The organism is Paenibacillus sp. S28 (genome assembly GCF_016624415.1).
GTDB lineage: Bacteria > Bacillota > Bacilli > Paenibacillales > Paenibacillaceae > Paenibacillus_AQ > Paenibacillus_AQ favisporus.
Genome location: NZ_JACVTM010000009.1, coordinates 114,911 through 172,581 on the forward strand (window position 1 = coordinate 114,911; position 57,671 = coordinate 172,581).

Here is a 57,671-nt window from a genome sequence, read left to right on the forward strand (position 1 = left end):
CATGAAGTACAATATAAAAAGCGGCAGCAAGGTGGCAAGAATGCCGAAAACCGCCCAATACGCCGACAACTTCTTGTAAGCTGCGGAGATCGTCCCGTTTTCGAGCGCCTGCCGGCTGAGCCGGATCATTCCCCGCTGCAGCGGGATCAGTACGGCCAGCCACAGCACGCCGGTGATCCCGAACAGGATTAGCGAAGCCGTGAGCCAGTTCAGACCTGCCAGCGAATAGCCGCCTTTGGCGGCCATCAGGCTCCCGGTGACGATCAAGAGCAGCAGCCCGGGCAGCGTAAACGCATAATCGGCGAGCATCACGTTGTTCACGGTGCGGTGAATCTCCGCGGCATCGCCCCGGACGTCGGCGCGGACTTTCCAAAAAGCAGCCGTAATGATGTTGCCCAAGAAAAGCACGCTTCCGGCAATATGCAGAAACAGGAGCAGCGTCATGACGTCGGAGCACCTCCTTGACGGTCCGGCCGCAGCGTCCGCATAATCAGCTCCGAAAACTCCTGAATGCCGAACCCCGTGCTGCGAACTCCGATCAGGCTGCGCATCCGCAGCCCGAAGGAGAGCAGCTCAAACAGCTCCGCCGCTTGGTCGGCATTAACCGATGAAGGAATGACTCCGGACTCCTGGCCTGTGACGATCCACCTCTTGGACGTGGCGACCGCCTGCCGGTAAAAGTCCGCGACGATGCCGGCCGCTTCCGGCTGATCGCTTTTCCCGATCAAATACATCATGATGAGGTTGCTCACGTCTTTCCGGCTCTCCAGCTTGGGCAGGCTCTGCGCGATCGCATTCATCGGTCCGTCGAATTCCTTCACGGCAGGGGCATCTACGGCATCCATGAAGCTCGTATTCGTCTCCTCCAGCTTAGCCTCGAGCACCTTCACGAACAGTTCATCCTTGCCGGATACGTAGTGGAATATGGCACCCTTGGACAAGCCGGTTCTTGCCATAATATCGCTGAGCGTCGTCTTGGTGCAGCCCTTCTCCAAAATGAGCTCCTCGGTTGTATCCAGCAGCAGTTTCATCGTCTGCTCGCGTCTTTCTTCCTGTTTCATTTCCATCCTCCTCCTGATTCAGTTCCAATCCGTCATGCCCATGCTCCCGGCGGGAGCCAGCCTGCAGCGAGCACGGCAGCCAAAAAAACGACCTGCAGCACGGTTCGCGGGACAAGCGGCATCACCGCTCTGCCGTCCAGAGTCAGACGGTTATTCGCCGCGTATACGTTGGCCGGAAACATGGCCAGCAGCATCAGAGCGAGCCCGGTGGATGCCGCCTCGGCCATGATCGGAATCATCATGCCGACGGCGCCGGCGATTTCCAGCCAACCCGTCAGCGTAACCAACGCGCCCGGCTGCGCAAACCGCGGCGGTACCATGGCGACCAGCTCCGCGCGGCGTTTGCCCCAATGGGCCGACGCGGTCAGCAAAAACATGACGGCTACCGCAAAGCGCAGACTGATGATCCAGTCATTCATATACTCCCAGCCCAGCCATCCTATCAAGCGAAACCCTAACAGCGAAACGATCAATCCAATCAAAGGAGCCATTTCATCACCTTTTCCCTGGTTTTGTTAGCTCCATTATAAATACCGACCATCGGTTTGTAAATAGAATAACTGTAAATATTTCCAACGAAAAAAAGGCTGGTGCATTAAGCATCCAGCCGCTGCAGCACAGCCAGCACGGTCAGATGCAGCGGATAAAACGACCGCCACACCCATGCCCTAACTCTGGCCTGCTCGATTTTTTTCCATAAATAAGGCCCATATACAATCACCAGGGTAGGTACGATGCTCAGCATCTGCAGAACAGCCCCTGCTCCGAATGCTATCAAATACAGGATGTTCAGCAGCAGATGGGCACCCAGCAGTTTCTCGGAGGAAGCATACCGGAAGGCAAGCACCAGCAGCAGGCCGTATGCTCCGTAATCAAACGGGAACCCTTCCATCAGAACGCAAAAGGCCAGAACGATCCCGGCTTTGGCCGCCATGGACAGATTGCACTCCAGAATTTGCAGGACGGCGGCTGCCACGAACAGCGTGACGACCACGTTCAGCCCGTCCGGGTCCAGAGCCAGCTGGTATGGAATTTGGGAGAGTAGAGCCAGTATAAACAGCCTGAATAAATATTTGGTCCGGCTTCGGGTAAAATAATGTCCCTGTACGAGTGCATAGGCGTAAATCGGAAATGCGATCCTTCCGATCACCCTCAGCCAAATTTGATCCGGAAAAAACACGATCCCTGCATGATCGATCAGCATGGTCAGCATGGCGATCAGCTGCATGTCCTTCCTCCTTTCGGATAACCCGTAGGCGTCATTCCTCATGCGTTAATTGTACTTGAGATGCAGGATGGTTTTCAAAGCTGACGTGTACCCAAAAACTTGCCGTATCTGTTATGATTATATTCGTGGATAGACGAACTTTTGAATGACCTTCCAAGGAGGAGAACAGCTTGAACTTTCATCAACCAATCGAACGTATAAATACAGATAGTTTTAAATGGGACGACCTGAAGCGGATCTTCGGCGTGTCCGACGTCCTTCCGATGTGGGTAGCTGACATGGATTTTGCCGCACCCGACTCGGTCATTTCCGCGCTGAACAGCCGCGCTGAACACGGGGTATTCGGCTACACGATGCAGTCTGATGCGTATAATCAAGCCGTCGCGGACTGGATGAAGAGCCGCCACCGGTGGTCCATCGACAAGGAATGGATCGTCTTCTGCCCAGGCGTCGTGCCCGCCCTCAGCTTCATCGTGCAGGCTTTTACCGAGCCGGGAGACAAGGTAGCCATCCAGACGCCGGTGTATCCTCCTTTTTACAGCGTCGTCACCGATCACGGCCGGGAGCTGGTGCAGAACCCGCTGAAGGAGCAGGACGGGTATTACACGATGGACCTCGAAGCGCTCGAGCAGAGCCTTGACGATCAGGTCAAGCTGTTCATCCTGTGCAGCCCGCACAATCCGGTCGGCAGAGTATGGCGGCGCGAAGAGCTGGAGGCGGTTGCGAAGCTCTGCATGGAGCGCGGTATTCTGATGGTGTCCGACGAAATCCATGCGGACCTGGTTTATGAAGAAGGAACCCATATTCCGTTCGCCAGCTTGTCCGAGGAGATTCAGGAGAACTGCATCATTTGTACTGCGCCGAGCAAAACGTTTAATATTGCCGGGCTGAATACTTCGAATATCATCATTCCGAACGATTCCATCCGGCGCCGGTTCAAAAAGACGCTTGAGCTCTATCATGTCAATTCGATCAGCTCGCTCGGCAGCGCAGCCACCCAAGCCGCCTACAATGACGGCAAGGCTTGGCTGGACGAAGCGCTGGTGTACATGAAAGCGAACATGGAGTATGTGAGTCAATATTTGGGTGAACATATTCCGGAAATCAAAACCCGGGTACCTGAAGCAACGTACTTGATGTGGCTCGATTTCCGCGCGCTGCAGATGTCACCCGACGATCTGGAACAATTTCTGCTGAACAAAGCCAAGCTTGCCCTGAACAAGGGTTCTGCTTTTGGCAAGGAAGGCGAAGGCTTCATGCGCCTGAACATTGCCTGCTCCCGCTCTCTGGTCGAGGAAGCGATGAAGCGTCTTTACCAGGCGGTCCAGGAATGGCGCAAGGAGCAGCAACAACAGCAGCAGCCGGTATAAGTAACCGGTGTAATAGAAGCGTGACGCCTCCCCAAATTAGGCAATAGACTAAACTAAAAGCATGGTCCGAACAAGCGGCATCCGGCTTGCGTAGGCTTCCCGTACAGGGCAGCATTCGCTCCGGAAGCTGCTTTTTTCATGCTTCCGGTTTAGAACTGCCGCTCAGTCTGCTTCGCAATCCTCTCTTCCCTCCCCTTTTGAAAGAAATCAAACAAAATCGTAAGATTCACATCTCGAAGCCGGCAGCGCCAACCTTTTATGATGAAGTTGAACGTACCGACAGCCATAAGTACCGCTCTATCCGGAGGTGATTTATGAATCATTCTGCACAAGTCGTCCTGATCACGGACGCAGACACTCCTGTTGGCAGAGCCATGATCCGGATTTTTTCGGCCGGCGGCGCCCATCTCGTGCTGAACAGCGCATCCCGCGGCGCCGAGGCGGCAGCTGATATCGCTGCAGCCCGGGCCGCAGGCTCGAACGTCATCGTGGCGAGCCTCGACCTGAGCGTCGGAGCCAACGCGAACCAGCTGGTCGAGACCGCGGAGCGGGAGCTCGGCGGACTGGACGTCCTGGTCCACAATAACGATCTGCTCGCCCCCGCTTCCGTCGAGACCTGTTCGGAGGCGCTGTTTCAAGAAGTGATGCATGCGAATGCGAAGTCCGCCTTTCTGTGCGCACAAGCCGCAGGAAAGGCGATGGCATCCCGGCAGTCGGGCTGCATCGTCTTTGTTTCGTCGATCCATGCCGAGAAGCCGACCGGATCTTCCTTTGTCTACAGCGCGTCCAAGGGAGCCGTCAAAATGCTGGCGAAGGAAGCGGCACTGGAGCTCGGCCGGCACGGCATCCGCGTCAATACGATTGAGGCGGGGCCGGTAGAAGGCGATGATGAACGCTTCCGCAGCAGGCTTACGACGCTCTATCACAGCTACGAAACCAAGGTGCCTAGCGGGCAGCTGGGAAGCGCTGAGGATATCGCCCATGCCGCAGGCTTTCTCGCCTCTGCGGAAGCCCGCTACTTGAACGGCGCGGATCTCCGGCTGGACGGCGGTTTCCTGCTGCACTATATGGACCATAAAATGAAACGGCCAAAGGGAGGCGATTCGCCATGAGCATGGCAGGCAAGGTCGCCCTGGTAACGGGAGCGGGAACCGGCATCGGCCAGGGGATTGCGCTGGAATTCGCACGCAGAGGCGCAAGCGTAGCGGTCCACTATAACCGCAGCGAAGCCGGCGCTCTTGAAACGAAGCGGCAGATCGACGAGGCCGGCGGTGACTGTTTCATCGTGCAGGCGGACGTCGCCAGGCAGGACGAGATTATTGCGATGGTAAGGGAGGTCGAGCAGCGCGGCGGGGGCATCGACATCCTGGTGAACAATGCCGCCGTGCAGTTGAACTACGACCTGTTCAAGCACGATGAAAAGACGTTCAGCCGCATGATGAATACGAACGTGAAGGGTTACTGGCAGTGCATCCAGGCCGTCGTTCCGGCCATGAAGCAGAAAGGCGCCGGCCGCATCATTCTCATCTCTTCGGTGCATGCGAAGCGGCCGACTGATTTCGATCCCGTCTACGCGATGACCAAAGGCGCGATCCGGATGCTGGGAAGGGAGAGCGCCATCGAGCTGGCCCCGTACGGCATCACGGTGAACATGATCGAGCCGGGAGCCGTCGACGTCGGCAAATATGAGCGCATTCTAGCGGACGATCCCGATGCCCAGAAGAAGATGGAGGAGCGGCGCAAGCGCCAGCTGGTCAAATTCCCGATGGGACGTGTCGGCGTCCCGCTCGATGTCGCCAGGCTGGCGGCCTTCATCGCCTCAGAGGAAAGCGAATACTTGACGGGCTCCGCCATCCGTCTGGACGGCGGGAGCATGCTGCTGTAACGGAACCATCCAATAGGGGGAGTGATTTCATGATTAACAAAGAATCTTACGAGCAAACGCTGGCCCATGTAAGCACCGCTTCGAGACCCTCGGAGCTGAAAATTACGGACATCCGCTTCACCGATATCGTCGGGGGGCCTTTTCACAGCAGCCTGATCAAGGTGTATACCAACCAGGGGCTCGTCGGCTTCGGGGAGGTCCGCGACGGTGCGGACAAAGTGTACGCCCTCATGCTGAAGAGCCGCCTGCTCGGCGAAAATCCCTGCAACATCGACAAGCTGTTCCGGCGGATCAAGCAGTTCGGCGGCCATGCCCGCCAGGGCGGCGGCGTCAGCGGAATCGAGCTCGCGCTGTGGGACCTGGCCGGCAAAGCCTACGGGGTGCCGGTCTATCAAATGCTTGGCGGCAAATTCCGCGATAAAATCCGCATGTACTGCGATACGGAGGTCGTCGGCAAGGATACTGGCAAGGCGATGGGCGAAGCGCTGAAGAAACGGATGGACGCCGGCTTTACCTTTCTGAAGATGGACCTCGGCATCGGACAGATCATCAATGAGCCAGGTACGCTGAGCGCTCCGCTCGGCTTCCTGGAGGAGATGAGGGAAAAATCGAAGCGCCGCTACAATCAGAACTTCGACGGTTTGTCGGAAGACGAGCTGCGGGAAATTACGAACCGCCACTACGATATCTACAACATCCCCCACCCCTTAACCGGCATTCATGTCACGGAAAAAGGACTCGACATGCTCGAGCAGTACGTCGCGGACGTCCGCTCCGTCATCGGCTATCAGGTGCCGCTCGCCATCGACCATTTCGGCCATATTGGGCTTCAGGACTGCATCAAGCTGGGCCGGCGCATCGACAAGTTCAACCTGGCCTGGATGGAAGACATGATTCCTTGGCAGTACACGCAGCAGTACGCCCAGCTGTCCCGGGCCGTCACCACTCCGATCTGCACGGGCGAGGATATCTATCTGAAGGAGAATTTCAAGCCGCTGCTCGAAGCGGGCGGCGTCTCCGTCATCCATCCCGACGTCCTGACTACCGGCGGCATTCTGGAAACGAAGAAAATCGGCGACATGGCCCAGGACTACGGCGTCGCAATGGCGATCCATATGGCGGAGAGTCCGATCGCCTGCCTTGCGGCCGCCCATGTCGCTGCCGCGACCGAAAACTTCCTTGCGCTCGAATACCATTCCTGCGAGGTAGATTGGTGGGACGACATCGTCATCGGCAGCAAGCTGCCGGATAAACTCGTCCAGAACGGCTACATTACGCTGACGGACGCACCCGGTCTCGGCATCGACGATTTGAACGACGAAGTGCTAGCCGAACATGTCCACCCGGAGATCGGCGGAATCTGGGAATCGACCGACCAGTGGAACAAGTTTTATTCCAACGACCGGCTGTGGAGCTGACGGCTGGCGGCAATACGAACCACCCGCACGGAGGAACGCTGTGCGGGTGGTTTTTTCTCGTATGGATGACGACAGGTTGACGCGTGAAAGGACGCTGATCCCCGACCTCCCTTTCTTTTGATCCCCCTTTGGCGACGAAAGGCATGCCTCGTCAAAACGAAAAGGCACGGATCGGAGGGATCCGTACCTTGATAATGATTGATCTTTCTGTTTGGAAATGAACGAAGCTTAAGACGTCACCGAAGCCCGGCTCATCTTGGCCGCCGCTTCCATCAGTCCGGTGATATAGCCGACGCCGTACAGGCGGCCGAGCAGCTCATATCCCGGGTTCGTATTGTCCTCGCCTTCCATCGTCGGGACATGGTCCGGTCTCGCCGGCCCGTCGAAGCCGACCTCGTAATAGGTCTTCATCGCTTCGAGCATATCCGTCTTGCCGTCGTCGTGGAAGGTCTCCTCGAACTTCTCCGGCGTGCCCTTCACGTCACGGAAGTGGACGAAGAACAGCTTCTTCTGGCCGGCGAACTGGCGGATGACCGCCGGAATGTCCTCGCCCGCCGTCGCCAGCGTTCCTTGGCACATCGTCATGCCGCTGTATGCGCTCGGCACCAGATCGATCGCCCGCTGCAGCGCGGCCGCGCTCGTCAGAATCCGCGACACGCCGCGGATCGGCGAGATCGGCGGATCGTCCGGATGGAGCGCCAGCTTCACCTGCGCGGATTCGGCGACGGGCACGATTTTTTCCAGGAAATAGTGCAGGTTCTCCCACAGCTGCGCCTCAGTGACGATGCCGGCCTCCGTCAGCGGGGCATCCGCCATCAGGCTGTGGTCGTAGCTTGATACGAGCGCCCCGCCGCGCGTGCGGGTTGTCGTCGAGGTGCGGAACCAGTTAAACTGCGCCATGAAGTTGTAGCAGAGCACAGGAATGCCGGCGGCACCCATGTTGACGATGAACTGCTGAAAAATCTCGATCTCCTCGTCGCGGCCGGGCGTCCCGAGCTTGATGTTGTTGCTCGGCGGCATCGATTCGATGACGGACAGCGTCAGTCCGAAGTCGGCGTACCGCTGCTTCATTCGGATCAGCGGCATCAGATCCCACGGCTTCTCCGACTTCTCTTCCCAAGGCAGGCCGCCAACCGCATAGTTCACGTTCATCTGCTTCGCCAAATGCCACAGCCGGTTCGGCTGCGAAGAGAAAAATTCCGCCAATTGCATGGAATGAACACCTCTTTCTCATTAGCTTACTCATAAAAATTAGGTTATCAATTCAGGATAACAGCAGCACCGTCTCACGAACAGAGAAGCTTTTTCATACGCTGTCCCCGCCGATTGATATTGCCACCGCCCCGTGCTGCTTCCGGTTCAACGGAACATTAGGAAGATTCGTCACAGGGGTCGCCTTTCGGGAGCTCCATTTCCCGAAAGGCACTAATTCCCCGGCTCAGCTTCCTGCTTTGGCTGCCAGCTCCTTGCCGAGCTTGTCGATTTTGTCGAAGGCCTGCTCCAGGCTCTGCTGGCCGAACGTGACCGCGTCCATCTCTTTCTTGTAGGCGTCCACCCATTCCGTGAATCCGGGAGCCGGCGAGTAAAACGGCAGCGCTTTGTCGACGGACTGATCGTAAATTTCCTTGCCGAGCTTATCCTTCGCTTCCAAATTCGGCTCGAGCTCCTTGTAAATTTCCGGATTGATCGGAATGCCGCGGGTCAGTCCGAGTGTTTTTCCCGCATCCTTATCCGTCACGAACCATTTGACGAAATTTTTTGCCTCTTCCTTGTTCTTCGAATTGGCGCTGACGCTGAGGAAAATAGTCGACTGTGCCCAGCCCCCGCCGGCCGGACCGGTCGGCATATTGACGACACCCACTTTACCCGGCATCAGCTGCTCCAGCGCGCTGACCGAGCCGGTCGTTGCACCCCGGGTCATGACGACGCCGGAAGCCATCGGGTCCGCCTGCGGGTCGTTCTCCAGGAACGAGGCCGCCTGGTCCGCCGGAGGCACGATTTTGTCCTTGCGGAACTGTTCATAGGTTTGGTAGAACTTCATGAACAGGTCTTTATCCAGCGTGAACGTCTTGCCTCCGTCAGCCATGATCGGCGGCTTGCCCATCGACGTCTGGTAGTAGTTGAAGCCGTCCCATGACGTCGTGTCGCCGATCGGATACTTCCCTTCCGGCAGCTTGGCGCGGGCGTCCTTTGCCCATTGGAAATACTCGTCGTACGTCCAGTCTTTATGCGGCAGCGGGATGCCGTATTTCGCCAGATCCTCCTTGTTGAAGGCGATCCCCTGCGCGTTCTGGCTGAGCGGTATGCCGTACAGCTTGCCGCCGATTTTCAAATTCTCGATGACGCCGGGATCCACGATGCCGGTCAGGTCGATATCGGACAAATCCTCCAGCTGCCCCCGGCTAACGTACTCCTGCAAATAGGCGGCGTCCATCTGAAGGACATCGGTAATCGATTTCGATGCCGCCAGTGTCGGCAGCTTTTGCCAGTAGGCGTCCCAAGCCATGTATTCCGGCTTGAATTTTACGTCCGGATGCTGCTGCGTGTACAGGTCCAGCGCTTTTTTGGTCGCTTCGTGCCGTTCGTCCGTTCCCCACCACATGATGCTCAGCGTCTTTCCGCTGCCGCTTCCTTTTCCGCCGCCGCTGCAGGCCGTGATCGCGAAGAGCAGCGCCAGCAGGAGAGAGACAAGGCTCATTCGTCTCATGTTCATCATCTTCCGTTTCCCCTTTCGTTTTATATCAGCCATTTTTTCGTGGAATCTTATTACGCAGCCAAGCTACCCTTTGAGGCCGGTCGTCGCAATCCCCTCGACAAAATGCTTTTGCGCAAACAAAAAGATAAGCATGGACGGGAGGACGGACAACAGCGACATGGCGAGCAGCTGTCCCCATTGGATATCGAACTGGTCGATGAACATCCGCAGTGCCAGGCCTACCGTAAACTTTTCGACCGAGCTGATGTACAGCACCTGCGCGAAGAAATCGTCCCAGCTCCAGATAAAGGTAAATATCGCGACCGTCATGAGCGCCGGCTTGATCAGCGGGAAAATGATCCGGAGGAAGATGCCGTACACCGACGCGCCGTCGATTTTCGCCGCCTCGTCGAGGTCCCGGGGAATGCCCCGGATAAACTGGACCAGCAGGAAGATGAAGAACGCCCCGCCGCCGAAAAAATGCGGCAGCACCAGCGGCACGTAGCTGTCCACAAGGCCCAGCTTGTTAAAGAGGATGTACTGCGGAACGATCGTTACCTGTCCTGGCAGCATCATCGTCAGCAGCAGGATGGAAAACCAGAAGCCCCGCAGCTTGAAGCTCAGCCGGCCGAAGCCGTAAGCAACGATGGCGGCGGTCAGCACCCCTCCGATGACGTTTCCGAGCTCCATCAGAAGCGAATTGCCGAAGAAGTGGGCGAACGTGTACTCGCTGGAGAAATGCCAGCCTTTGCTGTAATTTTCCCACATCGGCGTCTTGGGCCAGATCGTCGGCAGGCTGAGTTCTTCGGTTTTTTTCAGGGAGGCGCCGACCCACCAGATGACCGGGTACAGCATAAGAAGCGAGAACAAGGAGAGAAACAGATGATTCGTTACCTTGGACTTCAGCTTCACTTCGTTCCCCCTCCTTCCGATTCGTAGAATACCCAGTAGCGGGATGCGGCGAAGTTCACAATGGTCAGGAGTGCGACAATGGCGAGCAGGATCCAAGCCAGCGCCGATGCATATCCCATCTGGTAATGTTTGAACGCCTTCTCGTATAAATACAAGGCATACACGTAAGTGGAGTTGACCGGACCGCCCTTCGTAATGATAAACGCGGAGGTAAAGGTCTGGAAGGAGCCGATAACACCGAGGATCAGGTTAAAAAACATGACGGGAGACAGCATCGGCAGCGTAATGCTGATGAACCGGCGGATCTTCGCGGCGCCGTCCACGGCTGCGGATTCGTACAGCTCCTGCGGGATCTGCTTCAGGCCAGCCAGGAAGATAACCATCGTCGAGCCAAACTGCCAGGTGTTCAGGAGAATGAGCGTGCCAAGCGAAGTGTCGGGATTGGAAATCCACCCTACGCCCTGGATGCCGAACCAGGCGAGCACCTGGTTGATATAGCCGTCGAGGCCGAACATGTTGCGCCACAGGGCTGCCACCGCAATGCTTCCGCCGATCAGCGAAGGAAAATAGATGGCCGTCCGGTACAGGTTCATGCCTTTTAACTTCTGGTTCAGCGCCATAGCCACGAGGAGCGAGAAGAACAGCTTCAGCGGCACGGAGAACAGGACGAACAAAAAGGTGACGCTAAGCGATTTGGTAAAGGTCGAATCATTCGTAAAAATGTTGACGTAGTTTTCGGTTCCAACCCAAACCGGGTCTTCCAGCAGCGAGTAGTCGGTAAAGGACAAATAAAACGATTGGGCGATAGGCCACAGCGTAAGCAGCAAAAAGCCGATGAGCCACGGGGAAATAAAGATGTAACCCGCCAAATGGGTGTCCCCGGTCTTTGCGCGCTTTCGGACGGCGCGTCGGGTCTTTTCCGCTTCGGCTGTCGTTTTCGTTTCTGCAACCATCCTTTTCATTTCCTCCCCTCTTGCATTCCATCATCATAAAAATGATTGTAGTACTACTTTATTCGAAAGCGGTTTCATGATTAAAGGCGACGATTTTACGATAATGTTTGTTTTTTTAAAATCCGTCTGCGCCTCACTCCGCTCCTTCAACTTCAGATGGTAAAAATGAGATATGCTCCGAAACGCCAACTAAATTTCAATGGCGTTGGTTCACTTATAACGAACAAAACTTAGATGTGTATCGTTCCAGGAGTTTGTTCACTGGCAACGAACAGATTGCGATTTTGTCTTTCAAAAGGTGGACAAACGCACCTTATCTTTGATCTCAGTTTTCGTCCCATATATCGGTTAGAATCTACATGTTAATACAAGATGTAGAGATATCTGCTTTTTAGCCGCCCGTAGAAGTATATAGTGTCGTGTCCATCTTTTATAAAACAAAACAAGAATATGTCCATCGGACAAGGACAGAGAATGTACGAGAACTATTTCAAAATGGACAGTGCTGAGAAAAGACCGATTGATTTGAGATTTGCGGAGTACCGGGGAGCAGTTGATTGGTTTAAGATCTGGAGAGTGTCATAGATAAGCCGTTTGGCTTGAGATCTGGAAAGTGTCATAGATAAGCTTTGCGATGATCGAATGGTTCAGCTCTGCTGAAAATTTATAAATTCGATCATCTTAAGAAAGTCGCATCGACAAAACGGAATCCGTCCTTAACAATGGAATCAAGCACTAGGTTCGAAAGCATCCATTGATCGAGGAGGGATTTTGGAATGAAATTTGACAATCCGGAAGATATCATTCAGTTGACGCCGCAGTGGAAGGGCGAGCGGTTCGAGAACGGACGGCCGAAGGTGCCCGAAGACGTGCTGAGAAGAATCCGCAAAATTACGCTGGAAGAAGCGTGGGGGCCGCTCTGGCACCGGGGTTACAAATTCCAGTTTGAAGGCGCCTTCAAAATTGTGCATCCCGACCAGGTCATGGTGGGACGCGCGGTCACCGCGGTCATGGTACCGCAGCGGCCGGATCTGCACGAGACGCTGCTGAACTACGGTCATGAACAGGAAGGCCGCAGCGGCTTTTTCAACCAGTGGGTCATCGATTCTCTCGTTGAAGATGACGTCGTCGTGGTCGATATGTTCGACAAGGTCCACCTCGGCACCTATGTCGGCGGCAACCTCTCGACGGCCATCTCCACCCGCACAAAGCGCGGCGGAGCCGTGATCTGGGGCGGCATCCGCGACAATCAGCAGGTGTCCGAAATCAAGAACATTAACGTCTATTACCGCGGAAGCGATCCGACGGCCATCGGTGAAGTCACCATGGTAGGCATGAACGTGCCGACCCGGATCGGCAAGGCGATCTGCCTGCCGGGCGACGTGGTGCTGGGCACGCCGGCCGGCGTCATCTTCATCCCTCCCCATCTGGCCGAGCTGACGGCCGTGCAGGCGGAGAAATCGCAGGTACGGGACATCTTTGGCTTCGTCCGTCTCAAGGAAGGCGTCTACTCCACTGCGCAGATCGACGCCTCCTGGACCACAACGCTGTGGGAGGACTTCACCCAGTGGTTTGAGAGCGACGAGGCTGCCGCCGAGTATCGGCATCTGACCTGGGAGGCCGAGCTTGAGGAAGCCCGAAAAAATGAGCTCGACGGTCCGAGGAACGACGTGCGGCTGTAGCGGGCTCACAACAAGGAAAAAGGAAGCAGGCTGAATGGCCTGCTTCCTTTTTTTCGCTGCCTATTTGCAGATCGACTCCCGGTACTCACTGGGGGAGACACCGACCTTCTTTTTGAAAATTTGGCTGAAATAGCGGGAATCCTGGTATCCGACCTTTTCGGCAACCTCATAGTTTTTGTAATGGGTGGTCCGCAGCATATCCTTGGCCTTGTCGATCCGGATTTCGGTCAGGTGCTCAATGAACGTCTTGCCGGTGTTCGTCTTGAAGAGCAGGCTCAAATAAGTCGGCGTAATGAACACCTTCTGCGCGACGCTCTGCAGCGAAGCATACTGGCATTCCTGCTCCATGTAATGGATGGTCTTTTTAATAAGGCTGCGGTGGCTCTCTTTGAGCGTGGGCGAAAAGACTTCCCACAGGCCGGTCAGAAACCGGGTGACGTAGCGCTTCAGTTCATCCAGCGTGCCGATCTTCACCAGCGACGTCGCTTCAAACGGCTTGTAAGCGCCTCCATTCCCTTCGTCGGCAATCACCCTTTTTTCGATACCGACCAGCATCCGAATCGTCAGCTCATACATGCTCGTCACGTCGATCGGGCCCTTCTCCAGCAGCGCGGCATAAAACTGGTCCACCGCTTCTGCGATCTCCGCCTCCGTAGCGGCCGAGCGGAAGCTGGCGTACAGCTTTCTCTCCTTCTCGGCCGGGTAGCGCCCGACCTGCTCCATCCGGCGGATTTCGCTGTAATGGATGATCTGGCCCGTCCCGCGGTAAAACTTGTTATTCAGTGCAGTCGAAGCCTGCCGGTAAGAGAGATGGATGTCGCTCAAGTGGCTGCATGGCTTACCTACTCCAATGTTCACCGGATGAGGGAACCGCTGTTGAAGCATGGATTGCACCCGGACCAAAACCTCTTTGGATACCCAGGAAAACAGCAGTCCGATCCTCCCTTCCTCGTCCAGAAAGACGACGCTCCCTTCCGGCACACGCTCCTGAAGATCGGCGCGCATGTTCTCAAGATATGCCAAGCGGTCATGCTCATGGTCATAAGGAGCGGTCGGCTCCAATAACGCAATGGCGGGAAACGTATAGTACGGGTTCAGGCGAAGCCGGGACAGGCTTTCCTTCAGTTCCCCCTTCATATTCGCTTTGCCGGAAATGAGGTGCCTTAGCAGGCGGTCCCTCATCCAAGTCATAACATCCTGGTCATCGAACAAGAAACGTTCATTTAACATGCTTCATTTCCCCTTTATGAAAGGATAACGAACGAGAGGCATGGTTCTAGTCCATATGGATAAATTTATAGGCATGCATATGCTCGATAAAAGCCTCCTCAACCGCGTCCCCGTCCCCTGTCTGGAGGACGGTGATCAGCCGCCGGTGCCACTCGGCCAGCAAATCCGTCGTGTGATGACGATTGGAGATGGCCATAAAGCGCATCACCTTCGTCCTCATTTGGTTCCAGAGCTCCAGAATAGCCTGATTGTCGCAGCGCTTGTAGAAAAATCCGTGAAAATCCATATCCAGCTCGAGGATGCCCAGCGTGTCATCGCGCTCGACGGCTTCCTCCATCGACCGGATAATCATTTCCAATTGCTCGTAATCATCCTCCGATAAAGTTGGCATAGACGTTCGCACGGCGTAACCCTCAATAATTTCGCGGAGCACGAAAATATCTCTGATCTCCTTCGACGTAATATTGGAAACGACCGACCCTTTATTCGGAATGCCGTTGATTAATCCTTCCTGCTTCATCCTCTCCAACGCTTCGCGCACAGGCGCCTGACTGACCTGAAATTTACCCGCGATGTCCAGGACGATGAGCCGCGTTCCCGGCTGCAGCTCGCCTGCGATAATTTCCCGCTTAAGCGTCAAATAAATCTGTTCGCTGATGGAATTCCCCAAAGGGATGTAACTGCTGTTTGACATGACTCTCAGTCTCCATTCGCCGATCATCCATGACCGCAGATTTGACCAACACATACGCAACGGCAGCCAAGTAACCGTTTTCAAAACGGTCGGTCGATAGTTTCGCTGACTTACGTTCCATCATCCCTCCCGCTATTATCGATTATCGATAATTTGTTTCCATCATTATATGGGGACCAGATGCCTTCTGACAACGGAGAATTTTGACGAAAAGGGTTTGATTTTTTATGATCTTTTCGCGTAAATCGACAAGCCGTTTCCGTGGGGCTTCCATCCCTGCCCCTTCCTGCCGCAAGCCCTATCCGCCATCGGACAATCGAATGTTATCCAATAAAAGCCAATCCCATGCATCCTATTTTCGGTATAACCCGCATAGTTCGTCCTACCTATCTAGGAAAAAAAACAGGAAATGAATGGTTCTTCCTTTCATTTTTTCAGAAAAAAATGCCGGTTTATGAAATAAAGATATGAAAATATCGGGGGTACTTGTCGAAATATAGAATAGGAACTAAAACCGGTCGGGATCCTTTCCGCTCAGGCATGCCGTCCGCCGAAACGGATGAATCCATTCAAATATATTACATACCTATTGACGGATTCTCACGGATCGGCAAAGACGGCCCGCCCCGAGCTGCTCTTTTAAGCGCTGCGCCTGTTCACACAGGTGCTGCCGGAACTTTAGACCTATATCGACTGCAGGGGGAATCTCGTTTGAACAAGCTACTCAAGCAAATATCCGGGCTTTTCAACATTAAAAAGCTCAGAAGCAGACTGATGCTCTTCATCTGTCTCATGCTCATTATCCCGACCGTTGTGCTTGCCGTCTTCGCCGTGAACAGCGCCAAAGCACAGCTTCAGGACAAAATGGAGGACACCACGAAGTCAAGCGTCATGCTGCTCGACAAACTGATCAACACGATGGTCGAAATGCAGCTGTCCAACGTGAAACAACTCAGCAATCAGATTACGTATGCCGACATCGAAAACCACTCGGTGGAGACCCGAATCCTGATTGACGATTTTAAAGCGCAGCATCCGGAAATTGAAATCGTCTCGATCGGCACCGACAACGGGTCCTGGATGAAATCTCCTGACCCCGGTCAGCAGCAGTTCGATCCGCGGACCCGCAACTGGTACAAGCTGGCCATGAACAACAAGGGACAGGCCGTTGTCGACGATCCGGCGATTTCGGCCACGACGAAAAACTATGCGGTCGCCATTTCCAAAACGCTACCCGACGGCAAAGGGGTTATCAACATCAGCCTGAGCATCGGGAACATCAACAACATCGTGAAGCAGGTTCACCTTGGCAACGAGGGCTACATCTACTTAGTGGACCGCAACGGCCTCTTGATGTCGCACCCGACCGAGAAGGTGGGTTCCAAGTTTGTCGGCGACCAGCTCAAAACGATGCAGGGTAAAAATGAAGGGTTGCTCGACTACACCAACCCGCTCAATGGCGTTGGCCAGCGCGGCTATTTCGTGACCAACGAGCTGACCGGCTTCAAAATCGTCGGCATCCTTCCGGAGAGTGAATATACAAAGGCGACGACGCCGATCTTCTGGACATCGGCCATCGTTCTTGTGATCGCCGTTATTGCCGCGCTGATCGTGATGTTCTTCATCATCCGCAGCATGACGCGTCCGATCGAGCAGCTGAACCGTTCGGCGAAGCGCGTAAGCGAAGGGTATCTGAACGACCGCGTCGTGACGAAGCGGCGAGACGAAATCGGAGACCTGGCGCATAACTACAACGCCATGGTCGACTCGCTGCGCCGGATGGTACTGGACATGTCGGAAACCTCCAGCCAGCTGGCGGCCTCGAGCGAAGAGCTGACCGCCAGTACGGAGCAGAATGCGCAGAGCGTCGAATTCGTCTCCAATCTGATGACGGATTCAGCCCAAGAGGCCAACAACCAGGCCATCGCCGCGCAGGAAAGCGCGCGTACGATGGAGGAAATGGCCAGTGGTATCCAGCGTATTGCCGAATCGGCCAGCACCATCGTCGATTCGTCGAGCCGTACGGAAGAAGACGTGCACGCCGGCAGCCGGAAGGTTCAGCTGGTCAGCACGCAAATGGACACGATCAAGAAGTCCACGCACGAGTCTGCTGCGCTGATCGAGAAGCTGAACGACCACAGCGCAAGCATCGCCGCGATGAGCACGGCGATCTCCGAAGTGGCTAAGCAGACCAACCTGCTCTCCCTGAACGCCGCGATCGAAGCGGCGCGGGCCGGCGAGCATGGACGCGGCTTCGCCGTCGTCGCCGAGGAAGTCCGCAAACTGGCGGATCAGTCGAACCTCACAGCGGAGGAAATCCAGCACACGATCCAGGAGATGACGATGCTGATCACTGACGCGTATAACGTGATGCGTCATAAAGTGCAGTCCGATGTGGATCAGGGGATGGAAGTTACGGCAGAGGCGCTCGAAGCTTTTGCCAATATCGAAAAATCCGCCAAGCAGATTACCGACCAGATCCAGGACATTTCCGCCGTCACCGAGCAGATGTCCGCGAGCAGCGAAGAAGTGTCCGCCTCCGTGCAGGAAGTGGCCAGCATTTCGCGCAACACGGTCGCGTCGTTCGAGCGCGTGAGCGCCGCGAACCAGGAGCAGCTGGCGTCCATGGAAGAAATCTCATCTTCGGCGAACAGCCTGTCGAAGATGGCGGTGGACATGCAGGAGAAAATCGACCGCTTCAAGCTGGAGGGCTGATTGGGGCGGGCAGCAGCCCGCTTGATTTCCCGGCCACCGGAGGTTTAAGAAATGTTAAAAAGCGTACCGTACGGTTTAAGTCCGTGCGGTACGCTTTTTGGTGTTTATTACGGGTGTGTCCCCGTCGGTATGCCTCTTAGTGCCTGCAGGTTTGATGTGTTTCCCCACTAACCTGAGCGGTTCCCTGCTTAGTTTCCAGCGGGCCCTCTCGCTTAATGCCCAAAGCGGCGGCTCAGCACATGATGCGGATTTTGCAGGAACGGGCTACGCGTATTTTTAAGCGTTTCGATGCGCTCGATCGCAAGCCGGTCCGCGGCGGCATACGTCGGGATCCCCGCTTCCCGGGAGATGTCGAAGATGCGGGAGATGCTGCTATAAATCCCGCTGATTTGCTTCCCGGCGCGGTCCTTGTTATAGCCGTTCAGCTCGTCGGCAATATTGATGACGCCGCCGGCGTTAATGACGTAATCCGGCGCGTAGACGATGCCCAGTTCGTGAATCAGGTCTCCGTGCCGGGCTTCCTTCAGCTGGTTGTTGGCCGAGCCGGCAATAACCTTTGCCTTCAGCTTCGGAATGCTCTCATCATTGATGATGGCGCCCAGCGCACAGGGGGAGAAAATATCGCAATCAACGCCGATAATATCCCCCGGCGCCACCGCGGTGGCGTTATACTTCTCCACCGCGCGGCTGACCGCCTCCTCGTTGATATCCGTCACGATCAGCCTGGCGCCTTCCTGATGTAAATACTCGCACAGGTGGAACGCCACGCTGCCGACGCCCTGCACCGCAATCGTCCGGCCTTCCAGCGAATCGGAACCGAAAGCTTCTTTGGCGGCGGCTTTCATACCTTGATATACGCCGTACGCCGTCGCTGGCGACGGATTGCCGGACGAGCCGTAGGTCGGGGAGATCCCGGTCACAAAATCCGTCTCCTGATGAATGATATCCATGTCGGCCACCGTTGTGCCGACATCCTCTGCCGTAATATAGCGGCCGTTCAATCCTTGTATGTATCTTCCGAAAGCCCGGAACATCGCTTCGTTCTTGTCCTTTTTCGGATCGCCGATGATGACGGTCTTGCCTCCGCCCAGGTTCAGTCCTGAAATGGCGTTCTTATAGGTCATGCCCTTAGCCAGACGCAATGCGTCTTCGATTGCGGCTTCCTCGGAAGCGTAAGTCCACATCCGGGTCCCGCCCAGTGCCGGCCCGAGCGTCGTATCGTGAATCGCAATGATCGCTTTGAGTCCGGACGACTTGTCCTGACAAAAAAGCAGCTGCTCATAATCGTACTGTTCCATTGCGCTAAACAGTTCCATATCGGTGTTCCCTCCATTGTGATTCATGCCTCATGCTACTTACGCTTATAAGCGTAACAGGATCATTATAGTAATGATTTGACTTGAAAGTAAAGTTTTCACCCGTGTTATCCGACTTTCCTGGCTATACCCGACTAGGCGTGCTTGAACACAAAAAAGACGGCTGACGCCGTCTTAAAATGCCTTTGTCCCTGCTTCTCACGTTTCCGTCTGCAATCCCCAACCGGCGGGGTACGATGCGCCGAGCGATACCGGCAGACGCCCTTTGAAAGGGATAGCACCGGCGATCGCCTTGGCGGTGCTCACAAGCGCCAGCGGACGGCTCTCGTAGGCCGCAACCAGTGCAGACGCTTCCGGAAAACACATCAGGTCGTACGGATTGCGAAGCGCGGCCACCACGACCGGTTTGCCAAGCGCGAGCAAATCCTGGACCAGCTTGATCTGCGCCGGGTCAAACTGCGCATTGTACGTGCCCACGACGATCTGCCGCACCTCCCCGCCTCCGGCTTCCTCCATAAGGCGGCCTGCCTGCTCCGCCACTTCGGCCAGCGGCACCTGACGGTCGCTCACGTCGATCCCCTGTGCGGCCAGGGCGCTGCCCAGGCTTTCCGTCCTCGCGATCGCTTCGTCGGCGATCGTCAGCGCGGCAGCCGCGACCGAGATGACCAGCGTGCGCTGCCGTTCCAGCGGCAGGATGCCATCCCTTGCTTGCACCAGCGTAATGCTTGCCTCGCTGATCCGGCGGGCCAGATCCATGTGGGCTTCGTTCCCGGGGAGCTTGTCCCGCAGTCCGGGCGCTGCCTGATTGCCATTTTCGGCCAGCTCGTCCTGCAGCCCATGCGAGTCTTCGACTACTTTCCCGTCCAGCTCCAGCCGCAGCGTCCCCAGCTCCGCCGGGCTGCCGAGCAGTCCGCGCTTCGCCTTCAGCGCAAGCAGCCTCCGCACGGAGGCGTCGATCCGGCTCTCCGCGATCCGGCCGGAGCGGACCGCCTGCTCCAGTGCCTCCATCGCCTCCACCTGCAGCTGCGGGGTCTGGCTGATCAGGACGGTGTCCGCTCCCGCTTCGACCGCCATCACCGCAGCCTTGACGGTGCCGTAATGCTCGGCGATCGCTTTCATTTCCATGCAGTCGGTCATGACCACACCATCGTAGCCGAGCTCCTCGCGCAGCAGGCCGGTCAGCACGGCATGCGACAGCGTTACCGGCAGCTTGGACGGCTCTAGCGCCGGAAAATAAATATGCGCCGACATGACCGCGTCGATGCCTTCGGCGAACGCCTTTCTGAACGGAACGAGCTCCACCTCATCCATCCGCTCCCGGTCGTGTGTAATCGTCGGCAGGTCCAGATGGGAGTCCACGGCTGTATCCCCGTGACCCGGAAAATGCTTTGCCGTGGCCGCGACGCCCGCGTCCTGCAGGCCGCGGAAAGCAAGCGTCCCGTACTCCGCCACCGCTTCCGGGGACTCCCCGTAGGAACGGACGCCGATGACCGGATTCAGCGGATTGTTGTTCACATCGAGCACCGGCGCAAAGTTCAGGTTGATGCCGAGGGAACGCAGTTCCTCCCCGCTGACGCGCGCGGACTCGTACACCCAGTCCGCCGAGCCCGCGGCGGCCAGTGCCATATTTCCCGGCATCAGAGCGACGCCTTCCGTGATCCGGGCGACCATTCCGCCTTCCTGATCAATGGAAATCCACAACGGCAGCGTCCCCGACGCAGCGGCCGCCTGCTGCAGATCCCGGCTCAGCCTGCCCACCTGCTCTGTCGTCTTCACATTGCGGGCGAAATAAATGACGCCGCCGATCTGATGCGTGCTGATGAACTGCCGCAGCTCCTCGCTGATTTCCGTCCCCCAAAAGCCGCAAACGAACATCTGCCCGATTTTTTGCCGCAGACTCATGCTCTTGATCAGCTGATCGATCTTCCGTTCCTGATTCATCGTGATATCCCCCTAGCCCATATGCTGTATCAATTGCGCTGCTGATTCCGATTTGATTGCGAAATATCATCGTCGCTCTCAAATCCATTGCAGCATGATTTAAAATATCGATTCTGATATGATTCGAATCTTCAATGATCCATTTCTCTGATTTCAATTTCGATCTACCGGATCCGGTTCCCCTTGCGATTCCTTCTGCCTATTCGGTCCGCTCCTGCAGCCGCTCATGCAGAAAATCGACGATATGGACGGCCTTCATGCTGCCGCTGAGGCCTTCCTTCTCGATGCCGTGCTTCATCTGGAGCAGGCAGCCGGGATTGCTGGTCAGCAGATACTGGGCATGCGTCACTTCCACATGCTCCATCTTGTGATCCAGAATGCTACCGGCCATTTCCGGTTGCGTCACGTTGTAGACGCCGGCTGAGCCGCAGCAGCGATCGGCGTTTTTCATTTCGATAAACTCGGCGCCCTCCACTTGGCGCATTAAAACGCGGGGGGCGTCCGCCGATTTCATCACGTTGCGCAGATGGCAGGAATCCTGATAGGTGATTCTCACCTTCGGGTCCCCTTCTGGAGCAGGTCCTGCCGAAGGAACGCCGAAGTTTAAGCTTCGGCCCGCACGGACAAGCAGCTCGCTGACGTCGACGACACGCCCGGCGAACCAGGCTGCATCCTCCCGCCACTGCGGATCTTCATGCAGCAGATGGTCGTATTCGGTCAGGATCGCCCCACAGCCGCCCGCATTGGAGACGATATAGTCCACATTCGCCTCCTTGAAGGCGCGGATGTTGCTGCGGGCGAGCTCCCGCGCTCCTTCCGCCTCGCCGCTGTGCGCATGCAGGGCGCCGCAGCAGTTCTGCGCCGCCGGAATCACTACATCGAAGCCGGCTGCGGTAAGCAGATCCACGGTATGAATGTTCGTGTCCGTGAACAGCACATCCATAATGCAGCCTCTGAAGAGCGCTGCAGTTGCGATTTTCTCGCCTTTTGCCGGGTGATACGCGCCGATCTTCTCCAGCACGCCCTTGCGCGAAGCTTCGGGCAATATTTTCTCCATATCGCTGATATGCTTCGGAAACAGCTTCATGATGCCGGTGGACCGCGCTACCTTCCGCAGCCCCGACTTCTGGTACAGCTCGAGGCCTCGGCCCACGAGCTTCATCCGCTTCTGATGCGGAAAAACCGTTTTGAACGCCGCATGACGGGCAGCCTTCACCAGCGGTTTATGCTGCTTGTGATCCTCGATCGCGTCCCTTGCCTGTTCAATAAGCTGCCCGTATTTGACGCCCGCCGGACAGGCCGGCTCGCAGGCGCGGCAGCCGAGGCAGTGGTTCATCTGCTCCTCGAACGCCCCATCCGGCTCCATAATGCCGTCCGCGACGGCCTTCATCAGGGCAATCCGGCCACGCGGCGACTCGGCCTCGATGCCCGTCTCGGCAAAGGTCGGACACGCCGGAAGGCAGAAGCCGCACCGCATGCAGTTGGTCAGCTGATCCTCATCGAGGCGCAGCCGGAGCGTCTCGGCGAGCGGATTCGCCCGCTCCTTCACGTTCACCGCGTTACCCACGATCGATCACCACCCGTTTTCTCGTTTCTTTTGCGAACATTTTCCCCGGATTCAGCAGGTTATGCGGATCAAAGGACTGCTTGATCGCCTTCATGACTTCCATCCCCGCTGCCCCGACTTTCCATTCGAGGAACGGCGATTTAACCAATCCGACCCCGTGCTCGCCGGTAATCGTTCCCCCGAGCCGGATCGCTGCTTCGAAGATTTCCTCGAACGCTTCGTCCACCCGGTGAATTTCCTCCTGATTGCGCGCATCGGTTGTTGCCGTCGGATGAAGGTTGCCGTCTCCCGCATGGCCGAAGGTGCAGATCTGGACGTCATATTTCTTCGCGATGCGGTTGATCTCAAGCACCATATCCGCAATCTTGGAACGCGGCACCGTCGCGTCCTCAAGAATCGTCGTCGGCTTCAGTCTTGCCAGCGCGGTAAACGCGCTGCGCCGGGCGGTCAGCAGCCTCTCGGCCTCCTCCGCGCTCGCCGCGATACTCACCTGATCGGCTTGCTCGCTTCGGCAGATCTCCGTGATAAGCGCAATATCCCGCTCCACGGTTTCCATGTCGCCGTCCTGTTCGATCAGCAGGATCGCTTCCATGTCGAGCGGCAGCCCCAGCTTCGCATAATCGTCCACAACCCGGATCGTGGAGCGGTCGAGAATTTCCAGGGTAGCCGGAATGATCCGGTTCTCGATGATTTTGGATACCGTACGGGCCGCGCCATACAAATCCTTGTACATCGCCAGCATCGTCTTCTTGTACTTCGGCGGCGGAATCAGCTTCAGCGTCGCCTCCGTGATGATGGCCAGCGTTCCCTCCGAACCGACCAGCAGCTTCGTCAGATCGTAACCGGCCACATCCTTCATCAGCTTGCCGCCGGTTCGAATGATGTCGCCGCTCGCCAGGACGGCCTCCAGCCCGATCACATAATCCTTGGTCGTTCCGTATTTCAGCCCGCGCAGGCCGCCCGAGCATTCGGCGATATTGCCGCCGAGGGTCGAGATCGACATGCTGCTCGGATCCGGCGGGTAGAACAGGCCGAGCTCCTCCACATGCGTAATAAACTGTTTCGTATTTAGCCCGGGCTGAACGATCGCCGTTAAATTTTCCATATCGATCTCGAGGATCCGGTTCATCCGGTGCATGACCATGACGACGCCGCCTTGAACGGGCACCGTGCCGCCGCACAGGTTCGTTCCCGAACCCCGGCCGACGACAGGGATTTTATGCCGGCTCAGCACCTTCATGACTTCGGAGACCTGGCTGGTATTTTCCGGGTATACGACTGCATCCGGCAGCGACTGCAGCATCGGCGTGCCGTCATACGAATGCGTGACCAGCGACTGGGGATCATCCTTTACATAAGAGCTGCCCAAAATGGCGACAAGCTCGCGTTTTACGTCTTCCTGCAGCAAGGAAAACACTCCTTTACATTCCATAATCGATATCAGTGCGTATAAATTAGTCAGGTCATCTGATGACTTTTATTGTGATCAAGTATACACTAAAATAAATGAATCTATATAGATTGAATTCAAGAAAGTCACATTTTAGACACAATTATTCCCCGTAGATCAAGGAATGACTAGTAAAAACTTTAAACGGAGGGACGCTTGAACGATGAATTCGCAGCGGCCGTTGAAACAATATGAGTGGGTAATGAATGATTTGAAGCGGCAGATGGACGAGGGCTCACTTCAGCCGGGGGACCGCCTCTCCTCGGTCGTGGACCTGGCGCTCCAGTACAATGTGGGCAGATCGACCATCCGCGAGGCGCTCAGCGCTCTGAAAGCGATGGGGCTGCTGGATATCCGCCAGGGCGGAGGCACGTTTGTGCGTACACCGCCCGCCGATCCGCTGCCGGTACATCCCGGACAGCTCTACGCGGACCTGTGGGAGGGACGCGCGGCTTCGCTGCGCCATCTGCTTGAGGTCCGGCGCGTGCTGGAGACCGGCTGCGCCTCCGTTGCCGCATCGAATCGCAGTGAGGCGGATCTGGCGGCTTTTGAGGAAATACTGCGCGAAATGGAGAACGCCGCCGATGAGCAGGTCAGCGAGCAGGCGGACGTGAAATTCCATCAGCAAATCGCCGCGGCAACGCACAATCCGCTGCTGCTGGATTTGATGGAATCGTTATCGAACAAGCTGCATGAAAACATGAAGGATATGCGCGCCTTGTGGTTCTATGCCGAGCGCTCCTCCGCCGAGCGGCTGCTGCAGGAGCATGCGTCCATCTACGAGGCGATCCGGACTCAGGATGCCAAGGAGGCCCTGGCCCGGATGGAGGCCCATATCACCAAAGTGGAGCAGGTGCTAAGCGAAAAAGGCGCGGGCGACCAGCCGCTTTGACCTCCAGGCTTAAGCCTGAGCCGCGGATGCGAAAGCTCGATGCCGCTGCCTAAAAGGCAAGCCCGCATTTAGCGTCCGCCCTTGCCTCCTGCCCACCCGCGTTTCAATTTACCCTGCATAGGCAGCACACAATGTTAACCTCCTCGCCGCCCGCTGTACCTTTTTAAAAATACTTCCAGCTTCCTTTTATTCGTATAGACGAGAATCAGCAGATTTACGAGCCATATGCACAAATATGGTCCCGGGAAGCCCCGGGCGATCAGATAGACGGAGACGAGCATGAAGCCGGCCACCACCTGGAAGCCGCTCGCTTCCGTGGATAAGGGCCGCCGGCTCATCAGCTTGGAGCCGATCAGCAGCAGCGCCAGAATGACGGCCAGCGCCAGCGATACCTCAAACCGGGTCAAGGCGCTCCATACCCCGAAGGTGACGGCGATTGCCTTGCCTCCCTTGAATTTCAGAAACGGCGAGAAGGCATGCCCCGCAACCGGGGCCGCGGCGACAGCCACCATACCATACCCGTGCACAGTGCCGCTGCCGGCGATCCATACCAGGGGCACATATCCCTTCAAAAAGTCCAGCGCTACCCCCGCCAGACCCAGCTTATACCCCGCAGCGCTCCAGAGGTTGAACGCACCCGGGTTCCCGTCTCCCACCGCCTTCAAATCCTTGTGCGCCGCCCGGCCCAGCCAATACGAGAACATCAGCGAGCCGCACAGAAATTCCACAGCCGTCAGCAGCAGAATCATCATGGTTCCCTATGACCCCCAACATCCACGGCCCTGTCCTTCCACATGACATGCCCCAGAAACATGACCTGATAAGCGGAATACAGCATCACCACCAGGAAAAAGATCGTGGATAAAATTTGAAGAACAGGCATCACGAAGCCGAATTTGCCTACATTTTTGATCAGATAGCCGATGTGCGCCATATACAGCAAGTAGCCCGCGAACAAGGGGATTCCCCATGGCGTGTTCCATAGAAAGAACACCCCTGTGGAGCAGACCAATCCGATAAACCAGAGCGCAATCAGCACGATCGTCCATGGACTCAGCTTGGCCGTGCTCAGCACCGCCCCTTTGCCGAATCCCTGCAGCTCGCTTTTAATACCGTGCGGGTACATGCGGAACGATACCATCCCCCGGCCGATAAAATTCGTTACGTCGATCCCGGCTTCCATGTACTTGGCGCCCAGGTTTAAATCATCCAGTATTTCCGACCGGATGCTGCTGTGGCCGCCGACCTGCTCATAATCTTGCCTTGTTGTCAAAATGCAGGAGCCGTAAAGTCCTTTCCGGAGATTGCGGCGTTCAAAAGGGGAGGTAAACGCAAATACGCCCAAAATATTCGGAATGAGTGCAAGGCGTTCGTAAAATTTCTCGGTGTGGTGAAAGGGGACGACGGAAATGACGCCACCGGTACGGGAGCGAAGCTGCAGAAGCGAATCCAGCGCATGCGGTGACAAGCGGATGTCGGCATCCAGAAAAACGAACGTATCCCCGGAAGCATGAAGATAGCCGTTCCACACGGCCCATGTTTTTCCCGTCCATCCGGGAGGAAGCGGCGGATTCTGCACGATGGTCACCCCGAAGCTCGCGGCGACGTCCCGGGTCCGGTCCTGCGAGCCGTCGTCGACGACAATGATCTCATGCGGCTGTAAGCTTTGAGCCCCGAGCGATTCCAGGAGAAAAGCCAGATTCTTCTCCTCATTCCGCGCCGGAATGATCACGGAGAGCTTAGCCCCCGCCTGCCGCCCTGCGCCATCGCTGCGAGGGACCCGATTTTTGCGGAACAAAACAATCCCGGAAAGGATGCCGATAACAAATAACAGGTAAAGAAACAGGTAAAGCCCCATAGCCAACAACCCCATCTCTCTAAAGTAGCTGGAACCTTGGAAGGTTAGAGCCTTTCGTGCGTCTGCCGGATCTGTCATGAAGCGTTATCATTGAATGATGCAACCATAGTGTAGCCGAGCATTCCTCCCTTTTCAATACATTATATTCCAGCCACTTGGCCAAGGATTCGCGGATTGCGCCATCCCTTCTGAAAACTTTCTGGCCCCTTCGGGCCATGCTGCGCAGCAGAACGCCTTTTATGATAAAATAATCTTATTACTCCCAGTACAGGGCGGCGGCAAGGAGGCATAATCCATGAATATCAGCAGCCGGTTTTCCGTGGCTATTCATATCCTTTCGATTCTGGAAATCAACAAGACGGGTACCAATACGTCTGATTTTATAGCTTCAAGCGTCAACACGAACCCGGTCGTGATCCGGAGAATTACAGGCATGCTCAGCAAGGCGGGATTGGTCGAAGTGAAGCCGGGGGTTCCCGGTGCCAAGCTGGCCAAGGATCCTAGTGATATAACGCTGCTGGACATTTATAATGCGGTTAACGTCGTGGAGGAGAACGGCCTGTTCGGCGTCCATGATTCTCCCAACCCGGATTGCACGGTGGGCCGCAACATCCAGGGAGTGATCGTCCCGCTGTTCACCAGCGCCCAGAAAGCGATGGAGAACGTGCTCGCTGCCGTTAAGCTCCAGGACATCATCCAAGACATCGAAGCGCATGAAATGTAACGCACGCCCCGACTCCCGGCCCGGAAGAGGGGCGTGTTTTTTTCGTATCGAAGGTTTGCCGTCCTTTTTGATTTGACATTCGCCCAACATGTAACTACAATAGTTACAGGAAAGAACATGATAACCAGGAGGGAACTTTTTTATGAATATTGGAGTTATTGGAGCCAGCGGCAAGGCTGGACGCCTTATTGTAGAGGAAGCGTTGAACCGCGGACACCAGGTGACGGCGATCGTTCGTGATGCAGGCCGCGTTACGGGGAACGTCAGCGTTCTGGAGAAAAATGTGTTTGACCTGACGGCTGAAGATGTGAAGCCATTTGATGTTGTCGTCAACGCCTTCGGCGCCAAGCCCGGGGACGAGCATCTTCACGTCGAAGCCGGAAGATCGCTCATTTCCGCCCTGAAGGAAGCACCGTCAACTCGGCTGATCGTCGTGGGAGGCGCAGGCAGCCTGTTTGTCGACGAAGCACAGACCACCCGCGTCCTGGATACGCCGGATTTTCCGAAGGAATACTTCGCTACGGCATCCAATCAGGGCAAAAACCTCGAGGATCTTCAGCAGTCCAGCGGGATTCAGTGGACCTTTATCAGTCCGTCGGCCTTTTTTGATCCCGAAGGGGCAAGAACCGGCTCCTACCAGACCGGAAAGGACCAGCTTCTCGTCAACTCAGCCGGCAGCAGCTATATCAGCTACGCGGATTACGCGATTGCCGTCCTTGATGAAATCGAGCATCCGCAGCATCGGAACGAACGGTTCACCGTTGTGGGTGAAGCCAAATAAATAGATGTATTGACAAAAGAGACGATCCCCTTTATTGGGACCGTCTCTTTTATTTACCGGAAAAGGCAGTTTCACGCTTATTTCGATTCCATCATCGAAGGAGCGGCCTTCCAGCTTATCTCCTCCAAAAGGGCGCGAACCCGTTCCAACATCATGTCCACATGCTCGGCATGCACATCTTTGAGGAGCGACATATTTTCCGGCTCGGCAATATAGCTGAGCGTGTTCAGGAACAGCTCCGTCTCCAAATCGATTAATGCGATTTCCCGCGCCCGGCCAATTAAATCCTCGTAGGGCATGCAATCCGGAGGGACATCGAGCCTAAGATGCAGAGCGATCTCCTTCAGCTTGGTTTTCGCCGCCATATGGGCGAGAATCAGTGCCGGCTGCAGCTGTCCCTCCTCTTTGAGCAGGATCGCCAGATTCATATGACTCCTGGATAATTCACTCCAAATTCGGGTCTTGGCGGACTGGAGGGAATCCCCATCCGTGTAAAGTTCCCTTTCTTTAACCAGGCTCGAGTTTGTCGTGTATGGACTCATTCCCAATCATACCTCCCTTGGAGCAGCACTTCTGCAGGAACTGAAGCCGGTATGGCTTGCCGGCGCGAAGTAAGGGGGTGCATACTCATCTTGAGTGTCGGCATATAAACTGCCGAAAGTGCTTGCCGCCTGCGGCTTCCTGTATCGGTTATCCAGGACGGGAACGTTCCCATCTTGACCGTTGCGGGCTTTAGGCTTGGTAACTCCTTGCATTCCTTGTTGTATATTTCGGTTTTTTCTGCATCAAAATGAAGGGTTTTCCATATTAAAACGTTTTCTCCAACCATCTGTTTGTTTTTGGGATACGCCATAGCAAGGTGCGCCCCCCGCCCCTCGGTTCCTCCCTATTTTTTTCATCACGGCTCCAGGTACGGTGCTATAATGAAGAGGTTGGTTTCAAATACATCATGACAATGATCTCGAAAAAGGAAGCTGAGCTATGATTGGAGACATACTTCTGGAAGTGGTGCTGCCCGTCTTTGTGCTGATTGGAATCGGTTCATGGATGCAGCGCGTGTTCCGCCTGGATTTGTACACACTGGCCAAAATCAATTTTTACTGCATAACCCCTGCCGCCGTCTTTATGAGCATGTATCATTCGGATATGTCGGGCGAGCTGCTCGGGAATGTGACACTCTTTTACGCATTATATGTATTCATTCTTTACGTGATAGGGACCTTGGTCGCCCGCCCGCTGAAATTCACCAAAAGCATGCGCGCCGCGTTCAACAACAGCATCATGCTGGACAACTCGGGCAACTACGGGATGCCGATCAATGCCCTTGTGTTCAAGGGGGACCCCCTCGCCAGCTCCATGCAGGCGCTGATCATGTCGCTGCAGAGCCTCCTGACGTTCACTTACGGAGTCATATCGATTCAGGGCGCCAAGCTGAAAGGCAATTACCGCAGCATGATTATCGGTTTTCTGAAAATGCCAGTCCCGTATGCGCTCGTGCTCGGAATCGTGCTGCATGCCGTGCATGCCCCGCTGCCCCTGTTCGTATCGCAGCCGCTCACCTATGCCCAGCAGTCGATGGTGGCCGTCGCCCTGCTGACGCTGGGGGCCCAGATCGTCAAGTATCCGCTCAAACTGTACCGTGTGGATGTATATATCAGCTTGTTCCTCCGCCTTATCATCGGCCCGGTCATCGGCGTAACGCTCGTGTTTGCGCTCGGAATGAAGGGAATTCCGGCCCAGGCGCTGCTCATCGCATCCGGCATGCCGACCGGGGTCAACACGTCGATTTTGGCGGAAGAGTACAACAACGAGCCGGATTTTGCGGCGCAAACCGTCCTGATTTCCACGCTGTTTAACATTATTACGATTACGGGATTGATATCACTGGCGAAAATGTTCTGAAATAGAGGCGAAATGCCTCTATTTTTTTGTATATATCGGCCAAGTCTGCTCCTGCCCTAGCGGGAACCGAGGACGAATTGGCGCGGCGTAACGCCGAGCACCCGCTTGAAATGCCGGTGAAAATGGCTTTGGTCGCTGAAGTTAAGCACTGCCGCCACTTCGTGAACGGGAAGACCGGACAGCAGCAGCTGCTGTGACCTGCGGATCCGCTCCCGGATAATATACTGGTGCGGCGGCAGGCCTGTGGTCTGTTTAAACAGCCTCACCAGATGAGACGAGCTGATATGGGCGGCTGCAGCCAGGTCTTCGAGAGAGATATCCTGGTCCAGAAAAGCATCGATGTACTGCAGCGCTTGATCCAGCTGATTTTTGTCCAGCTTATGCGGGGCCGCCCGGCTCCCGGCTTTGGTGCCTGAACCGTAGCGGTCGAGCATATGGACGGTGAGCATGCGCATCAAGGAATCCGAGTAGAGCCTGCCGCCCATCCCCCCGCTCTGCTGCTCTTCGTGGAGCCAGCGGACCAGCTGGACGAGCCGTTCATCCTGCAGCCGGATCTGCGTCGCGAAATCGATCTGCCTGGCTCCTCCTGGGAGCTCCAGCTCACCGGCTACCTTTTGGACCAGGTCAGGGCTCAGGTCGAGACGGTAGAAATCCAGCTCCCTGTCCCACCGGCACAATGACATGTCGCCTGCAGAAAATACGTTGATATGTCCAGGCCAGGCCACCCCTTCCCCGCTGTATCCGTCGGACCGCTCAAACACGCGGACCGGCTCCTTGGTACGGTGAATGACCATGAGGTGCCCCGTTAATACCGGCTCAAAGGCTTCCTGCGGGGGGACTTGCTCCAAACTGGACAACGTATACTCCGGCTTCTCCACGATCCTGTTTTCACCCTTTCCCAATGCTGGCCGTATCGGCAATGCGTTCTCCTCCCTGCCGCCTGGATGCAAATGAAACGCTTTTTTTTCCATTCTAAACGCTGCTTCCTTCCCTGACAAAGGGTACTTCGGCCCAAATGAGCATTTTGTTCAAAAAAGACGATCAACCGGTTCAAGAAACCGTCCCCGGATTCCCCGTATACTTGGGTTCAAGAAGGGCACCAACCCTATAACATGAATGGAGGCGTTAAAGCATGAAATATGCAAGACTCGGAAACTCGGGACTGATCGTGTCCAAACTGGCATTCGGAGCAATGACTTTTGGCACGGGAAACCTCCCAAGCGTCTATAAGGTAGGCCCATCAGCTGCCCGGCAGCTGGTGGACGAGGCGCTGGCGGCAGGCATCAATTTCTTCGATACTGCGGATGGTTATGCCGACGGGCAAAGTGAGGAAATGCTGGGGCAGCTGCTCGGGTCCCGCCGGCAGGAAGTGGTCATTGCCACCAAAGGCGGCTTCCGTGCGGGCCCTGCGCTTGTTCAGTCGGGCTTGTCCCGCAAGCATTTGTTTGCCGCCGCAGAGGCGAGCCTGAAACGCCTCGGCACCGATTACATCGATTTGTACATCGTTCACAAGACGGATCCCTTCACGCCGCTGGAAGAAACGCTCGAAGCGCTCAACGACCTGGTCCGGCAGGGAAAAGTCCGCTATATCGGCTTCTCCAACTGGCCGGCCTGGCTGGCGGCCAAGGCGGTGCAAATCCAGCGTGAACGGGGCTGGGCCACCTTCATTAGCGGACAGATGTATTATTCCCTGGTCGGCAGGGACGTCGAGTATGATATCCTGCCGTTCATGAAGGACGCAGGCGTCGGGCTGACGGTATGGAGCCCGCTGGCCGGCGGATTTCTAAGCGGCAAGTATTCCCGCAGCAATTTACAGGATCCGGACGGACGGCTGAGCGGCTTTGACATCATTCCGTTCGACAAGGAATGGGGTTTTGCCGTGCTAGACCACGTTCACAGCATCGCCGATGCGCATGGCGTGACGGCAGCACAGGTATCGCTTGCCTGGCTGCTGTCCAAAGCCGGCGTCAGCAGCGTCCTGGTGGGCGCCAGCAAAATGAGCCAGCTGGAGGACAATTTGAAAGCCATCGACCTGGAGCTGACGGCTGAGGAGATGCTGCTGCTGGATCAAGCCACACTGCCGCGCCCGCTCTACCCGAATTGGTTTGCCGATTCGATGCTGGATGCGGAGCACATTAAAGCGCTGGGGTAACGTAGAAGTACGGCGGATAATGGAGACCCGACGTTGCGTATTTTATTTTCACTTGTTTTCCGGTTCGTTCATATTCAGTTCATAAACATCGTGTATTTTGGTTTCATTCCAAAAAAGCAATAGAGAAATGAGGGAGTTTGGAGTGAAATCAAATCGAAACACGCTGATTTTGATCGGACTGATGATCGGTCTGATTTTTGCGGAGCTGGACGAAACCGTCGTGTCCACGGCGATGCCTACCATCATCCGCGATTTGCACGGCCTGGCGCTGTACGGCTGGGTCGCCGGCATTTACATGCTGGCTGCGACCATTTTTATGCCGATCCTCGGCAAGCTGGCCGACATTTACGGCCGGAAAGTCGTTTATTTAAGCTGCATGGCGCTCTTTATCGCAGGATCGATCGTGTGCGGCCTCGCCCCATCGATGACGTTGCTGCTCATCGGCCGGGGCATTCAGGGCATTGGGGCCGGGGGGCTCATGCCGATCGCCTTAGCCATCATCGGAGATTCGTACCCGCTGGAGAAACGCGCCAAAATCCAGAGCCTGTTCGGCCCCATGATGATCATTCCCCAGCTGCTGGGTCCGACGGTGGGCGGATATTTGGTCGGTCACGTCAACTGGCACTGGGTGTTCCTGATCAACATTCCGGTTGGCCTGATCGCCGCTCTGGTGCTCGGAATCGGCATGCGGGAATCGCGCGGAGACGAGAAAAAGCCGATCGACTGGCTTGGTTCATCGGTGCTTACCTTAAGCCTGCTGTCCCTGCTTATGTCACCGGTTCTCATCGATAACCAGGGTCTGGCCTGGTCTTCGCCAACGATTATCGGGCTGCTGGTTATCGGCGCCTTGCTGCTCGGTCTGTTTATCTGGATCGAGACGAAGGTCAGGGAGCCGATTATCCCGCTGCATTTGTTCCGTAACCGCAATGTGGTCGTGCTGTCGCTGCTGGTCTTTATTCTCATGCTGGGCCTGATGGGCGGCATCGCCACCTTCCCGTACTTTGCCCAAAATGTGATGGGGCTGACACCGACGCAATCCGGGTACCTCATGCTGGCGTTTATGGCCGGCGCCATTCCGTCGAGCATCGTTAACGGATTTTTAATCACCCGGGTTCCATACCGCAATCTGTTTATTATTTGCTTTATCCTGCCGGTCATCGGCATCTATCTTCTGACGCAGCTCGGCATTCACACGTCCGTGGTGTATATCGTCGCTTCCTTCTTTATTCTGGGCCTCGGCCTCGGCGCCCTGTTCGGCGGCGACAATCTGATCGTGCAGGAATCGGTGTCCAAGGAGAACAGCGGCATTGCTCTCGGCACCGTGCAGCTGATCCAATCGCTCGGCACGACGATCGGCCTCAGCGTCTTCGGAAGCCTGCTTGCCAAGCATATCAAGGATGGCGTCTCCTCCATTGCCGGACAGCTTCCTGAAGGAAGCGCAGAGCACCTGGCTACGGGAGGCATCCCGGCAAATCTGGCACCGGACCTGCTGCTGAAGGTGCAGACCGTCTTTGTGGACGCGTTCCAAAACTTGTTCGGCATCGCGTTCGTGTTTATCCTGGTCTCCTTTATTATCACCTGGTTTTTGAAAAAGGGAGTGCTCACCAGCAAAGAAGCCGCGGCCGAGTCGGGACACAGCTGAGCCGGCTGCCCGTAGTTTAAAGCTTAAAATATGGCTAAACGCTTCTCTAGTCATGCACTGCAACCCAAAATAAATAGCGACAGTCTTGGGACAAAAAAAACCCCGGACTGTCGCTATTTCATTTCCAGCTATCCGCTGTTTCTATTTCCCCGTTTTGGCAAATCGCTCGATTCTTTCGCCGATCTGATCACGTACACGTTGAAATACGGCCCACTTCTCTTCATCTGTTCCCTGGGCTTTCGCCGGATCGTCAAATCCCCAATGCTCACGTCTGACTTGCGGCGGTGTGACGGGGCATTTGTCCGCCGCATCGCCGCAGAGGGTCACTACGAAATCGGCCTCGTTAAGGAGTTTGGGATCAATCATATCGGAGGTTTGACCGGAAATATCAATCCCTGCTTCTTCCATGGCTTTGACGGCATTGGGATTGAGCCCATGAGCTTCAATGCCCGCACTGTACACATTCCAGTCGTCACCGAGGTATTTTTTCGCCCAGCCTTCAGCCATTTGACTCCGGCAGGAATTGCCTGTGCACAAAAAGTAAATTGTTTTCTTGTTCATATGAGCGTGTCTCCTTGATATGAAAATTATAAAATCGCCAACCACAAATACAGGCCCAGCAGCGTAACCAAAAGGGTAGGAATCGTCAGGATGACGCCGGTTCTAAAATACGTCCCCCATGAGATTTTGACCCCTTTGGCGGACAGCACATGAAGCCACAGGAGCGTCGCCAGTGATCCAATGGGGGTCATCTTTGGTCCTAAGTCGGAACCGATGACATTGGCATACGCCAGAGCCTCCTTGATAGCATCGGTTGTGTGGGTGGATTGTATGGCCAGGGCATCAATCATGACGGTAGGCAAATTGTTCATTACAGATGACAGCACGGCAGATATAAAGCCCATTGAGATCGTCGCCGCAAACAATCCCTGATCAGCTGCCGACTGAATGACTTGAGCTAATAAGTCCGTCAGCCCGGCATTCCGCAATCCATACACCACCACATACATGCCAATGGAGAAAAAGACGATGGCCCACGGGGCTCCCTTAACCACATCCTTGACCGGAACGATTGGACTTTTTCTTGCCATAAGCAAAAAGAAGATCGCGATTACACCAGCGACGATGGATACTGGTATATTTAAAAATTCGCTCGCAAAGTATCCGGCCAGCAGAAAGGCAAGTACAACCCAGGATAACCTGAACATTGCAGGATCCTTGATCGCATCCTCCGGGTTCCTTAGATCGGCGGCATCAAACCTCGCGGGGATGCTCTTTCGGAAGAACAGGTAGAGAACGATGATGCTGGCTCCTAGAGCAAATAAATCCGGGATGATCATATGGCCGGCGTATTCCATGAAGGAAATACCGAAGAAGTCAGCAGACACGATATTTACGAGGTTGCTGACAACCAACGGCAGTGAGGTCGTATCTGCAATAAACCCGCTGGCGATAATGAACGGGAACACCTTCTTTTCATCGAATCTGAGCGCCCGCATCATCGCGAGAACGATCGGCGTTAGGATCAGTGCAGCACCGTCATTTGCAAAAAAAGCAGCCACAACGGCACCGAGGAACGAGACATAAATAAACATCCGAAGACCGCTGCCGCGGGCGGCCCTTGCCATATGCAGCGCAGCCCACTCGAAAAATCCGATGCTGTCCAGAATCAGAGAAATAAGGATGATGGCTACAAAAGCGAGCGTAGCATTCCATACGATTTGCGTGACATCCCAAACGTCTTGGAATCGAACCACTCCAACGAGCAGAGCAAGAACAGCGCCTCCGCAAGCTGACCACCCGATAGACAGGTTTTTGGGCTGCCAGATGACGAGTATTAATGTGATCAAAAATATGACGCAAGCCAATACAACGGTTACCATTTCAACCTCCGTGCGAACTGTCGCTGATCTTGTTTGTAAACATTCGCAAATCATTATATAACTATGTGCTTATATGATCAACAAATAAACTTATTTGCACACGGAAGTTATATGTTGTTTGTTAAGTGCGGCTAATATAGCTTGGGAATTGGGCGTGAGGTCCAATACAGCTTGAATATATGGTTTATCCTCTACCTTTAAGGAGTAATACACCCATTGTCCGCGCTTACTTTCCTTCACCAGCCCCTGAGATTTTAGCTTTCTTAAATGCTGGCTCACAGCAGGCTGGGAGACCTCCAGGATCTCAACAAGCTCACAAACACAAAATGCCCGGTCCTTAAGCAAAGATAATATGGTAAGGCGGGTGTAATCGCTAAGCAGCTTTAGCTTGTCTGCCATCTCGCGAATTTGTTCCATAAGGCCCCTCCTCCTTTCGTGATATATAAGCGAATGTTTATATGATATGATGATGAGAAATTAAAATCAAATCCAATGAAATTCAACTTTTCCCCAAAAAACATTTGCATTTTGCAAATAAGTACTATATAAATAAATTACGAGGTGAAAAAACGCAATGGAAAGCACTCGCGAACTATTCCAGATCATGACCCGCCGCTTTGGCTTACTCAATAAAAACTGCTGTACCGTGGGCGGGCATGATATCACACCGGTTCAAAGCCACATTTTATTTGAGGTTGACCGCAGGCACCATCCATCGATCCAGCAGATCGCAGAAGCATTAGGCACCGATATCACAACATTCAGCCGACAAATACAATCCCTCATCAAAATGAACCTGATCAAAAAGACGCCAGATCCTACAGATCGCCGGGTTTCGACGCTCGCTCTAACGGTTGAAGGGAAATACGTCGCCGCCACCATCGACCATCAAATGAACGCTTATCTGGATGATGTATTTTCTTTTATGACCGAGTTTGAGAAAGAAACCGTTCTCCGGTCCATAAAATTGATGAATGAAGCGATGGCCAAATCCGATTATTGCTGCAAACCGATGTTAGGGTAAATTTTTTTAACCTCAAATACTTGCAACTTGCAATTATTTCAATCGTATACAACGCCTTGATCTGATGTCAAATGGCTTTGCTGCTCCCGCAGCGGGTCATTCAACATACACAACCATTTAAGGAGGTCCTTCGATGTACGATCACTTTTACACCGCCGAGTACCTGATGAAAATGAACGAACAACAAGTGCAAAAAACGGCTCGGCAAGCTTGGAAATGGTCCACAGAAAAACCAAAAATGGGTCGGTATAAGTTCCTGGATTCTGTCCGTAAAGCGAAGTCAGTTCCTTGCTGCTCTCCACCCATTCAGGCTTGCTGCTAAAGTGCTGCTGACCATTGATCGATTCCAAACCCATTCTAAGGAGTGTTATCCATGTCAAAGTTAACGAATGATGAAATCCGCCAAAACGTGCGTAGCCGATATAAGCAGATTGTCGTTGCCGAGATGAATGCTGGATCTTGCTGCCAACCGGACAACAGTCAAGCCAGCTGCTGCAGCACGCCTTCCGATTTTAATTCGATCTCGAGCCGATTAGGTTACTCCGACGACGAATTAAACGCGGCACCTGAAGGCGCAAACCTTGGTTTGGGATGCGGTAACCCGCAGGCGATTGCTTCTTTAAAGGCTGGTGAAGTCGTACTGGATTTAGGAAGTGGCGGCGGATTTGACTGTTTTCTGGCATCGCGCCAGGTAGGAGATACGGGTAAAGTCATCGGCGTCGACATGACCCCCGAAATGGTCAGCCGTGCACGCAGCAATGCAGTGAAAGGCAATTTCAAGAACACCGATTTCCGTCTGGGAGAAATTGAGCATCTTCCCGTAGCCGATCACACGGTTGATGCTATTATTTCGAACTGCGTGGTCAATTTATCTCCAGATAAACAGCAGGTGTTTCACGATTCTTTTCGGGTGCTAAAAAGCGGAGGCCGGCTGGCCATTTCGGATATCGTTACTACAGCAGATTTACCTCCTGAGATCAAAAACGACCTGGATGAGTTGTATTCAGGCTGCATTTCAGGGGCTTCTTCCGTCAGTGAAATTGAAGCGATGCTTAGACAAAGCGGGTTTACAAACATTAGCGTTGAACCTAAGGATGAGTCCAAAGCTTTTATTAAGGATTGGGTCCAAGGATCGAATATTGAGGATTACATTGTTTCGGCTGTCATCCAAGCCACCAAGCCTTAAGCTTGTGGAATGCCGTCCTGTTTACCCATGTCCACCCATATTATGGCTCTTGTTCCAGCCGAGATGTGTTATATTAGTACCATCTCGGTTAAATACATAATTATGGAATTTTTAGGGGTGAACAGCTATTGGATTTGGAAAGAAGGATTGAGCAGCTCGAAGCGAAAATGAAAGCGATGGAGCTGGAGCTGAACGAACTTAGACGGGAGAGGCCGGGTGTGGGCGATCCTCGGCAGCAGCCGGTGAACCCGGGAGCCAATGCCCAGCGGCCGGTGCAGCCGCAGGTTCCGCCTCAGGCTCCCTACGCGGCGCCGCAGTCACCGGGCGCTGTATACCCGAACCCGCCTGGGGTACATCCTTACCAGGGGCATCCAGGCCAGCAGCCGATGCCTGGGCGGCCGGGAGTGCCGGGGTACCCTGGAGGTCCCGATATGGGGCCGTATCCGGGCCAGCCGGGAACCGCAGGTTACCCGGCGCAGGCGGGCCCGCACCAAGGCCAGCCGGGCCAAGGGCCGTATTATGGCCAGCCCCGTCCCGCCGGGCCGCAGGCCCAGCGGCCGCCCAAGCCGCCTAAGCCGCCCGTGGACTGGGAGCATGCCATCGCCCGGGTGTGGCTGCCGCGCGTGTTTATCGTCGTACTGCTGCTCGGCGTCCTGTGGGGCTTTATCGCCGCCGTGTCGGCGGGGTATCTGACGCAGCCGGTACGCTGCCTCCTCGGCCTGGTTGCCGCCGGCGCCATGTACTTCTTCGGGGAGCGGCAGGTCCGGGCGCAGAGGGAAGGATTGGCGCAGGTGCTGCTCGGCGGCTCCGTCGCCGTGCTCATGCTGACCTTTTTTGCGGCGCATCATCTATATGAATTGATTCCGTCCTGGTTAGCTTTCCTATTATATATCTTGTCCATCGCCCTGGGGGTGTGGACCGCCGTAAGGCGCCGCTCCCAGACGCTCGTGATTATCATGACCGTCGGCGGTTATCTCATTCCGTTCCTGGTGAAATCCACGGAACCAAACGCCTGGATCGCCGCAGGTTTCGAGCTCGTCTTTTCCCTGGCGATGATGGCGCTGTCGATCCGCTATGCTTACCGCGCCGCTTATTTTGTGTCCATCGGCGTGCTGCATCTGCCGCTGATGATTCTATACATGGCGGGTGATTTCGAAGGCAGCCGGCATGTCTTCCTTGGCGCGGTATTCCTGCAGCACGCCCTGCTGCTCGTCCTCTCGCTGGTCCGTCCGTACCGCCACCGCGTCGACGAAACGGTGTCGCTCATGACCGGCTTCGGGCTGGTCGTACTGTGGATTTACGCTTTGTACAATCAGGTGGGCGGCCCCGGTCCCGAATCGATGATGATGATCATCTGGGCGGTTATTTACAGCCTGATCGCCCTCTGGCGGGTAATGAGCGGCCGCGTTCCCCACGAATACATGGCGATCGCGACCTGCGCATGGCTCATTTGGCTGGTTGAAATCGTCAGCCGGGAGGCACTGCCGCTGTCTGTCCTGATCGAGGCGTCCCTGGGGCTCGGCCTCGGCATCCTGCTGAGAAGCCGGATGCAGCAGATCACGTCCGCCATCCTGTATTTGTTCGGGGGACTGAGCATTCTGCAGCTGATCATTCACGAGATCCTTTCGATCGAAACGCTGTCCTGGATCGTGCTCCTGGCCAGCCTGGCAGGCTTGTCGGCGGTCCTCCGCCGACATATGGCCGAAGAATGGCAGCGGAAAGTACCAGATATCCTGATGTGGTCCGCCGCGCTGCTGTCCATCGTCTTCCTGACGGAAGTGACCTCGGTCCTGACGCGGAATCTGTCGTTCGACCTGCAGCATTTGATCCTGTCGGCCGAATACGCGCTCTATGCGATCATTGTCATTATTTACGGCGTCATGGTGCGTAAATCGATGGTCCGCCTGGCCGGACTGATCGTCCTGCTGATCACGCTGCTCAAGGTCATCTTCTTCGACCTGCCGGGCGTGTCGCTGGCCGTGCGGGCGATCCTGTTCATCGGACTGGGCGTCGCCGGGATCGCCGTTTCCCGAATTTTGTACAAACGCAAAGGGGCCGATACCGAAGCCCCGCCGGGAACTCCGCCGCTCCCGCCGGAATAAATACGACCATGACTGCGTCGCGCGCACGTTATTCGGCCCCATTCAAGGCGCGATACACGGCAGCCATGCTTATCGATTTCCAAAATAAAGGGTGCCTGCACATCCCCGATGGATGCAGGCACCCTTTTTTTCATTAAACAGCCAACCACCCACTAGCCGCCCAGCAGAACGGATCTCAGCTCCTCGTAGCCCCCCAGAATATGATGGGGCTGATGTCCGGTCGCAAACGGCTCGACGACATTCCGATGGTTAAACCAGACAGATGTCCACCCCACCTCCAGCGCGCCGATGACGTCGTTGTTCCAGGAGTCGCCGATGTACCAGCTTGCCCCAGGCTCCGTTCCCGTCGCCTCGTTCACATGCCGGAACAGCCGGGGATCCGGCTTGTCCATGCCCACCGCTCCGGACACGAATACCCGGTCCAAGCCCACAAGCTTGTCCAGCCCAAGCGCACGGACTTTGTTCATTTGATGTTCCATCGGGCCATTGGTGATCACGCCGACCACATCGCCTCGCTCCTGCAGCTCCCGGATCAGCTCCTGCGCCCCCGGAAACAGACGAATGTCGAACTGCCCCTCCAAATAGGCCGCCTGAATCGCAGCCGCCTGCTCCCGGTCCACGTCGATGCCGAACTCCGCAAGGGCCAGCTGAATCCGCTGCTCGCGCATGTCCTCCAGATCCCCCGCATTCGCCGGATCATTCACATGTCCATGCCGGGCCGACAGCAAGTCGCTATAATGCCGGAACCGGTGGTATACTTGTTCATAAGGAAAGCCGTCCGGCGGCGATATCAAGCGATCGAGCGCCTGCCGCAGCGGTTCCAGATGGTCATACAGCGTATCGTCCACGTCAAAAAATACCGCTCTTTGTTCACCCATTTTCTTGTTTTCCCCCCATCTGCCTGTCCGCGATCACATGCCGGCTGCTGCCCGCATTAGCCCTCATATTGTACCATACAGCGGGCTTTTGGGACGCCTCAGCCGCTGTTTCAGCAGGAAAAAATCCGTTAACGGCTTATGATAAGCCCTTTCAATTGTGACGAAACTGGCAACATTGACAAAGCCTTGTGCAATTTTGAACAAAAATGAAAATCCCCGATTTTCAGCGATTACAGTGATTTTTCGCACAATTTGAGGTTTTTTTAAAAATCATGTGAAGATGTTCACAGAATATATGTAAATGATTTACATTTATTACTTTTGTTGCATTTGTTTTCATTCCCCCGGATTACTAAGCTATGGCTATAAGGTTCATTATTTTTAGACCAATTCAGCTACATGTAACGCTAGAAAGGAGCTCACTGTGAAGAAAAAAAGATGGTTATTTTTTGGTTTATTTGTATCCATCATGTTGCTGCTTAGCGGATGCGACTCGTCGTCACTCATCGTGCTAGATCCGAAAGGTCCGCAGGCAAAAACGCAATCCAGCACGATTATTTTCTCCATCCTGATGATGGCTTTCGTCCTGATTGTTGTTTACATCTTGTACATCATCATGCTGACCAAATACCGGGCAAGCAAAACCAGTGACGATTATATCCCGCCTCATATAGAAGGTAACAAATGGCTCGAGTTCACCTGGATTGCGATTCCGGTTATCATTGTGGCCATTCTATCGGTTGTCACGGTCAAAACGACCAGTGCGGTGGAAAGTGTTCCTGCCGGTTACGAGGATCAGAAGCCGCTGGTTATCTATGCCGCATCGTCCAACTGGAAATGGCACTTCAGTTATCCTGAAGAAGGCGTTGAAACGGTGAACTATGTGAATATTCCTACAAACCGGCCGATCGAGTTCCGCCTGTATTCTTACGGACCGATTACGAGCTTCTGGGTGCCGCAGCTTGGCGGACAGAAGTACGCCATGAGCGACATGGTCAACACGCTTCACCTGCTGGCTGACACACCGGGTTCCTTCATGGGACGTAACTCCAACTTCTCCGGTAAAGGCTATGCGCAGATGGAGTTTGAGGTACAGTCCATGAGCGCCGGAGACTTTAGCAAATGGGTCGACGATGTGAAGAAAACCGCGCCTCAATTGACTGAGGACAAATTTAACGCGCTGTTGAAAACCTCCTACGTTGGACGGGAATCCTTCTCTTCCACGCACCTCGGGTTCAACCCGCCGCCTGAAATGGATATGTCCGAAGGACATCACGGCAGCGGCAGCAGTGACAAAGATTCCGGCTCGGAAACGATGGATCATTCGGATATGAGCAATATGGAAGATATGGGGTCCATGGAACATGGAAACTAACATCAACTGGAAAGGAGACCTATCTGCATGAAATGGGACGAATTTTTTGTAACCGGTGAGCCGATGATCTATGCTGCCATGGTCAGTATCGTCGTCGTTTCCCTCGCCATTCTGATCGGCCTGACTTATTTTAAAAAGTGGGGTTATCTGTGGCGCGAATGGCTCACAACGGTTGACCATAAGCGGATCGGGGTCATGTACATCCTGGCCGCTCTCATCATGCTGTTCCGCGGCGGCATCGACGCCCTGCTGATGCGTACGCAGCTCGCGGCTCCGGAAATGAAGTTTCTGGATGCGCAGCACTATAACGAAATCTTTACAACGCACGGCGTTATCATGATCCTGTTCATGGCGATGCCGTTCGTTATCGGACTTATGAACGTTGTCGTTCCGCTGCAAATCGGGGCGCGCGACGTAGCTTTCCCAAGACTGAACGCCGTCAGCTTCTGGATGTTCTTCTTCGGAGCGATGCTGTTCAACATTTCCTTCGTCATCGGGGGATCGCCGGATGCCGGCTGGACCGCATACTTCCCGCTGGCGAGCCTGGAGTTCAGCCCGACCGTAGGTAACAACTTCTACTCTCTGGCTCTTCAGATTTCCGGTATCGGTACGCTGATGACCGGTGTCAACTTTATCGTAACGATTCTGAAAATGCGTGCGCCAGGCATGAAACTGATGCGCATGCCGATGTTTACCTGGTCCGTCCTGATTACGAACGTTATCATTCTGTTCGCATTCCCGGTTCTGACCGTTGCCCTTGCCCTGATGATGTTCGACCGCATCTTCGGCAGCCAGTTCTTTACGATGGCGAACGGCGGTATGGATATGCTCTGGGCCAACCTGTTCTGGGTATGGGGACACCCTGAAGTATATATCGTTATTTTGCCGGCCTTCGGTATATTCAGTGATATTATTTCCACGTTCTCGAAAAAGAATTTGTACGGTTATAAATCGATGGTTGCCAGTATGGTGGTCATCTCGCTCCTGTCCTTTATCGTATGGGCTCACCACTTCTATACGATGGGCGCGGGCGTTATGGTCAACGGCTTCTTCTCCATCACGACGATGGCGATTGCCGTACCGACCGGCGTAAAAATATTCAACTGGCTCTTTACCTTGCAGAAAGGTAAAATCTCGTTCACGACACCGATGCTGTACGCGATGGCCTTTATTCCGATCTTTACGATCGGCGGCGTAACCGGCGTCATGCTGGCGATGGCCAGCGCGGACTACCAGTACCATAACACGATGTTCCTGGTTGCCCACTTCCACTATGTATTGATTCCGGGTACCGTCTTCGGGGTTCTGGCAGGCATGTACTTCTGGTTCCCGAAAATTTTCGGTTTCCGTCTGAACGAGAAGCTCGGCAAGACGGCCTTCTGGCTCATCGTCGTCGGCTTCAACACAGCCTTCCTGCCACTGTTCTTCCTTGGACTGAGCGGCATGACGCGCCGGATGTACACGTATTCGGCCGACACCGGCTTTGGCCCGCTGAATATGGTGGCTACGATCGGTGCCTTTATCCTGGCCATCGGCTTTGTCGTTCTGTGCTATAACTTCTACTGGAGCTTCCGTTACAGCCCTCGCGACGAAAACGGAGATCCATGGGATGCTCGTACGCTGGAATGGAGTACGCCAAGCCCTGTGCCGGTGTATAACTTCGCCAAGGTACCTAACGTCAAATCCATGGATGCGCTGTGGGAAGCAAAAGTCAACGGGGTACCTCTCTACGAAGAAGGCCCTTACGAACCGATTCATATGCCTAACAACAGTGGTCAACCGTTCATTCTCGGCGTCATTATGTTTTTCCTAGGCTTTTTCCTGGTATTCAGCTGGTTCATTCCTGCAATCATTGCGGGTATCGCTGTCGTAGTCATGCTGGCTCTGCGTTCCTTCGAACGCGATCATGGCTATCACATTTCACCTGAGGAAATTGCCGCCACTGAACAGAAATTGCGGGGTGATTCCGTATGAAAATAAATGATTCACTGCCACTTGAGTATAGAACGGAAGAGAACAGCAACAAGATCTTCGGGTTCTGGCTCTTCCTCGGGGCAGAGATCGCCCTCTTCTCCACGCTGTTCGCCGTCTATCTCACGCTGTGGAACCGGACGGGGAGCGGCCCGACGGGGAAAGAGCTGTTCGAACTGAACGGCGTCATCTGGGAGACGTTCCTGCTCCTGACCAGTAGTTTTACCTGCGGCCTTGGCATTCACGCCATGCGCCTCAATCTGAAGAAGCCGATGATCGTCTTCTTCGTCATCACGCTGCTCATGGGTCTCGGCTTCCTGGGCATTGAGATCACCGAGTTCGTCAACTACGTTCACGAAGGCGCTACGCTGCAAACGAGCGCGTTCCTGTCCAGCTTGTTCGTCCTGCTCGGTACCCACGGTCTTCACGTGACGATGGGTATTCTCTGGGGCGCCGGCATTCTGATTCAGGTCGGCCGTCAAGGCTTTACGGATGAGACGGCGAACAAATCGTTTATCTTCTCGCTGTACTGGCACTTCCTGGACGTTGTCTGGATCTTCATCTTCAGCTTTGTCTACATGAAAGGACTGATGTAATATGGCACGTTTATTTCCAATACGGCACGTGATCGGATACATCTTCTCGCTGATCCTTTCAGTGGTTGGACTGGGCGTTGTATTCTGGGATTTCAACCCGACCGCCGGACTCTGGATCCTGATCGTGTGTGCGCTCATCCAGGCGTCGCTGCAGCTCGTGCTGTTCATGCACATCGGCGAGACCGACAACAAAAAGACGCTGTACTTCAACATTGCGTATGCGTTGTTCGTCGGACTGGTTACGATCTTCGGCACGCTCTTCACGATGCTGTGGGGATGGTAAGAAGCTGAGCTTGAGCTCAGATATATCAAAGGCTTTTCTGATCCTAAGGGTCAGGAAAGCCTTTTTTTGTAGGATTATTTTTCTGGTAAAAAGGAATGTTTTTATGCAAAATCGAATCTAACCATTGGCTCGTCAAATGTTGCACTACGAAAACGTTCCAATGGAGGCGAACAAAGTATTGGCCCAAAAACAGAGGATCACCTATTTGGATCTCTTGCGCGGCATTGCCATTTTGGCTGTAGTCACCATCCATGTGACATCCTATCCGGTAGCCTTTCTGTCCATGGATTCCACCGTGTACCCGCTCTATTTTATCCTGAATGCGGCTTCTCAATTTGCCGTACCGGCGTTTCTGTTTTTGAGCTCGCTCGTCCTGTTCTACCGCTATGACGGCGGCGTTCAGGGCAACTGGCTTCTTTTTTATTGGAAACGTTTAAAGCGGATTCTGCTGCCTTACTTGTTCTGGTCCGTGTATTACTCCACTTATCTGTCGTATATCCAGCATATTTCATTCTCAGACGGTCTCCGCAAGTTTCTTAAAGGCTTGCCGCTTGGCGGCAGCTATGACCATTTGTATTTCATGATCATCATCGCCCAGTTTTATGTGCTGTTTCCTCTCCTATCACTGTTGTTTCAAAAGATAGGGCAGGCCCGGCGGCATCCCATACTCGTGGGGGCCCTGCTGCAAATCGCCTTCTATCTGCTGAATTATTATGTACTCCATATGCATAAAACCGGGACCTTCGTGATGACCTACGTCGTTTATTTCTTTTTGGGTGCTTACATGGCCGAACGGTTAAAGGGGGTGTCTTCTGATGAAACGCCGAAATGGAACTACCGGTGGACGGCGCTGTTTCTGGGATCCGCAATGCTCTTTATCGTGCAAAAATGGCTGCAGCTGGCTAGCCCCCATTGGATTCGCCAGCCTTTTCTATCCAACATCAACTTTATAACGGATTACGCCTACTGCAGCATGGCGTGTGTATTTTTGGTGCTGTTCGTTCGAGTCCTGGAAGGGAAACCTCGACTTCAAAAAGTACTGTTTTCCCTCGGATCCTGCGCCTTCGGCATTTACTTTATTCATCCCTACTTTTTGATCTTGTGGCGGCATTTTGTCATGACGAGCGGCCCGATCGCCTATCACCTGCTCACCTGGGCAGGCGGAGCTGCTGCGCTGGCCGCCTCCTGGCTGATCACTTGGCTCCTCATGCTTACGCCGCTCGGCGTCTATCTTGTCGGGGAATCCAAATGGAAGACCCGGAACAAACGCGGCGCGTCTCAGAGCGGAACGATGTGAGCTTGGGAATTAAGCTGCACAGCCAGTTTGCCCAGAAAGAGCAGGAAGGCCGTGAAGATCAGTATCGATAAGATCAAGACCAATGTCGAACTCAAGTTCACTAAAGAACTGCAACATCTGTAAGCCCGCTGCGCAAACGGCTCATTCCTCCGATCGCTGTTGCCAGCCCATGTTTTGAATTAACCACTCTGAGGTTAACATGGGCTGACAAAGGCGACCACTCCGTTTCTCCGGAATCGATCCGTCCGCTCCGCTGGATTCACGGATGAAAAAAGCAGCCTGCCGTTTATGCGGCAGGCTGCTTGCTTATCTACTTTTGAAAAATACGATTCGCTTCATTCTACAACTGCTTTTGGGCTGCTCGTTTCTTCTTGAACCCGAACAGAGCTGCGCCAGCCGCAATCATGATGCCTGCCCATAGTTTGATCTTAATCGGTGGTCACCCGCTTTTCTTCCCGGATTTCTCTTCCCAGACCATCCCTGCAAATAAGACGCGTTTCGGTTCCGGTGTAAGCGTGCAGCTCTCCCAGTGGTCCATTTTCACAAGCCCCCGCCGAACGAGCGCAAAAACGGTATTGGTCGTACAATACCACTCCGGCTTCGATAGGTTCCGGGAGTCGTCCGGCTCCCTCTCATAAGTCCAATACCCGCCATGCTTCCAGCGTTGCAGCCGCCCGCCATGTTGTTGCGCCATACTTAGCGCTTCCATTTGTTTGTCGGATAGTTTCATATGATCACCACATAACCTTTTATTTGTCTTCTCGCCGCAGAGACGGCGGATCAGGCATTAATATACTGATACCCAACATACCCCCATTAAACCATAACGGACTGGATAAATTCTGAATATGGATAAAAAACGGACCTTTAACACATTTAGGCTTTTCTAAAAAACAAACGGATGCTTATTCCAGCACCCGCTTTCTTCTTCATTCCCATGCTATATTCAGATAAAGTTCATTTCTACTTTGTATAATACAAGCATATACTTCATATCGTGGAACCCGAGATTTGGGACCGATATGTCAGAGATAAAGATATTTGAGGAGGATCCATGGAAGTTACGCGCATTCTCAAGGAAACGTTGCTCAAATATAGTACAATGTCCGACGCAGAAATCAAGGAGATTCTCATAAAAGAACAAGTATTATACAAGACCGTAGACATAGCTTCCAAAAAACAAGAGCCCGCAAAGCATTTCCCTTAACAGCGGAAATTCACGTTTAAACTCTCTTCATTGGACGTCTGCTTCTTCCTTCTCATGCACGCGTTCCTTCTCCCACTCCTCGAACCAGGCTGAGATCTCTTTACTGGGAGCCATATCGTAGTCTTCCAAGAAAACCGATGTCATCTGCTGGTACAGCCGGCGGACTCCGACCCGTTGATTGAGGAAGGCATACAGCTTCATTAATCCTTCGTACCCCTCTTCCCTGTAAGGCATTTTTCGGATCATTTCCTGATACAATCCGATAGCTTCCGCATGCTGTTCGAGACCAGCACAGCATTCGGCGATTCTCTTCGCATGTTCAAACCAGAGCAGCCGGGTCCGCTCCTGTTCGGGCTCTGCCCACCCGTACCCGTGTTCATCCAGAAAATCCCCAGGGTACTTATCCATGATGGCGATATGCTCCGGAAGGTTTTCAGGCGCCACTGGCGGGGCACTGCGCAGATCTTTTTCCCATTCCTCGATATCCAGTGTCACATTTCCGAATTCAAGCCGGTACCCTTCATCCTGAAACTTGATATGTAGATCCATGCCGCTCGTTTTAATCGTTTTCCTAATTTGATAGATGGCCGTGTGGAGTTGGGTTGTCGCTCTCTTCAGGTTAAAATCCGGCCATAACAGGTCGATCAGGGTTTGCTTGCTTACGGTTTTATTCCGGTAATAGATCAGGTACGCAAACAACTCCGGTGCTTTGAGGGTTCTCCAGGAAAAAGAATGGAGCTTACCGTCCGCGGATCGAAAGTGCAGGTTTTTCAGGCAGCAAAGCATCATATGGTTTGCGGATCGGCCCTCTTCCGTAGGGGCACCCGCCGGCGGTGAGGAAGCCACCCGTTTCATCGTGACAGCCAGTCTATCGGGATGAATCGGTTTGAGTAAATAGTCCAGTGCGTTAATCTCAAAAGCTTTTATAGCAAACTCCTGATAGGCCGTTACAAACACAACCTCCAGACCGGGATACATGGCGAGCAAGCGATCAGCCAGCTCAAACCCCGTCATTTCCGGCATGTCGATATCCAGGAAGGCAAGGTCTGGGGAGTCCTCCGCCGCTGCATCCAGCGCTTGAAGAGGGCTTTGGAAGGCTCGGACAGTCAGCGGCTCCAGATTTACGCCTTCCAGCGACTGCAGGAGCCGTTCCATTTTCTTCAGAGCGAGATATTCGTCATCAACAAGAATAATCTTCAAGGTCTATGCGTTCTCCTTTCAGGCCATTTCGAACATGTCGTCTTCTAATGATGCGATTATGTGCTGGAGTCAGATCATGTACGACAATACCGCAAGCAGCCCCGCAAAAAAGCTTCATCACAGAGCTGCTCCACGATTACCCAATTCGAGAGTATCATTAATTCGGCATCGATTCAATTCGTTTAGTAAATTAGTGAATTTAAGTACGGAGGACAAACGACCTTTAACTGTAAAACGCGATATTGATCAATTTTATAATTAAAGCAATGACGACAAGAAATGACGAGGTATACGCGAGTTGGTTCAGTTTTTGATCTTCTGCGGACTGCCGGCGCCTCTTTTTCGGACGAAGCTTTCTTTTGGCGTCATTCCTTTTGGTGAGTCTCCTTGTGGTGAGGTTCCTTTTGGACATATTGGAAATCCTCCATTATCTGAGGTGTCACGCTGTAAAGGCAGTGCCGGCTGTCTTCACGCTCAGCACCTTATTCTACTTATATGTAGATGAAAGGACAATGGGAACTATCTGTGTCATCTCTTGTTCACTTGTCTCGTTACCCGCAGGTTTTGAACGCAAAAAAGCAGGGCTTCTACTGAGCTTCGCCTGCTTCGATGGGGCGGTGCAAGTCAGGATCCCTGCTTCTCTATAAACTCCGCCAGCTGGCGGTAAATTCCGACGATCTCCTCCATCGGCATCCGTACGAGTCCGCTTGAGCTGGGGGCCACAAACTCATGAATTTCCGGGATGACGGGGTCCGGCTGAAATCCCCAATCCACCTTGGAGCGCCGGCTGTATTCCCTGTACACGCCTTTGCCGACAAAACAGGCGATCCGCGGCAGATACTGCCGCAGTTTTCTCCGGAGAATCTCCCTTCCCTCCGCGTACTCCTGCCGCTCGATATCGTCCACGCCCCGGGTCGGTCTTGCCACAATATTCGTGAAACCGTAACCGAGCTTCAGAAGGTCCTGGTCCTCCGAAGCATCGTACAGCCTCGGCGTCAGCCCCGAGCGGTGCAAAATACGGTAAAAATTGTTCCGCGGGTTAGCGTAATGGTGCCCGGTTTCTCCGGACTGCAGGCTGGGATTAAAGCCGATAAACAGGATGGACAAGCCATCATCGAGATGATCTGGTACCTCGGGCATCCTCATCCCCTCCTTTATTTCCGGTTAGTACAATTTATCCGATGTCGCTTTGGCCGTGATCTCCCGGTACTTCAGCGCTTCATCCTTCATTCGCAAAGATACGGCGACGTTCAGCATGTCGATGACGGCCAGCTGGGACATTTTCGCCGACAAAGAGCTTCCCTGAAGCGGATTCTCCCGGCCTACCATAATCAGCACGATGTCCGCCACCTTCGTAATCGGGGAACGGGCGTTGCTCGTAATCGCAATAATGCGGGCACCCGCCTTTTTCGCCAAATTCAAATTGTCGATCGTATCCTTGGTGCTGCCGGAGATGGACAAGCCTACGGCTACGTCGCTGCTCGTCATAAGCGAAGCGCCCATCGCCTGAAAATGGGTATCCGCGACCGCCGTACTCCGCTTGCCGATCCGGGCAAAGCTGTGAGCGCCCTGCATCGCCGTCAGGCCCGAGGACCCCACTCCAAAAAAGTGGATGGACGATGCGCTTAGCAGGCACTCAATCGCCTTGCTCAGCTGCTCCCCATTGATCAACTCGCGCGTCTGGTCGAGGGTCTGGATGTGCGTACCGATAATTTTCTGGCTGAGCGTGACCGCGTCGTCATCCTCGGAAATCTCTTTATGAATATGGTCCGTCGGCTTCACCAGATCCTGCGCCAAAGACAGCTTGAAGTCCTGAAAGCCTTGAAACTTCAGCTTGCGGCAGAAGCGGAGCACCGTCGTTTCCCCAACATCCGCCTTCTCGGCGAGCTCTGTCACCGATTCATAGATAATATCCTGGGCATGCTCCAAAATGTACTGGGCTACCTTCTGCTCGGTTTTCGTCAGTCCGTTCAGATGGCTGCGGATGCTCAGCAGGGTCTTTCCCATTTCCTGCACCATGGACACTTGTATCTTCCCCTTCCTCTTTTAAGCCGGTTCGCGGTTATTAACCTGCACTCATTTTAGGAGATAAATTCCCAAATCATAAATAATGGAGGTTAATTTCTCCAACAACAATACAATTTTATTGTATAGGCAAAAAAAGAGGATTGCAAGCCGAAGGGATGGGGAAGCGGGGCATGCACTAAAGGGCCCCTTCATTCAGCGCACGGTACAGCGAAGGGTAATTGGGCCTAAACCCCAACTGCTCACGGATTTTGGTTGTATCAACAAGCTGCAGCCAGGAAGGATCCACAGTTCGGCTGACCGCATCCGCCGGCATCGTCTCGTTGTGTATGCTCAAGACTTCCGCCGCCGAGACCGGCTGGTCATCCGCCACATTAAAAATTTGCCCCTTCGCCCGGGACGATTTGATCCCCAACATGACGGCCTGCGCCACATCCGCATGATGCACCAAATGAATCCGCTGGGCCGGATGCCAGTTCCGGAACCACCGCATCCCCTCCTCCAGGTGAGGATCCCCGTCTCCATAGACAAAGGCCAGACGGAGTATGCACAGTCCCAGCCCCCGGCTGCGGTGAAGCTGCAACAATTCGCGTTCGGCAGCGGCTTTGGTGAGCGGATAAGGACCTGCGGGATCAGGAAGATCCGTTTCATTAAAATACCTTTCGTCCGTCCCGGGGCCGTACACCAAGTTGGTACTCGCATAAATGAAGCGCGGAACACCTGCAGCCAGTGCCGCATCGGCCAAAGCGATCGTCCCCTCCATATTCACGGCACGGGATACCTCGGGGGCAACTCCGCGGAATGCAGCCGCGAGATGGATAATGGCATCTTTGTGCGTAACAGCCTCCCTTAACGTTTGCCGTTGCAGCAGATCGCCGGTTATGATTTCAGCGCCTCGCCGCTGAAGGTCCCGGGCAAGCTCCGGATTACGGACCAGTACACTGACGGAATAGCCTTGATCCAACAGCCGCGGCACTAGGCGGCTCCCAACGCGGCCAGTTGCTCCCGTTATCAAAATTTTCATGTCATGACTCCTTTGCGTCGATATAATATAGATACATCTATGGGATTAAAAAGGGTTACCATCCCTTAACCAAGCAGCATATTCGGCAATCGCAAGATCCAGGGTATATCGGGGCTGCCATCCCAGCTCCTCATAAATCCGGGAAATGTCCATGGCAGGATACTGCGGTCCGTCTCCCTTCCCGGGGCGCAGCTCCAGTCTCGCGTCCGGTACGACCCTCAGAATGGCTTCGACCATCTGTTTATGGGTCGTTACCTGCCCGGTTCCGATGTTGTAGACGGAATGGGCCAGAGACGGGGCCGTCTGCAGCCGGGCCAACGCCTCAGCCGTGTCCGTGACATAGGCCACGTCTATGCCTTCTTCTTCGTAGGGGAGCAGTCCTCCCCGCAAATAAGACGACAATGGTAAGCCATTAACGGCCGCGTGAACGGCCTGGGCAGGCAGGAAGTACAGTCCGCGGGCCAGCGGGCCGAAGGCGGAAAAGCGGGCGCTGACCACCTCTAGTCCGGCTTGCCGGGAATAAAAATCGCCTATCGTCTCCGTCACTTTCTTGTAAGCCGTCATCGGATAGGGAGCCTGTACCGGCAAAGCGTCGTCCTCCCGCCACAGCGGCATCTCCACTCCCGCGTAGACCGCGATTGAACTGGCAAGGACGACACGTCTCACCTCTAACCGGCTGCCGCACTCCAGAACATGGAGCAGGCTTTGCACGGTTTGCTGCGTCCCCTCTGCGGGCGGCACGTTCATACGGGGAGACGCCAGATGCATAAGCCCGGTGACCGCGTGCTTTTTTCCTACCCCCAGCAGGGATTCTGCTTGAAGCACGTCAACCGTTTCGATAAACAGCCTTTTGTTCAAATAGGGGACAAGAAAAGACGGCAGACGATCCTCGCGATAACGGGTAATGATAACGTCTTCGCCGAGATCAAGGAGGGCGCGGGCCGCATGGAGGCCGATGAACCCCATCCCTCCGGTAATCATGATCATATGCTTGATTCCTCCTTACAGTCGTAACGCCGCCGGGCCCTATCCCGGATCGATACATCCAGCTAAGCATCCGGAAGGTCGTTCTCCAACATTATGAATCATTCAAAAAAGCGCTGCCCTCCTGTGCGTAACGTACCATTGGCAGTGTCAGGATAAGGAGGTTTTGCTGCATGAATGAAGCATCGGCCGGATTCACATTGGGCGCGTTTTTGCGCGCACGCCGGGAGCAGCTGCATCCATCGGATGTGGGCCTGCCCTCGCTGGGCAGACGCCGGACCCCCGGACTACGCCGTGAAGAAGTGGCTCAGCTCGCGCATATCGGTATATCATGGTATACCGCTCTCGAGCAGGGCAGGCAGACAAATCCGTCCAACCAGGTGCTGGACAGCCTGGCCCGGGCATTAAAGCTGAATGAATATGAGCGGGAGTATCTGCATCGACTTGTCAAAGCGCAGGATTCCGCGGGAACGAATGAAGCACAGCTCCTTCCTGCCGGGCTGGAGAGAATGGTCCGGTCTCTAGACCCGAATCCGGCGCTGGTCATAGACCGAAAATGGGATCTGCTCGTATGGAACCGCGCCGCCGAGCTCGTATTCCATCTGCCCGTGTTCACGGACCATACCGCCAGGCCAAACTGGCTGATACGGTTCCTGACTGAATCCACCCGGCGCATGAGCGAAGCGGAGCGGGACGAGAAGGTGCAGGTCATGATTGCAAGGTTCCGGGCGGATTGTGCCCGCTACCCGGGAGATCTCGATGTGCAGGCGCTTATTCAGGAGCTGCTGGAAACGAGTGAACCGTTCCGGTTCTACTGGGGCCGCCAGGACATCAGCCAGGCATCGGATTGTTACAAACGGTGGGAGGTTGCCGGGATCGGCCTGCTGGAATTCGAGTATATCAACCTCCAGCCTTCGGGTAGTCCGGATTTGCAGCTGATGGTGTATACGGCAAGTCCGGCCGCGTATGAGCGGCTGGGGGAGATGGTGCGAGAAGTGTATGAGGGTTATTAGAGCAACAAAGGGCCTCCGGCTGTCCCGAAAGGCCCTCTTACGTTTGTCTTCGTCACTCCCAAGCTCACCACTCACCACTGTATAGAGCTCCTAAACTCAAACCGTTAGTCCTCCCCTGCTTCCGGCAGCTCCGGCTCGGGTTCGTGCTTAACGACCTCGATCTCCCGGATCATCGGTCCTTCCATGCGCCGAATGGCAAATTCGCAGTCGTCCTGCCGGATGACATCCCCTTCGGCAAGATCGAACTTTTGCGACAGCAGCCAGCCGCCGATCGTGTACACTTCGTCCCCCGCCGGGATATTGGTCCCCAGCTTTTTGTTCACGTCATGGATGAGGGCTTGCGGCTGAAAGCGGTAGCGGTTGTCCTCCAGCTTCGTGATCAGCAGAGATCCCGCAGGCTGCGGGCCGCCGGAACCCGAAGGAATATCTCCCACAATCTCCTCCAGAATATCCTCCATCGTGACCAGACCCGACGTGCCTCCGTACTCGTCCATCAGCACCGCCATATTGATGCCAGCCTTCTGCATTTGGGCCAGCAGATCTCTCGCCTGAACGGTTTCTATCACCTGCAGAACCGGACGGATAAAAGGCGTAATCTTCTCGTCTTCGCTGGTTACGCGCCGGACGACTTGATGCAGCATTTCCTTGACGTGGATAATCCCGGTTACGCGGTCCTTATCGCCATCTACCGCAACCGGCAGGTAATTGAACGTTTTGCTCTCGATGACATCCAGGACATCCCGGACCGTCGCATTATGGGAGACGTAACGGATGGAAGTCCGCGGCACCATGATTTCCCGTGCGTCCCGCTCGTCGAAATCAAAGACGTTGTTGAGGTAGCGGTACTCGGTCGGCGTAATTTCGCCGCTGCGATACCCTTCGGTGAGCGCAAAACGGAGCTCAGCTTCGCTTAATGCAGCGTCTTCCTCCGATATGGGCTTAACCCCGAAGATGCCGGTAATGACGCGCGAGGAACGGCTCAAAATCCAGTTGAAGGGATACGTGATTTTGTAAAAAATAATCAGCGGACGGGCGAAAAACAATGCCATCGGTTCAGCGATCTGGATCGCAAAGCTTTTCGGCACGAGTTCCCCGATCACAACCTCAAAGTAGGTCAGGATCAAAAAGGCGATAATGAACGACACGATGCTCTCCACCGACTCGGGCGTATGCATGAGCTCAAACAGCGGATGGATCATTCGCTCCACGGTGGATTCCCCCAACCAGCCGAGAGCCATCGAGGTCAGCGTCGTTCCGAGCTGGCAGGCGGACAGAAACTCGTCCAGGCGGGAAATGATATGTTTGACCGCGCGGGCATTTTTATTGCCTTCGGTCACCAATTGGTTAATGCGGGACACTCTGACCCGGATCACCGAATATTCGGAGGCGACGAAGAACGCGGTTAATGCGATGAGCAGAACAACGAATATGATTTTCACAATTTCCACAGCATTTCCTTATCCTGCGCCTTGGGCGGGCGGTGAGCGGCCAGGATAAGGAGCACCTCCTTTATGTTCAACGGATGAATAATCTCTTGGAATGTATATACCCAATTTTGAGGGGGAACGCATGGACTTAGGATGGACGATGCGGGGATGAAGGTACCCGGACTTCGACTTTTGGCGTGTGGGAGGAACGGGCATGGACTTCAGCCGCTTTGAATTCGGCTCGGATAGACCTGAGATGTGGAGATGCCTGAACTTCGACTTTTGGCGCGCGGGAGGAACGGGCATTGGGCTTCAGCCACTGTTGAATTCGGTTCGAGTAGAACCGAGATGTGGAAATGCCTGGACTTCAACTTTTAGCGCGTGGGAGGAACGGGCATTGGGCTTCAGCCGCTGTTGAATTCGTGTTGTTTGGGATTTTATTGGGTGGTCACAACACGAATTCAAAGGCGGCACGTAAACTTTACGCCTCAATCCCCTTTTCCTCCGGGTGCAACTGTTACAGAAGAAACAGATCTAAAAGATAAATAACCTATCGACTAGGAAGCCCGGCCAAAAAAATCCCGACAATTCGTAGAATCATCGGGATCCCCATACACCGTAAATTTTCTCCGGTACATTTGAAACAAACGTCCTTTGAACCAAACATCCTCGCTAAAGCCCTAAATACCTTCCGCTGATCGAGGCGCTGCAATCGATGCTATCCTTCGGTATGCCTTCAAACATCACTTGGCCGCCTTCTTCTCCGGCCCCAGGGCCGAGGTCGATCATCCAGTCAGCCTGACGGATCACCTGCAAATTGTGCTCGATCACGATCAAGGTGCTGCCCCGCTCCACGAGGCGGTTCATGAGGCCGATCAGGAGCTCGACATCAGACATATGCAGTCCGGTGGTCGGCTCGTCCAGGACATACAGGGTCCCTTCTCCCTCCAGCTCCGCGGCCAGCTTGGCCCGCTGCAATTCGCCCCCTGATAACGTACTCAGAGGTTGTCCTAAGGTCAAATAACCGAGGCCAACTTCCTTTAATCGTTTGAGCGGCGTCTCAATTTCTTTTTCATGAAACACGTTGAGCGCATCCTCCACGGTCATGGCCAGAACGTCGCTGATGCTTTTCCCGCGGAACCGATAGGACAGTACCTGTTCTGTATAACGCTTTCCTTCGCATGCTTCGCAGATGCTGGAGACCGTATCCATAAAGGCGAGATCGGTAGTTATGATCCCCAAGCCCTTGCAGTGGGGACAAGCCCCTTCGGAGTTGAAGCTGAACAGCGAAGCGTTAACGCGGTTTTCCTTGGCGAACAAAGTTCGGATCGTGTCGAAGATGTCCGTATAGGTGGCCAGATTGGACCGGTTGGAGGCGTGGATCGCGCCTTGGTCAATGAAAATCGCCTCGGGGTAGTACCTCGGAAGAACCTGACGGATCAGCGTGCTTTTTCCGGATCCCGCTACTCCGGTAACAACGGTCATCACGCCGGCCGGAATTCGAACGTTAATATCTTTGAGATTATTCATCGTAGCATGCTCGATGGCGAGCCAACCGCCAGGCTTCCTGACCTCCCTTTTGAAGTCGAGGTTACGGTTTAAGTACCCAGCAGTTAATGTCGAGGATGAGAGCAGCTCATGATAGCTCCCCTGAAATACGACCTCTCCACCGTGGGTTCCGGCACGCGGCCCCATTTCAACAATATAGTCAGCAATCTGGATCACATCCGGATCATGCTCGACAATCAGAACGGTGTTGCCTTTATCCCGCAGCTGCTTAAGCAATCGGTTGATGGTGTTGACATCATGCGGATGAAGTCCAATGCTGGGCTCGTCAAAAATATACAGCAAATCGGATAGGCTGCTGCCGAGCTGACGCACCATCTTGATCCGCTGCGATTCACCGCCCGACAGGCTGGGCGTTTCGCGATTCATGCTTAAATAGCCAAGGCCTACCGCCAGCAAATTGCCAAGGCGCTTGACGATTTCGTCCGTCACCGTCTGTACTTCAGGCTCGCGGATGGAACGTATAAACCTGATAAGCTCACTAACCTGCATCCCCGCACAATCGGCAATGCTTTTTCCGTTAATTTTACAGGACAACACGCGCGGATTCAGACGGCCGCCG

The 57,671-nt window shown here is 54.5% G+C and carries 53 protein-coding genes (2 of these 53 running past the window's edge); 21 read left to right on the forward strand and 32 right to left on the reverse strand.

Annotation, left to right across the window (positions count from 1 at the left end; translation table 11 throughout):
* The 4 genes from IAE55_RS21355 to IAE55_RS21370 form a co-directional block, all read right to left on the reverse strand.
* Positions 1-444: the 5' portion of a DUF2269 family protein gene (locus IAE55_RS21355; RefSeq protein ID WP_116234077.1), read on the reverse strand. The gene continues 18 nt to the left of window position 1, outside the view; 444 of the gene's 462 nt are visible here — the first part of the coding sequence; it begins with the start codon at positions 442-444; its stop codon lies off the left edge, out of view.
* Entirely contained in the window at positions 441-1,061 is a 621-nt protein-coding gene (locus IAE55_RS21360; RefSeq protein WP_200633838.1) for a TetR/AcrR family transcriptional regulator, read from the reverse strand. The genes IAE55_RS21355 and IAE55_RS21360 overlap by 4 nt, the downstream gene beginning before the upstream one ends.
* Positions 1,062-1,093: 32 nt before the next feature.
* Entirely contained in the window at positions 1,094-1,552 is a 459-nt protein-coding gene (locus tag IAE55_RS21365; protein WP_200633839.1) for a DoxX family protein, read from the reverse strand.
* Between the two features lie 104 nt (positions 1,553-1,656).
* Complete coding sequence (locus IAE55_RS21370; protein WP_145163331.1) at positions 1,657-2,289, reverse strand: TraX family protein; 633 nt, start codon at positions 2,287-2,289, stop codon at positions 1,657-1,659.
* Positions 2,290-2,459: 170 nt separating this feature from the next.
* Between IAE55_RS21370 and IAE55_RS21375 the strand changes: the two genes are divergently transcribed.
* From IAE55_RS21375 to IAE55_RS21390, 4 genes are all read left to right on the forward strand, one after another.
* Positions 2,460-3,659 (forward strand): MalY/PatB family protein, encoded by a 1,200-nt coding sequence (locus IAE55_RS21375; RefSeq protein WP_200633840.1) that lies wholly within the window; start codon positions 2,460-2,462, stop codon positions 3,657-3,659.
* Between the two features lie 314 nt (positions 3,660-3,973).
* A complete protein-coding gene (locus tag IAE55_RS21380; RefSeq protein ID WP_200633841.1) occupies positions 3,974-4,771 on the forward strand; it encodes an SDR family NAD(P)-dependent oxidoreductase in 798 nt (265 codons plus the stop codon).
* A complete protein-coding gene (locus IAE55_RS21385) occupies positions 4,768-5,544 on the forward strand; it encodes an SDR family NAD(P)-dependent oxidoreductase (RefSeq protein WP_200633842.1) in 777 nt (258 codons plus the stop codon). Before IAE55_RS21380 ends, IAE55_RS21385 begins: the two co-directional genes overlap by 4 nt.
* Before the next feature lie 29 nt (positions 5,545-5,573).
* The gene (locus IAE55_RS21390; RefSeq protein WP_200633843.1) at positions 5,574-6,962 is read left to right on the forward strand and encodes a mandelate racemase/muconate lactonizing enzyme family protein; all 1,389 of its coding nucleotides are present in this window, start codon (positions 5,574-5,576) and stop codon (positions 6,960-6,962) included.
* A gap of 228 nt (positions 6,963-7,190) precedes the next feature.
* Here the strand turns inward: IAE55_RS21390 and IAE55_RS21395 are convergent, their stop codons facing one another.
* From IAE55_RS21395 to IAE55_RS21410, 4 genes are all read right to left on the reverse strand, one after another.
* Positions 7,191-8,174, reverse strand: coding sequence for a mannonate dehydratase (locus IAE55_RS21395; protein ID WP_089548502.1), 984 nt, complete (start codon positions 8,172-8,174; stop codon positions 7,191-7,193).
* 226 nt (positions 8,175-8,400) lie between these two features.
* The gene (locus IAE55_RS21400) at positions 8,401-9,678 is read right to left on the reverse strand and encodes an ABC transporter substrate-binding protein (protein ID WP_234489751.1); all 1,278 of its coding nucleotides are present in this window, start codon (positions 9,676-9,678) and stop codon (positions 8,401-8,403) included.
* A gap of 63 nt (positions 9,679-9,741) precedes the next feature.
* Positions 9,742-10,512 carry a carbohydrate ABC transporter permease gene (locus IAE55_RS21405; protein WP_145948818.1) on the reverse strand — a complete coding sequence of 257 codons (771 nt, stop codon included), beginning with the start codon at positions 10,510-10,512 and terminating at the stop codon, positions 9,742-9,744.
* A 53-nt stretch (positions 10,513-10,565) separates the two neighbouring features.
* A complete protein-coding gene (locus tag IAE55_RS21410; protein ID WP_374954734.1) occupies positions 10,566-11,531 on the reverse strand; it encodes a carbohydrate ABC transporter permease in 966 nt (321 codons plus the stop codon).
* A 767-nt stretch (positions 11,532-12,298) separates the two neighbouring features.
* Between IAE55_RS21410 and IAE55_RS21415 the strand changes: the two genes are divergently transcribed.
* Complete coding sequence (locus IAE55_RS21415) at positions 12,299-13,204, forward strand: RraA family protein (RefSeq protein WP_145163347.1); 906 nt, start codon at positions 12,299-12,301, stop codon at positions 13,202-13,204.
* A 60-nt stretch (positions 13,205-13,264) separates the two neighbouring features.
* Here IAE55_RS21415 and IAE55_RS21420 read toward each other — a convergent pair whose 3' ends face one another.
* Both IAE55_RS21420 and IAE55_RS21425 read right to left on the reverse strand, forming a co-directional pair.
* Positions 13,265-14,434: a helix-turn-helix domain-containing protein gene (locus IAE55_RS21420; protein WP_145163349.1), complete on the reverse strand. Its 1,170-nt coding sequence runs from the start codon at positions 14,432-14,434 to the stop codon at positions 13,265-13,267.
* 46 nt (positions 14,435-14,480) lie between these two features.
* Positions 14,481-15,128 (reverse strand): GntR family transcriptional regulator, encoded by a 648-nt coding sequence (locus tag IAE55_RS21425; RefSeq protein ID WP_076173642.1) that lies wholly within the window; start codon positions 15,126-15,128, stop codon positions 14,481-14,483.
* A 711-nt stretch (positions 15,129-15,839) separates the two neighbouring features.
* Here IAE55_RS21425 and IAE55_RS21430 point away from each other — a divergent pair.
* Entirely contained in the window at positions 15,840-17,843 is a 2,004-nt protein-coding gene (locus tag IAE55_RS21430; RefSeq protein WP_325168672.1) for a methyl-accepting chemotaxis protein, read from the forward strand.
* A gap of 212 nt (positions 17,844-18,055) precedes the next feature.
* Here IAE55_RS21430 and IAE55_RS21435 read toward each other — a convergent pair whose 3' ends face one another.
* From IAE55_RS21435 to IAE55_RS21450, 4 genes are all read right to left on the reverse strand, one after another.
* Positions 18,056-19,159 (reverse strand): Leu/Phe/Val dehydrogenase, encoded by a 1,104-nt coding sequence (locus IAE55_RS21435; protein ID WP_200633844.1) that lies wholly within the window; start codon positions 19,157-19,159, stop codon positions 18,056-18,058.
* A 198-nt stretch (positions 19,160-19,357) separates the two neighbouring features.
* Positions 19,358-21,100, reverse strand: a complete 1,743-nt coding sequence (nagZ, locus tag IAE55_RS21440; protein WP_145163353.1) for a beta-N-acetylhexosaminidase — start codon at positions 21,098-21,100, stop codon at positions 19,358-19,360.
* Positions 21,101-21,299: 199 nt separating this feature from the next.
* Entirely contained in the window at positions 21,300-22,667 is a 1,368-nt protein-coding gene (locus tag IAE55_RS21445) for a (Fe-S)-binding protein (RefSeq protein ID WP_325168673.1), read from the reverse strand.
* Positions 22,660-24,075 (reverse strand): FAD-binding oxidoreductase, encoded by a 1,416-nt coding sequence (locus tag IAE55_RS21450; protein WP_145163355.1) that lies wholly within the window; start codon positions 24,073-24,075, stop codon positions 22,660-22,662. Before IAE55_RS21450 ends, IAE55_RS21445 begins: the two co-directional genes overlap by 8 nt.
* Before the next feature lie 205 nt (positions 24,076-24,280).
* Here IAE55_RS21450 and IAE55_RS21455 point away from each other — a divergent pair, with 205 nt between their 5' ends.
* Entirely contained in the window at positions 24,281-25,009 is a 729-nt protein-coding gene (locus tag IAE55_RS21455) for a FadR/GntR family transcriptional regulator (RefSeq protein WP_200633845.1), read from the forward strand.
* A 134-nt stretch (positions 25,010-25,143) separates the two neighbouring features.
* Here the strand turns inward: IAE55_RS21455 and IAE55_RS21460 are convergent, their stop codons facing one another.
* On the reverse strand, positions 25,144-25,761 hold the full coding sequence (locus IAE55_RS21460) for a glycerol-3-phosphate acyltransferase (protein ID WP_325168674.1): 618 nt from the start codon (positions 25,759-25,761) through the stop codon (positions 25,144-25,146).
* Positions 25,758-26,867, reverse strand: coding sequence for a glycosyltransferase family 2 protein (locus IAE55_RS21465; RefSeq protein ID WP_200633846.1), 1,110 nt, complete (start codon positions 26,865-26,867; stop codon positions 25,758-25,760). Before IAE55_RS21465 ends, IAE55_RS21460 begins: the two co-directional genes overlap by 4 nt.
* A gap of 295 nt (positions 26,868-27,162) precedes the next feature.
* Between IAE55_RS21465 and IAE55_RS21470 the strand changes: the two genes are divergently transcribed.
* Complete coding sequence (locus IAE55_RS21470) at positions 27,163-27,591, forward strand: Rrf2 family transcriptional regulator (RefSeq protein ID WP_145163360.1); 429 nt, start codon at positions 27,163-27,165, stop codon at positions 27,589-27,591.
* A 142-nt stretch (positions 27,592-27,733) separates the two neighbouring features.
* A complete protein-coding gene (locus IAE55_RS21475) occupies positions 27,734-28,372 on the forward strand; it encodes an NAD(P)-dependent oxidoreductase (RefSeq protein WP_200633847.1) in 639 nt (212 codons plus the stop codon).
* 77 nt (positions 28,373-28,449) lie between these two features.
* Here the strand turns inward: IAE55_RS21475 and IAE55_RS21480 are convergent, their stop codons facing one another.
* Positions 28,450-28,914 (reverse strand): hypothetical protein, encoded by a 465-nt coding sequence (locus tag IAE55_RS21480; RefSeq protein ID WP_146116434.1) that lies wholly within the window; start codon positions 28,912-28,914, stop codon positions 28,450-28,452.
* Entirely contained in the window at positions 28,911-29,225 is a 315-nt protein-coding gene (locus IAE55_RS21485) for a hypothetical protein (protein ID WP_145163366.1), read from the reverse strand. The genes IAE55_RS21480 and IAE55_RS21485 overlap by 4 nt, the downstream gene beginning before the upstream one ends.
* 128 nt (positions 29,226-29,353) lie before the next feature.
* On the opposite strand from IAE55_RS21485, the gene IAE55_RS21490 reads away from it, so the two are divergent.
* Complete coding sequence (locus tag IAE55_RS21490; RefSeq protein WP_076173632.1) at positions 29,354-30,274, forward strand: AEC family transporter; 921 nt, start codon at positions 29,354-29,356, stop codon at positions 30,272-30,274.
* 56 nt (positions 30,275-30,330) lie between these two features.
* Here IAE55_RS21490 and IAE55_RS21495 read toward each other — a convergent pair whose 3' ends face one another.
* Entirely contained in the window at positions 30,331-31,245 is a 915-nt protein-coding gene (locus IAE55_RS21495; RefSeq protein ID WP_200633848.1) for a helix-turn-helix transcriptional regulator, read from the reverse strand.
* Positions 31,246-31,406: 161 nt separating this feature from the next.
* On the opposite strand from IAE55_RS21495, the gene IAE55_RS21500 reads away from it, so the two are divergent.
* Both IAE55_RS21500 and IAE55_RS21505 read left to right on the forward strand, forming a co-directional pair.
* Complete coding sequence (locus tag IAE55_RS21500) at positions 31,407-32,426, forward strand: aldo/keto reductase (protein ID WP_200633849.1); 1,020 nt, start codon at positions 31,407-31,409, stop codon at positions 32,424-32,426.
* Positions 32,427-32,568: 142 nt separating this feature from the next.
* Positions 32,569-34,068 (forward strand): MDR family MFS transporter, encoded by a 1,500-nt coding sequence (locus IAE55_RS21505; protein ID WP_325168675.1) that lies wholly within the window; start codon positions 32,569-32,571, stop codon positions 34,066-34,068.
* 141 nt (positions 34,069-34,209) lie between these two features.
* On the opposite strand, the gene arsC is transcribed toward IAE55_RS21505, so the two are convergent.
* The 3 genes from arsC to IAE55_RS21520 form a co-directional block, all read right to left on the reverse strand.
* The gene (gene arsC / locus IAE55_RS21510) at positions 34,210-34,629 is read right to left on the reverse strand and encodes an arsenate reductase (thioredoxin) (protein WP_200633851.1); all 420 of its coding nucleotides are present in this window, start codon (positions 34,627-34,629) and stop codon (positions 34,210-34,212) included.
* A gap of 26 nt (positions 34,630-34,655) precedes the next feature.
* Entirely contained in the window at positions 34,656-35,951 is a 1,296-nt protein-coding gene (locus tag IAE55_RS21515; protein ID WP_200633852.1) for an arsenic transporter, read from the reverse strand.
* 90 nt (positions 35,952-36,041) lie between these two features.
* A complete protein-coding gene (locus tag IAE55_RS21520) occupies positions 36,042-36,368 on the reverse strand; it encodes an ArsR/SmtB family transcription factor (RefSeq protein WP_200633853.1) in 327 nt (108 codons plus the stop codon).
* Between the two features lie 157 nt (positions 36,369-36,525).
* Here IAE55_RS21520 and IAE55_RS21525 point away from each other — a divergent pair, with 157 nt between their 5' ends.
* The gene (locus IAE55_RS21525; protein WP_200633854.1) at positions 36,526-36,975 is read left to right on the forward strand and encodes a MarR family winged helix-turn-helix transcriptional regulator; all 450 of its coding nucleotides are present in this window, start codon (positions 36,526-36,528) and stop codon (positions 36,973-36,975) included.
* Positions 36,976-37,013: 38 nt separating this feature from the next.
* Here IAE55_RS21525 and IAE55_RS21530 read toward each other — a convergent pair whose 3' ends face one another.
* Positions 37,014-37,331 (reverse strand): hypothetical protein, encoded by a 318-nt coding sequence (locus IAE55_RS21530; RefSeq protein ID WP_200633855.1) that lies wholly within the window; start codon positions 37,329-37,331, stop codon positions 37,014-37,016.
* Between the two features lie 17 nt (positions 37,332-37,348).
* Between IAE55_RS21530 and IAE55_RS21535 the strand changes: the two genes are divergently transcribed.
* Together IAE55_RS21535 and IAE55_RS21540 are read left to right on the forward strand one after the other, a co-directional pair.
* Entirely contained in the window at positions 37,349-38,161 is an 813-nt protein-coding gene (locus IAE55_RS21535; RefSeq protein ID WP_200633856.1) for an arsenite methyltransferase, read from the forward strand.
* 128 nt (positions 38,162-38,289) lie between these two features.
* The gene (locus IAE55_RS21540; RefSeq protein WP_200633857.1) at positions 38,290-40,263 is read left to right on the forward strand and encodes a DUF2339 domain-containing protein; all 1,974 of its coding nucleotides are present in this window, start codon (positions 38,290-38,292) and stop codon (positions 40,261-40,263) included.
* A 152-nt stretch (positions 40,264-40,415) separates the two neighbouring features.
* Here IAE55_RS21540 and IAE55_RS21545 read toward each other — a convergent pair whose 3' ends face one another.
* Entirely contained in the window at positions 40,416-41,141 is a 726-nt protein-coding gene (locus IAE55_RS21545; protein WP_200633858.1) for an HAD family hydrolase, read from the reverse strand.
* Between the two features lie 424 nt (positions 41,142-41,565).
* Between IAE55_RS21545 and qoxA the strand changes: the two genes are divergently transcribed.
* The 5 genes from qoxA (at position 41,566) to IAE55_RS21570 (ending at position 46,663) form a co-directional block, all read left to right on the forward strand.
* Positions 41,566-42,516 carry a cytochrome aa3 quinol oxidase subunit II gene (gene qoxA, locus IAE55_RS21550; protein WP_373309628.1) on the forward strand — a complete coding sequence of 317 codons (951 nt, stop codon included), beginning with the start codon at positions 41,566-41,568 and terminating at the stop codon, positions 42,514-42,516.
* Positions 42,517-42,543: 27 nt separating this feature from the next.
* Complete coding sequence (gene qoxB, locus IAE55_RS21555; protein WP_094599501.1) at positions 42,544-44,490, forward strand: cytochrome aa3 quinol oxidase subunit I; 1,947 nt, start codon at positions 42,544-42,546, stop codon at positions 44,488-44,490.
* Positions 44,487-45,083, forward strand: coding sequence for a cytochrome aa3 quinol oxidase subunit III (gene qoxC / locus IAE55_RS21560; RefSeq protein WP_145163386.1), 597 nt, complete (start codon positions 44,487-44,489; stop codon positions 45,081-45,083). The genes qoxB and qoxC overlap by 4 nt, the downstream gene beginning before the upstream one ends.
* 1 nt (position 45,084) lies before the next feature.
* Entirely contained in the window at positions 45,085-45,366 is a 282-nt protein-coding gene (gene qoxD, locus IAE55_RS21565; protein WP_094599503.1) for a cytochrome aa3 quinol oxidase subunit IV, read from the forward strand.
* A gap of 178 nt (positions 45,367-45,544) precedes the next feature.
* Positions 45,545-46,663, forward strand: coding sequence for an acyltransferase (locus tag IAE55_RS21570; protein ID WP_186382072.1), 1,119 nt, complete (start codon positions 45,545-45,547; stop codon positions 46,661-46,663).
* A gap of 439 nt (positions 46,664-47,102) precedes the next feature.
* Here IAE55_RS21570 and IAE55_RS21575 read toward each other — a convergent pair whose 3' ends face one another.
* The 6 genes from IAE55_RS21575 to IAE55_RS21600 all read right to left on the reverse strand — a co-directional run bounded on the left by IAE55_RS21575 (position 47,103) and on the right by IAE55_RS21600 (position 53,106).
* A complete protein-coding gene (locus tag IAE55_RS21575) occupies positions 47,103-47,357 on the reverse strand; it encodes a hypothetical protein (RefSeq protein WP_181153054.1) in 255 nt (84 codons plus the stop codon).
* Positions 47,358-47,897: 540 nt separating this feature from the next.
* Entirely contained in the window at positions 47,898-49,070 is a 1,173-nt protein-coding gene (locus IAE55_RS21580) for a response regulator (protein ID WP_200633859.1), read from the reverse strand.
* A 624-nt stretch (positions 49,071-49,694) separates the two neighbouring features.
* Entirely contained in the window at positions 49,695-50,210 is a 516-nt protein-coding gene (locus IAE55_RS21585) for a mismatch-specific DNA-glycosylase (RefSeq protein ID WP_105445019.1), read from the reverse strand.
* 24 nt (positions 50,211-50,234) lie between these two features.
* On the reverse strand, positions 50,235-51,089 hold the full coding sequence (locus tag IAE55_RS21590) for a MurR/RpiR family transcriptional regulator (RefSeq protein ID WP_089550357.1): 855 nt from the start codon (positions 51,087-51,089) through the stop codon (positions 50,235-50,237).
* Positions 51,090-51,273: 184 nt separating this feature from the next.
* Positions 51,274-52,119, reverse strand: a complete 846-nt coding sequence (locus tag IAE55_RS21595) for an NAD-dependent epimerase/dehydratase family protein (RefSeq protein WP_105445018.1) — start codon at positions 52,117-52,119, stop codon at positions 51,274-51,276.
* Positions 52,120-52,164: 45 nt separating this feature from the next.
* The gene (locus tag IAE55_RS21600; RefSeq protein ID WP_200633860.1) at positions 52,165-53,106 is read right to left on the reverse strand and encodes an NAD-dependent epimerase/dehydratase family protein; all 942 of its coding nucleotides are present in this window, start codon (positions 53,104-53,106) and stop codon (positions 52,165-52,167) included.
* A gap of 170 nt (positions 53,107-53,276) precedes the next feature.
* On the opposite strand from IAE55_RS21600, the gene IAE55_RS21605 reads away from it, so the two are divergent.
* A complete protein-coding gene (locus IAE55_RS21605; protein ID WP_200633861.1) occupies positions 53,277-54,116 on the forward strand; it encodes a helix-turn-helix transcriptional regulator in 840 nt (279 codons plus the stop codon).
* Positions 54,117-54,220: 104 nt separating this feature from the next.
* Here the strand turns inward: IAE55_RS21605 and IAE55_RS21610 are convergent, their stop codons facing one another.
* Together IAE55_RS21610 and IAE55_RS21615 are read right to left on the reverse strand one after the other, a co-directional pair.
* Positions 54,221-55,564, reverse strand: a complete 1,344-nt coding sequence (locus tag IAE55_RS21610) for a hemolysin family protein (RefSeq protein ID WP_200633862.1) — start codon at positions 55,562-55,564, stop codon at positions 54,221-54,223.
* Between the two features lie 651 nt (positions 55,565-56,215).
* Positions 56,216-57,671, reverse strand: the 3' portion of a protein-coding gene (locus IAE55_RS21615; RefSeq protein WP_200633906.1) for an ATP-binding cassette domain-containing protein. The gene runs 791 nt beyond the window's last position; 1,456 of the gene's 2,247 nt are visible here — the last part of the coding sequence; its start codon lies beyond the right edge, outside the window; it ends in the stop codon at positions 56,216-56,218.

Bases quoted from the DNA above. Each gene is read 5' to 3' on its own strand.
- IAE55_RS21360 (WP_200633838.1), bottom strand. From the start codon at position 1,061: ATGAAACAGGAAGAAAGACGCGAGCAGACGATGAAACTGCTGCTGGAT.
- IAE55_RS21365 (WP_200633839.1), bottom strand. From the start codon at position 1,552: ATGGCTCCTTTGATTGGATTGATCGTTTCGCTGTTAGGGTTTCGCTTG.
- IAE55_RS21370 (WP_145163331.1), bottom strand. From the start codon at position 2,289: ATGCAGCTGATCGCCATGCTGACCATGCTGATCGATCATGCAGGGATC.
- IAE55_RS21380 (WP_200633841.1), top strand. From the start codon at position 3,974: ATGAATCATTCTGCACAAGTCGTCCTGATCACGGACGCAGACACTCCT.
- IAE55_RS21385 (WP_200633842.1), top strand. From the start codon at position 4,768: ATGAGCATGGCAGGCAAGGTCGCCCTGGTAACGGGAGCGGGAACCGGC.
- IAE55_RS21390 (WP_200633843.1), top strand. From the start codon at position 5,574: ATGATTAACAAAGAATCTTACGAGCAAACGCTGGCCCATGTAAGCACC.
- IAE55_RS21395 (WP_089548502.1), bottom strand. From the start codon at position 8,174: ATGCAATTGGCGGAATTTTTCTCTTCGCAGCCGAACCGGCTGTGGCAT.
- IAE55_RS21400 (WP_234489751.1), bottom strand. From the start codon at position 9,678: ATGATGAACATGAGACGAATGAGCCTTGTCTCTCTCCTGCTGGCGCTG.
- IAE55_RS21405 (WP_145948818.1), bottom strand. From the start codon at position 10,512: ATGCTGTACCCGGTCATCTGGTGGGTCGGCGCCTCCCTGAAAAAAACC.
- IAE55_RS21410 (WP_374954734.1), bottom strand. From the start codon at position 11,531: ATGAAAAGGATGGTTGCAGAAACGAAAACGACAGCCGAAGCGGAAAAG.
- IAE55_RS21415 (WP_145163347.1), top strand. From the start codon at position 12,299: ATGAAATTTGACAATCCGGAAGATATCATTCAGTTGACGCCGCAGTGG.
- IAE55_RS21420 (WP_145163349.1), bottom strand. From the start codon at position 14,434: ATGTTAAATGAACGTTTCTTGTTCGATGACCAGGATGTTATGACTTGG.
- IAE55_RS21425 (WP_076173642.1), bottom strand. From the start codon at position 15,128: ATGTCAAACAGCAGTTACATCCCTTTGGGGAATTCCATCAGCGAACAG.
- IAE55_RS21435 (WP_200633844.1), bottom strand. From the start codon at position 19,159: ATGGAACTGTTTAGCGCAATGGAACAGTACGATTATGAGCAGCTGCTT.
- nagZ (WP_145163353.1), bottom strand. From the start codon at position 21,100: ATGAATCAGGAACGGAAGATCGATCAGCTGATCAAGAGCATGAGTCTG.
- IAE55_RS21455 (WP_200633845.1), top strand. From the start codon at position 24,281: ATGAATTCGCAGCGGCCGTTGAAACAATATGAGTGGGTAATGAATGAT.
- IAE55_RS21460 (WP_325168674.1), bottom strand. From the start codon at position 25,761: ATGATGATTCTGCTGCTGACGGCTGTGGAATTTCTGTGCGGCTCGCTG.
- IAE55_RS21465 (WP_200633846.1), bottom strand. From the start codon at position 26,867: ATGGGGCTTTACCTGTTTCTTTACCTGTTATTTGTTATCGGCATCCTT.
- IAE55_RS21470 (WP_145163360.1), top strand. From the start codon at position 27,163: ATGAATATCAGCAGCCGGTTTTCCGTGGCTATTCATATCCTTTCGATT.
- IAE55_RS21475 (WP_200633847.1), top strand. From the start codon at position 27,734: ATGAATATTGGAGTTATTGGAGCCAGCGGCAAGGCTGGACGCCTTATT.
- IAE55_RS21480 (WP_146116434.1), bottom strand. From the start codon at position 28,914: ATGAGTCCATACACGACAAACTCGAGCCTGGTTAAAGAAAGGGAACTT.
- IAE55_RS21485 (WP_145163366.1), bottom strand. From the start codon at position 29,225: ATGGCGTATCCCAAAAACAAACAGATGGTTGGAGAAAACGTTTTAATA.
- IAE55_RS21490 (WP_076173632.1), top strand. From the start codon at position 29,354: ATGATTGGAGACATACTTCTGGAAGTGGTGCTGCCCGTCTTTGTGCTG.
- IAE55_RS21495 (WP_200633848.1), bottom strand. From the start codon at position 31,245: ATGGAAAAAAAAGCGTTTCATTTGCATCCAGGCGGCAGGGAGGAGAAC.
- IAE55_RS21500 (WP_200633849.1), top strand. From the start codon at position 31,407: ATGAAATATGCAAGACTCGGAAACTCGGGACTGATCGTGTCCAAACTG.
- arsC (WP_200633851.1), bottom strand. From the start codon at position 34,629: ATGAACAAGAAAACAATTTACTTTTTGTGCACAGGCAATTCCTGCCGG.
- IAE55_RS21515 (WP_200633852.1), bottom strand. From the start codon at position 35,951: ATGGTAACCGTTGTATTGGCTTGCGTCATATTTTTGATCACATTAATA.
- IAE55_RS21520 (WP_200633853.1), bottom strand. From the start codon at position 36,368: ATGGAACAAATTCGCGAGATGGCAGACAAGCTAAAGCTGCTTAGCGAT.
- IAE55_RS21525 (WP_200633854.1), top strand. From the start codon at position 36,526: ATGGAAAGCACTCGCGAACTATTCCAGATCATGACCCGCCGCTTTGGC.
- IAE55_RS21530 (WP_200633855.1), bottom strand. From the start codon at position 37,331: ATGGGTTTGGAATCGATCAATGGTCAGCAGCACTTTAGCAGCAAGCCT.
- IAE55_RS21535 (WP_200633856.1), top strand. From the start codon at position 37,349: ATGTCAAAGTTAACGAATGATGAAATCCGCCAAAACGTGCGTAGCCGA.
- IAE55_RS21545 (WP_200633858.1), bottom strand. From the start codon at position 41,141: ATGGGTGAACAAAGAGCGGTATTTTTTGACGTGGACGATACGCTGTAT.
- qoxB (WP_094599501.1), top strand. From the start codon at position 42,544: ATGAAATGGGACGAATTTTTTGTAACCGGTGAGCCGATGATCTATGCT.
- qoxC (WP_145163386.1), top strand. From the start codon at position 44,487: ATGAAAATAAATGATTCACTGCCACTTGAGTATAGAACGGAAGAGAAC.
- qoxD (WP_094599503.1), top strand. From the start codon at position 45,085: ATGGCACGTTTATTTCCAATACGGCACGTGATCGGATACATCTTCTCG.
- IAE55_RS21575 (WP_181153054.1), bottom strand. From the start codon at position 47,357: ATGGCGCAACAACATGGCGGGCGGCTGCAACGCTGGAAGCATGGCGGG.
- IAE55_RS21585 (WP_105445019.1), bottom strand. From the start codon at position 50,210: ATGCCCGAGGTACCAGATCATCTCGATGATGGCTTGTCCATCCTGTTT.
- IAE55_RS21590 (WP_089550357.1), bottom strand. From the start codon at position 51,089: ATGGTGCAGGAAATGGGAAAGACCCTGCTGAGCATCCGCAGCCATCTG.
- IAE55_RS21595 (WP_105445018.1), bottom strand. From the start codon at position 52,119: ATGAAAATTTTGATAACGGGAGCAACTGGCCGCGTTGGGAGCCGCCTA.
- IAE55_RS21600 (WP_200633860.1), bottom strand. From the start codon at position 53,106: ATGATCATGATTACCGGAGGGATGGGGTTCATCGGCCTCCATGCGGCC.
- IAE55_RS21605 (WP_200633861.1), top strand. From the start codon at position 53,277: ATGAATGAAGCATCGGCCGGATTCACATTGGGCGCGTTTTTGCGCGCA.